Source organism: Rhodococcus sp. MEB032 (assembly GCF_030208925.1).
GTDB classification, from domain to species: Bacteria; Actinomycetota; Actinomycetes; order Mycobacteriales; family Mycobacteriaceae; genus Rhodococcus_F; species Rhodococcus_F qingshengii.
In genome coordinates this window covers 171,295-228,965 of the sequence record NZ_JARVSY010000012.1, presented here as the reverse complement: position 1 = coordinate 228,965, position 57,671 = coordinate 171,295, and the positions used below count along the sequence as shown (strand labels likewise).

Sequence of the window (57,671 nt, the reverse complement as noted above, 5' to 3'; positions counted from 1 at the left end):
AGGACGCCGGTGGCGCGAAGTGGGCGCAGGGTTTTGCGTACCTGTGGAACCTGGTCGGGCCGTACCTGCTCTGGTTGCCGTTGCTGTTCCTGCTCATCGGTGCGCTGCTGCTCGTGTGGCGAAGCCGAGCGGACACACCTACCGCTACCGCAGATCAACCCGCACGCCCGCTGTGGCAGCGCTTTCAGCAGTTTCTGCGCACGCCGCGGGCGATTGTCACCTTCATTCTCGGCAGTGGGCTGATCCTCGGGATCTACTCTCTGCGCGTCGGCGGCGACTTCATGCACGGCCGCGTCCTGTTGCCGGTGCTGTTCTGCCTGCTCATCCCGGTGGCGGTCATTCCGTTGCGGGTGCCGGCGCGGGCAGCGTTCGGAAGTAATCGCGACACCGCGATCTTCGGAGTCTCGGCGGTGCTGTGGATCGGCACGATCATCTGGGCCTTCTTCGCCGCGAACACGACGGGTATGCCCGAAGGATCCGTGGTGGGTCGCTCGGGAATCGTCGACGAGCGAGCGTTCTACGCACTCAACACCGGTCACAAGCATCCGATCCTGGCCGAGGACTACCTCGACTATCCGCGAATGCGTGCCATGGTCGAGACCATCGCGCGGACCCCGGAGGGTGGGCTGCTGCTGCCGTCCGCGAGCTACGACTCCTGGTTCGTCGTCCCACCACCCGGACCGATCGAAGAGCCGGCCGAGCACGTCGTCTTCTTCCTCAACCTCGGAATGACGAGCATGAACGTCGGCCTCGACGTTCGGGTGCTCGATCAGATGGGGCTGGCGTACCCTCTGGCAGCTCACACCAAGCGACTCGAGGACGGCCGGATCGGGCACGACAAGAATCTCTATCCGGACTGGGTGGTCGCGGACACGGGAATGATCGACGTTCGACCGTGGCTGCCGTTCTTCCTCGACGAAGACTGGGTTGCGGACGCAAAGCTGGCCATCACCTGCCCGGAAACGCAGGAGTTGCTCACGTCGTACCGCTCCGAGCTGACCTGGGCCAGATTCAAACAGAACTTCCAGCAGGCATTCGACTTCGCGAAGTACCGATTCGACCGGGTTCCGGCCTACGAATTGGAACGCTGCGGTCTCGTTCCACCGGAGTCACCCAGGTGATGTGATCAGCATCACCGACTGTTGAGGGTTTGAATATTTCGATTCAGTAACGCCGAATTGATTGGCCACGATGTACTCGAAGACGATTCACCTAACCTGAATCACCCCCGAGGGGTGATGACGGTGTTGCTCGCGGATTGGGACGTAACGGTCCACCTATTTGTCACAGCTGAACCTGTGACATAAAGTCCAGCGAGCGCAGTGTGACTTGGAAGAGGTCCGCTGCCGACCCGAACTCGTTCGGGCTGGCAGAAAAGCCTGTTCCCCGACGGAATCCGCCGGAACCACTCCACCGAGTGGGTTCCGCAGACGAAGAGAGAGAGCAGTATCCATGCGTTTTGCCAGAAAGAGGCTGACCCAGCGCCTCAAGCACCGAGCGTTGGCCATCGGTGCCGCAGCACTTGTGCTCCCCCTTGCTGCAGGAGTTGCCGGTAGTGCTGTCGCCTCTGCTGCGCCTGCGCACACTGCTCCCAGCCACACCGCCCCCTCCGGCGGATACGACGAGCTGTGGGTGCCCTCCTCGATGGGCAACATCAAGGTCCAGGTCCAGTGGGCCGCTCGCGGCGGAAACGCTGCCCTTTACCTCCTCGACGGCCTGCGTGCGCGTAACGACGCCAACGCGTGGAGCTTCGAGACCAATGCGAAGGACCAGTACCGCAACGACAACATCACCCTCGTGATGCCCGTCGGCGGCGAGTCCAGCTTCTACAGCGACTGGTATGCACCGTCGAACTTCAACGGCCAGCAGATCACGTACAAGTGGGAAACCTTCCTCACCGAAGAACTGCCCAACTTCCTCGCGAACTACGGCGTCTCGCCCACCAACAACGCGGTCCTCGGCCTCTCGATGGGTGGCAGCGCTGCTCTGACGCTGGCTGCTTACCACCGTGACCAGTTCAAGTTCGCCGGCTCGCTGTCGGGCTACCTGAACATCTCGGCTCCGGGCATGCGCGAGGCAATCCGCGTCGCAATGCTCGATGCCGGTCGCTTCAACGTCGACTCCATGTGGGGACCGCCGTGGAGCCCGTCCTGGCTGCGCAACGACCCGTTCGTCTTCGCACCGCGTCTGCAGGGCCTGTCGATGTACATCTCGTCGGCAAGCGGCCTGCCCGGTGAATACGACCACCCGCGCGCACCGATCGACTACTACAACACGGCTAACGGCATGGGCCTCGAGGCTCTCGCCCTGGTCAACACTCGTGCATTCCAGATCCGCATGAACTCGCTGGGTATCCCGGCCACCTACAGCTTCCCGTCCAACGGCACGCACTCGTGGCCGTACTGGTCGGCAGAGCTGTGGAAGGCTCGCGGCCAGATCCTCGACACCATGAACGCTTGGTGATCGTGCGCGATCCCGTGACCTAGTCACTTCACCAGTGCCGTTCCGGACTCCTCGAAGGAGAACCGGGACGGCACTTGTGTATTCAGGTGCTGCACAAGCGCCCGATGTCAGTAACAATTGCACCACCAGTAACAGCGCGGCTACCCCAAGCGGGGATCGTTTGCGTGTAGAAATAGTTTCAACGGGGGTCTGGCTGCTCAGGCGGCCACACGATCGACGCGCGGACCGAACGTAAGGAAAGAGAGTGAGCTCATGCGAGTAGGCCTTGCCACGGAGGACCGTCGCCGGTCCCGGGCAACCTTCCGGACAAAGGTCGTCGGCGCACTGGCAGCGATGCTGGTTCTGCCGATCGCCGCGGGCTTGACGACGGCCGGAACCGCGGCAGCCGCGCCGGCACCTGCTCAGGCCGCACCGGCCGCCACCCAGAACCCCACCGGAGCAGCGGTCACGAAGGTCGACTGGCTCAGCGAGCGTCGCGTCGCGCTGTGGGTGAACTCTCCCGCGATGGGCACCCCGATTCAGGTGCAGATCCTCTTGGCCCGCGATTGGAACGTCAATCCGTCGGCCAGCTTCCCCTCGGTCTGGATGCTCGACGGTCTTCGCGCGACCGACAACGAGAACGCCTGGACCTACGAGACCGACGCCGAGTCCTTCTACGCGGACAAGAACGTCAACGTCATCCTCCCGGTCGGCGGTCAGTCCAGCTTCTACTCCGACTGGCTCCAGCCCGACAACGGCAAGAACTACCAGTGGGAGACGTTCCTGACCAAGGAACTGCCCCCCATCCTCGAAAAGGACTGGCGGACCACGCAGACACGCGGTGTCGTCGGACTGTCGATGGGCGGTACGTCCGCCATGTTCCTCACGGCGCGCAACCCCGGCTTCTTCAAGTTCGCCGCTTCGCTCTCCGGCATCCTCACCACCACCTCGCTCGGCATGCCTCAGGCAATCCAGTTCGCGATGACCGACGCCGGTGGATACAACTCCGCCGCGATGTGGGGACCGCCGTCCAACCCGCAGTGGGCTGCACACGATCCGTATGCGCTCGCCGAGAAGCTCAAGGGCGTCAGCCTGTACGTCTCGAGTGGTAGCGGTACGACCGGCCCGTACGACCAGCCGTCGGGAATTCCCGGCGTGAGCACCAACTACGCAGGTATGGGCCTCGAGATCCTCGCTCGCCTGACCTCGCAGACCTTCGCGACCAAGCTCAACCAGCTCGGCATCCCCGCGCAGGTCAATTACCGCCCGTCAGGAACCCACTCGTGGCCGTACTGGCAGTTCGAGCTTCATCAGCTGTGGCCGCAGTTGGCCAACGCCATCGGCGTCGAGGTCGAGAAGCCGGCTTGCGGCACTTCGGGTGAGATCGGTGCGACGGCCGCAGCCAACGGCTGGATCGGTGACTGCATCACCCCCGAGTACAGCGTCGCGGGTGGCCTGGCACAGGACTTCCGCAACGGTCGCATCTACTTCACCAGTGGAACGGGCGCCCAGCCTGTCGCCGGTCGTATCGCCGGCGCGTACATGAACACCGGAGCAGCAGCCGGCCCGCTCGGCTTCCCGCGTACTCCCGAACTCGGTACCCCCGACGGACGCGGACGCTTCAACCACTTCCAGAACGGCTCCATCTACTGGACCCCGCAGACCGGCGCTCACCCCGTCAGCGGCGACATCCTCGCCGAGTGGTCCACGCAGGGTTGGGAAGGTGGCCCGCTCGGCTACCCGACTGCCGACGAGATCGCGACCCCCGGCAAGCCGGGCAAGGTCCAGGGATTCGAGATCGGCGCGATGTACAGCAGCGCCAACGGAACTCACGCGGTTCTCGGAATGATCATGGGCAAGTACGGCGAACTCGGCTGGGAAAACGGCTGGCTCGGATTCCCGAAGTCGAACGAGGTTCCGATCAAGGACAACGGACGCTTCACCGAGTTCGAGGGCGGCAACATCTACTGGAGCCCCGGCACCGGTGCATGGTCCGTCGAGAACGGTCCGCTGTTCGACGGTTGGAAGAGCGTCGGATACGAAGGTGGACGACTCGGATTCCCGATCAGTGACAAGTTCGACATTCCCGGTGGTGTCCAGCAGAACTTCCAGTTCGGCTACATCACGGTGATCGGTGACAAGACAGAAGTTCACTAACTCACAGTGGTGCACGACGGGCGGGCCCGATCACGGATCGGTGCCCGCCCGCGTGCGTTGCGTAACCTGTTGATGGACTTTCGACTGAAGGCAAGGACGGACATTGATGTCGCTTTTCTCGGGTAACCGAAACACCTGTGCACGCGCGATCGCGGTCGGCGCCCTGGCGCTCGCCACCGGTGGCGCGCTTGTCGCGTGCGGTAGTGACGACTCCACTGCAACCTCCAATCCGGTCACCACGACGTCCGCGGCGGCTTCGTCCTCGAGCGGTTCGGCATCTGCGTCCGCCTCTGCGACCACGACGGCGTCGGCTGCGCCCACCAGTCCGGGAGCCGCGGCCACCGCGCCGCCGGAGCAGCCGCAGAGCATCGAGGGCTTCCCGGGTCCCACAGTCGTCGAGGTCAGTCCCGAGGCACAGAAGTTCCTCGACGGACTGAAGGCGAAGGGCATCACCCCAGCCGGTGACGGAAGCATCGCCGTCAACACGGCCAATTACATCTGCGCTGCCGGTCCTCAGACCGACGACGAGGTCCTGACCTTCGTGACCGCCTTCGTCGGCCAGGAAGCGTCGGCGGAAGGCAAGCAGATCACTCCCGAGCAGGCAGGTGCGAACGCTCAGATCTACATCGACGTCGCCAACGCCACCTACTGCAAGTAGGCGCGGGTCATGGCGAGGTCTGGAAAGCGTCGTGGGTGCCTGATCCCGCTGCTGATCATTCTTGTGGTCGCAGCGGTCGTGATCGGCGGTTGGTACATCCTGGCCGGGCGGGTGCCTTCGCCGACTCCGATCCCGCCGAGCCCGGAGCCTCCGGTGTCTCAGCCGGCCAGTTGCCCCGATGTCCAGGTAGTAGCCATACCGGGTACGTGGGAGTCGAGCGCTACCGACGACCCGTACAACCCGACGGCCAATCCGGCGTCGTTGATGCTGAACGTGACCCGTCCTCTGCAGGAGAAGTTCGATACTTCACGGGCCGACGTCTACACCGTTCCGTATGTCGCACAGTTTTCGAATCCGGTGGCGATCCCGCCGGACGGACAGCAGTCCTACAACAACAGTCGGGCTGCGGGAACTGCTGCCACTAACGACTTTCTGATGAAGCGGCACGCCGAGTGCCCGCTCACGAGTTACGTCCTGACTGGATTTTCCCAGGGCGCGGTGATCGCGGGTGACGTCGCCGCGAGTATCGGCGACGGTACCGGCGCGGTGCCTGCCGATCTGGTTCTGGGCGTCGGCTTGATCGCCGACGGTCGGCGCGATCCGGCGTTCGGGAACACCGTTGGCCCGAGCGTTGCCGGTGTCGGCGCCGAGCTGTCGCTGAACGGGCTGAAGCTGCCCGGTCTCACGATGACCGGCCCGAGGCCCGGCGGGTTCGGTGACCTCAACGATCGGACCTATCAGATCTGCGCGCCGAGCGACGGTATCTGCGACGCGCCGGCAGCCGCTCTCAACCCGACCAACTGGCTGAGTTCGGCGCCGCGACTGCTCGAGTACTACAACAACCCTGTGCACGCGATGTACAACTCCTTCCAAGTCGATCCGAACGGCACGACGGCCACCCAATGGATGGCACAGTGGGCTGCGGAGAAGATCGACGCTGCACCGACGCCGCCCCACAGTTGAGTCACCGCCGCACTGTTGATTCGTCACAATCGGGCGTCTCGGGAGTTCGCTCGCGGGTAATCTGCTCGTTTGGTCCCGGTAGAGTGCTGCACGGTCCGGGGGCTTCCTCTACAGTGCTGTCACGTAAGTGACTGGCGAGTAGGTTCGATTTGTCCGAGTTTGTAGTTCGAGTACGACGTACGTGTCCATCACAGGAGATCGATATATGAGTTCCACCCACGGCAGCGATGCCCTACGCAAATTTCGGTTTGCGGCCGGTGGCGAGGGCAACGCCGAAGAGGGTGGTGCGCGACGCTTCGTCAAGCTCGCGCAGAAGGCCGAGGAACTCGGCTACGACTCGTTCATGATTCCGGATCACCTGGGTAATCAGGTCGGCCCGATCGCCGCTCTCGGAGCGCTCGCGGTGGCCACCGACAAGATTCGTCTCGGCACCGCCGTGTTGGCCAACGGCTTCCGTCATCCTGCTGTGCTCGCGAAGGACGCGGCGACTATCGACGTGCTGTCCGGTGGTCGACTCGAACTCGGTATCGGTGCGGGCTGGATGAAGGAAGAGTTCGACAAGGGCGGCATCGCCTACGAAAGTCCGGGCGTTCGCATCGAGAAGCTCGAGGAGTCTCTGCAGATTCTCGACGTTCTGCTGCGCGGGCAGGAATGCACTTTCGAAGGCAAGCACTATCAGGTGCGCGGCCTCAAGGGCAGCCCGCGACCGCGGCAGGGCCCGCGGCCACCGATCATCGTGGGCGGCGGAGGCCCGAAGATGCTTGCTCTCGCGGCGAAGTACGCGAACATCATCTCGGTCGCCACACCGACGAACCGTGACGGGCGGCTTCTGCTCTCCGGAATCACGATGGAAAAGACCATCGAACGTGTCGAGCGGATCCGCGAAGCTGCCGGCGAGCGTTTCGATGAGATCGAACTCAACTGGACCATCACCATGATCATGATCACCGACGATCGAGAGCAGGCTGCCGAAATGGCAATCGCCGCTCTGGACCAAGGTTTTCCGCCGAACATCGAAGTGGATCGTAAGCTGAGCGTGGAGGAGCTGTTGAACTCTCCATACCTGGCTGTGGGCACTTTCGAGGAAATCGCAGACCAGATTCGACTGGTCCGCGAGAAGACGTCGATGTCGTACGTCGGGGTCTTCCCGACGCAGATGGAAGCGTTCGCCCCGATCATCCCGTTACTGGCGGGCGAGTAGGCCGGAGAATACGGACGATGCGAATCTGTAACATATCGATGGTTTGGGATCGATGAAGTGATTCAGGTGAGTTGCGCACAAAGTGCGATTCGATTGATCGAAGATGGACCCGAGAGAGCGAAGGAAGTCTGGGGCGCAGGCATGAAAGACAGTGCTTGTGTGATCGCTTCGGAGGAGATGGAATGAACGCGCTGTTCGATGGCTTTCTCGACGAGAAGGGCCAGATCCGCCTGCAACCAGGCTTCACGCTGGTCGACTACGTCGAGCAACACTCGCGTGTCAACGCGGACGAGCTCGCGTATCGGTACATCGACTACTCACGCGAGCGTGACGGTGAAGCCCTGGAGCTGACCTGGGAGCAGTTCGGTGTGCGTCTGCGCGCTGTTGCAGCCCGTCTGCAGCAGGTCACCAAGCGTGGCGACCGTGTCGCGATTCTTGCTCCGCAGGGACTCGACTACGTCATTTCGTTCTTCGCGGCCATTCAGGCCGGTTCCATCGCGGTGCCGCTCTTCGATCCGGACGAGCCCGGTCACACCGACCGTCTTCACGCTGTTCTCGGTGACTGCAAGCCGACTGCGATTCTGACTGCCGCATCGTCGGCGGCCGGTGTTCGACAGTTGTTCCGCTCGCTTCCCGCTGCCGAGCGTCCGCGCATCATCGCCGTCGACGCGATTCCCGACACCGTCGGTGAAACGTGGGTTCGCCCCGACATCGAACTCGACGACATCGCGTACCTGCAGTACACCTCGGGTTCGACCCGAGTTCCCGCCGGCGTGGAGATCACCCATCGTGCTGTCGGAACGAACGCGCTCCAGATGGTCGACTCCATCGAACTCAACGAGGACTCACGCGGTGTCACGTGGCTGCCGCTGTTCCACGACATGGGCCTGCTGACGGTCATCCTGCCTGCTCTGGGCGGCAAGTACATCACCATCATGAGCCCGCGCGCTTTCGTGCAGCGGCCGTACCGGTGGATCAAGGAACTTGCTGCGGTTTCCGACGGCGCCGGCACCTTTGCTGCCGCTCCCAACTTCGCTTTCGAGCACGCTGCCGCGCGTGGCCTGCCGAAGGACGGCGAGACCCTGGACCTGAGCAACGTCATCGGTCTGATCAACGGCAGTGAGCCGGTCACGACGTCGTCGATGCGCAAGTTCAACGACGCTTTTGCTCAGTACGGTCTGCCCAAGACTGCGATCAAGCCGTCGTACGGCATGGCCGAGGCGACGCTCTTCGTCTCCTCGACCAAGCATTCCGACGAGGCCAAGGTCATCTACGTCGACCGCACGGAACTCAACAAGGGACGCATGGTCATCGTCGACCAGTACTCCGAGAACGCAATCGCGCAGGTCTCCTGTGGGTACGTCTCGCGCAGTCAGTGGGCGGCGATCGTCGATCCCGAGACGCTGACCGAGGTCCCCGACAATCACGTCGGCGAGATCTGGTTGCACGGCGAGAACATCGGTATCGGCTACTGGGGTCGCCCCGACGAGACGGCGGAGACCTTCCACAACAAGCTGGACAATCGGTTGAGCGAAGACAGCCACACCGAGGGCACGCCGGCGGATGCCAACTGGATGCGTACCGGCGACTTCGGCGTCTACGTCGACGGCGAGCTGTACATCACCGGGCGCGTCAAGGACCTCGTGATCGTCGACGGTCGCAATCATTACCCGCAGGACCTCGAGGCTTCGGCTCAGGAAGCCAGCCCGGCTCTGCGCCCCGGCTTCATCGCTGCGTTTGCCGTACCGGCCAACCAGCTGCCGTCCGTCGTGTTCTCCAATACGCATTCGGGTCTGAAGTTCGACGACGACGATTCCTCGGAGCAGTTGGTCATCGTGGCCGAGCGTGCTCCCGGCGCAGGCAAGGCCGATCCGCAGCCGATCGCGGACACCGTGCGTGCGGCGATTTCTTCCCGTCACGGTGTTACGGCCCGAGACATCCTGCTCGTCCCCGCGGGTTCGATTCCGCGTACGTCCAGCGGCAAGATCGCTCGCCGCGCGTGTAAGGCGAGCTATATCGAGGGAACGTTGCGAGGCGGCTATCAGCAGACCGCATTCCCCGATAGCGTTTGAGGAGCAGTCCCTTCATGATCGGTGGCTTGGTGAGTTGATGGTTGAACAAGATGGTGCGCAGAGCAAAGACGTTGTGAGCGAGATGAGTGTCGCGCAGCTGCGTGAGTGGCTTCGCAATTGGATCGCCAACGCGACCGGTCAGCCGGCGGGGTCGATCACGGACGATCGCCCGATGGAAGAGTTCGGGCTCGCCTCGCGGGACGCAGTTGCTCTGAGCGGAGACATCGAGGATCTGCTCGGCGTCACGCTGACCGCCACGGTTGCCTATCAACACCCCACCATCGCTTCGCTGGCTACTCGGATCATCGAAGGTGAGCCCGAGGCGCCGGAGGAGACCGTCGACGCCTCGTATTACGTCTCAGGCGGCCTGACGGACGCTCACGACATCGCCATCGTCGGACTGTCCACACGATTCCCCGGTGCCGGGCACACGCCTTCGGACATGTGGGAAATGCTGGCGGCCGGACGCGACGGCATCAGCGACCTCCCCGAGGACCGCTGGGCCGAGTTCATGTCGGATCCCGCCATCAAGGCCGCGGTCGAGAACGCGAACACCAAGGGCGGGTACCTCGACGACGTCAAGGGCTTCGACGCCGAGTTCTTCGCGATGTCTCCGCTCGAGGTCGTCAACGTCGATCCGCAGCAGCGCCTCGCACTCGAACTCGCATGGGAAGCACTCGAGCACGCTCGCATTCCGGCCAGTGGGCTCAAGGGCAAGCAGGTCGGTGTTTTCATCGGCAGTTCCGCCAACGACTACCAGTTGCTCGCGGTCAGTGATCCGACGACGGCGCATCCGTACGCGTTGACCGGAACGTCGACGGCCATCGTGGCGAACCGGGTCTCGTACTTCTTCGACTTCCGTGGACCGTCCATCGCTCTGGACACCGCGTGTTCGTCTTCGCTGGTTGCCGTTCACGAGGCTGTGCGCTCGCTGCGCAGCGGTGACTCCAACATCGCGCTGGCCGGTGGCGTCAACATGCTGCTGGCCCCTCCCGGAACCCTCGGTTTCGATCAGACCGGGATGCTCGCTCCCGACGGAAAACTGCGTGCCTTCTCCGCTCAGGCTCAGGGAATCGTTCGCAGTGAGGGCGGCGGACTCGTCGTGCTCAAGCGCCTCGAAGACGCCGAGCGTGACGGAGATTCCATCCTCGCGGTGATCGCCGGATCCGCGGTCAACCAGGACGGCCGTTCCAACGGTCTGCTCGCACCCAATCCCGATGCCCAGGCCGACGTGTTGCGTTTCGCGTACCGCGACGCCGGCATCGTGCCGACCACCGTCGACTACATCGAGGCGCACGGAACGGGTACCGATCTCGGTGATCCCATCGAGGCCGACGCGCTCAGTCGTGTCGTCGGTCGTGGTCGTGACGACGACAAGCCGGCACTGCTCGGTAGCGCGAAGACCAACTTCGGGCACCTGGAAGCAGCTGCAGGCGCCGCCGGCCTGATCAAGGTCGTTCTGGCGATGCAGGAAAACAAGATTCCCGCGACGATCAACTACCTGGGCCCGAACCCGCACATCGACTTCGAGAAGTCGCACCTGCAGGTGACGCCCGAGGCCACCGACTGGCCGCGCTACACCGGCAAGGCTGTCGCCGGTGTCTCCGGTTTCGGTTTCGGTGGAACCAACGCGCACGTCGTGGTCAAGGAGTACGTGCCTGCCGACGCGGTAGTCGATGAACCGGTTGTGGATGCCCCGGTGGTCGACGAACCGGCAGCAGAGAACGAGAGCACCGTTGTGCTGGCCGTTTCCGGTGCGCTGCCGTCGCGTCGTCGCCGCGCAGCCGCTGACCTGGCCGACTGGCTCGAAACCGAAGAGGGAAGCAAGACGCCCCTCGCCGACGTCGCCCGCACACTCGCGCGTCGCAACCACGGACGCTCGCGCGCCGCTGTTCTGGCGAAGACGCGCTCCGAGGCCATCAGCTCGCTGCGTGCCGTCGCCGCGGGCAAGCCTGCTCAAGGAGTCTTCTCCGCCGACTCGCCGTCGCCCAAGGGCGCGGTGTGGGTGTTCTCGGGCTTCGGCTCGCAGCACCGCAAGATGGCCAAGCAGCTCTACACGGAGAACTCGGCCTTCAAGGCGGCCGTCGACGAGGTCGACGCGCTGATCCAGGACGAGGCCGGTTACTCGATGGTCGAGATGTTCCTCGACGATTCGATCGAGTACAACGTCGAGACCGCCCAGGTGGGAATCTTCACCATCCAGGTCGGTCTGGCCGCGTTGCTGCGTCACCACGGCGCCGAGGCCGAAGCCGTGGTTCCGCACTCGATGGGTGAGGCCGCTGCCGCATACGTGTCCGGTGGCCTGAACCTGGAAGACGCTGTGCGCGTGATCTGTTCACGTTCACGGCTGATGGGTGAGGCCGAGGGCGCACTCGTCGGTGACGACATCCGTCTGATGGCTCTGCTCGAGTACAGCGCATCCGAGATCGAGGCGCTACTGCCCACGTACCCCAAGCTCGAGGTCTGTGTTTACGCAGCTCCGACGCACACGGTGATCGGTGGACCACAGCCGGACATCGAGGCGATCGTCGCGGACGCCGAGGCCGACGGCAAGATGGCGCGTGTCCTGCAGACCAAGGGTGCCAGCCACACCTCACAGGTCGATCCGTTGCTCGGCGAGCTTGCCGCGGAGTTGGCCGGTATCGAGCCGACCACGTTGAAGCTCGGCGTCTACTCGTCCGTCGACAAGGACACTTTCTACCGTCCCGGTCACGAGCCGATCCATCAAGAGGCGTACTGGGTCAAGGGTCTTCGCCACAGCGTGTACTTCACCAATGCGGTACGCGGTGCAGTTGCCCACGGCCACACCACTTTTGTCGAGCTTGCACCCAATCCGGTGACGTTGATGTCGGTGGCGGCTACCGCTTTCGATTCGGGCCTGCACGACATGGAGCTCATCCAGACGCTCAAGCGTAAGGAAGACGAGTCCGCGGGTGTTCTTGCCGCTCTCGCGCAGCTGTACGTGCACGGCCATGCCGTGAACCTCGAGTCTCTGCTTCCCGCAGGCGATTTCGCTTCGGTTCCGCGTACCGCATTCCTGCGTAAGCCGTATTGGCTCGACATTCGCGTCAGTGCCGGCGGTTCGGCTCGCGTACCCGGTTCGCACGTCGCTCTGCCCGACGGCCGCCACGTGTGGGAGGTCGACGCATCCGCCGTCACCGATCTGGCTGTGCTCGTGAGCGCTGCTGCCGGACAGGTGCTCTCGGATGTCGCTCTCACCGCTGCCGTTCCCCATGGTGAGCTGGCCGGCGCTGCGACCCTGACGACGACACTCAACCCGCATCCGGGTGGAGCGTCGGTGCAGGTGCACGCTCGTGAGGGTGCTACGTTCCGTCTGCTCTTCGACGCCGTCGTCACGTCGGGTGAGCCGCTGCCCGAGCTGGTCGTCAGCGCGCCGGTCAAGACCAGTGCGCCGATGGAATCCCTGGCCGAGGTCGTCGAAGACGCCGGAGACAAGTGGGATCCGAACGGTTCGCAGAGCCTCGACGACCGCCTCAAGATCGTGGTAGCCGAGTCGATGGGGTACTCGCCGGAGGATCTGCCGGCCGAGGTTCCGCTCATCGAACTGGGTCTCGACTCACTCATGGCGATGCGTATCAAGAACCGCGTCGAGTACGAGTTCGACATTCCGCAGCTCCAGCTCCAGGCAGTCAAGGACGCGAGCCTCAACGAGGTCAACAAGTACCTGCGCTACGCGATCGACAATCGCGAAGAGGTTCAGGCGATGGCCGACAAGCAGGCCGCGGAGAAGTTGGCGGCCGACGCTGCTGACGAGGACGTTGCTCCCGCCGAGGTGGCAGTGGAACTGCCTACCACTGCTCCGGTTGCTGCTGCGCCTTCCGGTCCTTCTCGAGCCGGAACTGCCGACGACGCAGGCTCGGACGTTCCGCCGCGAGATGCGGCCGAGCGCTTGACGTTTGCGACGTGGGCGGTTGTCACCGGGAAGTCGGCCAAGGGCATCTTCAACGATCTGCCGATCGTCGGTGACGAGGTCGCCGAGAAGCTTGCTGCTCGGCTTTCCGAGCGTGCCGGTGGCGAGATCACTCTCGACGACGTTCTCGACTCCACCACCATCGAAGAGCTTGCGGACGTCGTTCGCCAGTACCTCGAGGACGACGGCAAGATCGACGGACTCGTACGTACTCTGCGTGCCCGTCCCGAAGGTTCCACTGCCGTACCGGTATTCGTCTTCCATGCTGCCGGTGGTTCGACGGTGACGTACGAGCCTCTGCTCAAGCGCCTGCCCGCCGGCACGCCGATGTACGGATTCGAGCGGGTCGAGGGCTCGATCGAAACCCGCGCTGCTGCTTACGTTCCGCTGCTGCGTGAGATCCAGGGCGACGGGCCGTACGTGCTGTGTGGCTGGTCGTTCGGTGGCGTGATGTCGTATGCGGTCGCGAAGTTGCTGCGCGAGCAGGGCGCCGACGTGCGTGTGGTCGGGCTGCTCGACACCGTCATGGCCGGCGAGGTCGTGCCGGACACCGAGGCGGAACGACGCAAGCGCTGGGAGCGCTACGGCAAGTTCGCCAAGCGCACCTACAACCTGGATGTGCCGCTGCCGCTTGACGTTCTGGCTTCCACCGAAGCCGACGAGGATCAGATCCAGATCTTGATGGACATGATCAAGATGAGCGGCGCCAAGATTCCCGGCGGCATCATCGAGCATCAGCGGACGTCGTGGTTGGACAATCGCGCCATCCAGACGGCCGAGTTCAGCAGTTACGACGGCGACGTCGTGCTCTACATGGCTGACAAGTACCACGACGAGCTGATGACGCTCGAGCCTGCATTCAAGACCCGCAAGGCAGATGGTGGCTGGGGTGACTACGTGAAGAACCTCGAGGTCGTCTACATCGGCGGGGACCACCTGCAGATCGTCGACGAGCCGTACATCGCGAAGGTTGCGGCAGACCTCACCACCAAGCTGGCCCAGATCGAGACAGCTCAGACCAAAGCAGCGGAAACCGGAGTTCAGAAGTGACGACAACCACCGCGGAGAAGCTCGCTGAACTCCGCGAAAAGTTGGAGAAGGCAAAGGAACCCGGCTCGGCTCGGGCCATTGCCAAGCGCGATGCAGCAGGGCACAGCACGCCGCGCCAGCGCATCGACATGTTGCTCGACCCCGGTAGCTTCATCGAGATCGGTGCCCTGGTGAAGATGGCGGGCGAGGGCAACCCGTACAGCGACGGCGTCATGACCGGTCACGGAACCGTCGACGGGCGTCCGGTAGCCGTGTTCGCGCACGATCAGACGGTGTTCGGCGGTGCCGCCGGAGAGATGTTCGGCCGTAAGGTCGCAGCCGTCAACGATTTTGCACTGAAGGTGGGCTGCCCGGTCGTCGGTATCAACGATTCCGGTGGAGCTCGAATCCAGGACGCCGTTTCCTCGTTGGCCTGGTACGCCAACATGGGTTCACGTCAGGAGCCCTTGTCCGGTGTCTGCCCGCAGATCTCGGTCATCCTCGGTAAGTGCGCCGGCGGTGCCGTGTACGCACCGATCAACACCGACGTCGTGGTCGCGACTGAAGAGTCGTACATGTTCGTCACCGGACCCGACGTCATCAAGTCGGTCACCGGCGAAGAGGTCAGCCTCGAGGATCTGGGTGGGGCGCGCAAGCAGGCGGAGTACGGAAACATCCATCACGTCGCTCCCGACGAGAAGGCTGCCTTCGACTGGGTGCGTGAGTACCTGAGCTTCATGCCGTCCTCGTGCACGGAGAAGGCGCCGCTGATCAACCCGGGTCTCGAACCCGAGATCACCGAGTCGGATCTCGAACTCAACGCCTTCATGCCGGATGCCGACAATGCCGGTTACGACATGCACGACATCATTCTGCGGATCTTCGACGACGGAACCTTCCATGAAATCGGAGCCCAGGTCGCGCACAACGTGATCACCGGGTTCTCCCGCGTCGACGGCCTGCCCGTCGGTGTCGTGGCCAACCAGCCCACGTACCTCAGTGGCGCCCTCGATGCAGACAGCTCCGACAAGGCTGCCCATTTTGTGCGCCTGTGCGACGCTTTCAGTATCCCGCTCGTTTTTGTCGTCGACACACCAGGCTTTCTTCCCGGCGTCGATCAGGAAAAGGTCGGTGTCATCAAGCGTGGCGGGCGTTTCCTGTTCGCGTACATCGAAGCCACTGTCCCGAAGGTGACTGTGGTGGTTCGTAAGGCGTACGGCGGCGGTTATGCCGTCATGGGTTGCAAGCAGCTCGGTGCCGACATCAACCTCGCGTGGCCGACCGCTCGTATCGCCGTGATGGGCGCCGAGGGTGCCGTCAACATCATGGGGCGGCGTCAGCTCGCCGAGGCGGGCGAGAACGCACCCGCGGTGCGTGCTCAGTTGATCAACTTCTACAACGAGTTCGTCGCGACGCCGTACATCGCGGCCGAGCGCGGATACATCGACGCGGTGATCGAGCCTTCGCAGACGCGTCTCGAAATCCGCAAGGCTCTGAAGTTGCTCAAGGACAAGACGATCTTCAAGAACCCGCGCAAGCACAACTTGATGCCGCTCTAATTCTTCTTGTCACCGAGGGCGTCGAACTGGCGGCGTAGCGCTTCTATTGCCGCCAGGACGGCAGGTCTTTCGCTGTCGGTCCGCCAGGCGAGGTAGATGTCTCGGCCCAGCGGCGGAAGGGTGTCGAGCATTCGAACACCTTCCGGCGGTACAACTCTCGCCAGGCGCGGGATCAAAGCGACGGCGAGGCCCTGAGCGACGAATTCGACCTGGGTGGGAAACTCGGCGACCTCGTACTCGATTCGTGGGTCGAACCCCTGCGCGCGCAGGGTCCTGACGGTGAAGGTGTGAAAGTCCGTTCCCCGGGTCCACGTCGCCCAGGCATGCTCGGACAGCTCGCTGAGCGCGACGACCTTGTTCTCCGCCAGCGGATGTGACGCCGGGAGAGCGAGCAACGCCACGTCGTCGTACACGGGCGTGAAGGAAAGTCCGTCGGGAAGTTCGACGGGCAGAGTGCTCCAACTGTCGACCACCACGACGTCGAGGTCGCGGCGAATCAGTGCGGGGAGCAGTTCTTCGGATTCGCCTTCGTTGAAGGTGATTTCGAGCTTCGGGTGCGAATGCCTGATTTCGGCGATGGCTCTCGGCAGCACCGTCCTGCTGGGGGAGACCAGGGCGCCGATACGTACGCGGCCCGTCACCTCGCTCTGCAGCGACGCGATTTCCGCCTCGGCCTGGGCGAGCGTCGAGAGAACCTCTGCGGTTCGGCGCGCGAGGATGCGGCCCGCTTCTGTGAGTCGCACACCGCGGCCCTGCGGTTCGAGGAGCGGAACACCGACCTCTCGCTCGAGCTTGTTCAACTGCTGCGAAATCCCGGACGGTGTGACATGCAAGGTGCGGGCGGCAGCCGCCACTGATCCGTTCTCGGCGACGGCGTGCAGGGCGCGGAGTCTTTCGAGATTCAACACAGTAGCAATGCTACTGAATATACGGTCTGAACATTTGCTTGTGCTGAATAGTTAGCGGCAGGAACATTGTCGAGTGACCACTCTGACCTCCGCGACCGCGCAGACACCGACACCCACCCGAACTCCTCGGGGGCGCATCGACCCTCGATTGCTCGTCGTCGGAGGCGCAGCCGCGATCTCGATCAGTTCGCTCCTCATCAAGTTGGCTGATGTCGGGCCCTCGACGGCCGTCTTCTTCCGTTGCTTCCTGGCCCTGCCGCCGCTGTTGTGGTTGGCGTGGCGGGAGTACCGCCGGGTGGGCAAGCCGAGCCGGCGGGCAGTCGTTCTGCAGGTGCTCGGCGGTCTGCTGCTCGGACTGGATTTCGCGTTGTGGTCGCAGTCGATTCTGATGATCGGCGCGGGGATGGCGAGCGTCGTCGTGAACGTGCAGGTGGTCGTGGTGCCCGCACTGTCCTGGTTGGTGTTCGGCCATCGGGTGCCGATGCGGTTCGTCTTCGCCCTGCCGTTCATGTTCACGGGAATCGCCTTGGCGGGCGGCGTGTTCGGAGGTGGGGGAACCGGCGACGACTTGCTGTGGGGAACGGCGCTCTCGCTCGTCTCCGGAATCGCCTACGGCGGCTACATCTTCGTGGTCGGCCGGACGGGCGAGGCGGATCGGGCAGCGAGCCAGGTGTTGATCTCGACGACGTCCGCGGGCATCGCCGGGTCCGTCATCGGATCACTGTGGGGCCGGATCGATTTCGTCCCGGGCTGGGAAGCGTTCGGCTGGCTCGCGGCACTGGCACTGGTCGGCCAGGTGTTCGGCTGGATGCTGATGGGGAACTCGCTCCCTCGGCTTCCCGCCGAGGTGGGCGCGACGCTCCTGCTCATGCAACCGGTACTTGCCGTACTGCTGGCGGTCGTGCTGCTCGGCGAACGGCCAGGCGTTGGGCAACTACTCGGGTGCGTCGTCGTTGTCGGAGCGGTCTCGGCCGTCTCCGTACGTCGCACCCGAGCAGTCACCCGAGTAGGTAGCGCAGGCTAGTGCACTCGCATCTCGCCGGGCATCCACATGCCCGAGCGGGTTGCGGTGCCCGTCTCCACCTCTGCCGGAACAGCATTCGGGAAGTACCGGTCGTAGCGCTCGAGTGATCCCCAGTCCCGCGCCCAGTCGTCCTTCAGGTACGTAGGAACCGTCGTCGCACCGGCAAGAACCTCGGTGAATCCGAGCGGGCCACCGTTGTCCGCGGACTGCCAGGTGTCGGTGGAACTGACCGCAAGAGGACGGTCCGGGAGGATGCGGAAGTTCGGCATCTCGGCCACGCCGTTCTGATGTGTGAACGGACGTTGGCACGGGAACTGAAGGCCGACAGCCCAGTCCAGGAGCACCGGCTGCTCGTTGCCGATGTACGAGTTCAGGGACTCGAGCTTGGGCACGCGCGGCGGCGTGAATGCCATCCACTGATCGCCCGTGAGGTTGGGATCGAACGCGACCACCCGAACGGCGTCGGCGTCCGGCGCGAGTTCGTCGATCGGGATACGGACGTTGCGCCACGACGGCGCGGGTCCGATGTCTCGCGGCATGTACGAACCCTGAACCTGCACGGTCCCGTCGGGCTGAGTCTTGCCGTACTCGACCAGAAGTGACTGGCCGTACGTGATCGCACCGGTGTTGTCGACGGACCACACACGCCCGGCGACGGACATGACCACCAGCGGTGATTCTTCACTGCGAGTGGGCAATCCGTACCAACTCGAGATGAGGGAAGCAGGTTCCTGCACACCGGGCTGATAGCTGCCCATGACCGGTGTCTTCGACGGATCGAGGCCGAAGGGGAGCTTGGCCGTGCTGCCGTTGACGCCGACGTTGCCGGTGCCGCCGCTGGTTCCGGCGCCGGAACCGGTGGCGAAGGTGGGACCGACACTCTGGCTGTCGGTATTGCCCATGCCCTGCTTGACTTCGATGTAATCCGCAGTCAGATCGCTGGGAACCCCATTGGGGGAGAAGCCCTTCGAACCAACGCCGGACAACGGATCCTCGGCGTTGAATCCGGGAGCGGTCAGAGGCCGCAGATTCCCGGAATTGACGTCGGTCTCGACCAGAACGTCCTCGGCCATGCCGCAGGTCTTGCCCGCGAGTGCCTCGACGTTGCTTCGGCCCAGCGAGTACGCCGGGTACTGCGACACTGCACCCTTGAGTAGCGAGAGCACCTCGAACAGGACCATCAGACCGGCAATCACGGTGAGGGGAGCGGCCGCGAACTTGCGAATTCGTCTGCCCTTGGCCGTGTTCGGCTTCTCGGGCGGGGCGGCAAATCCCTCACGCAGGTACTGCCAGGCGGCAAAGGCCAAGGCGAGAGCAAAGAGCGCGAGGAACAGGGTGTTGGATTCACGGCCGTCGTAGGAGATGGTCTTGTCGAACCACGGCACGCCGTAACTCGAGACGTACCAGTAGCCGTTGATGCCGGCGAACGTCAACGCGAGCATCAGGAGTAGTCCGGCCACGAACACCGACCGGTTACGACGCGAGCGCAGGGCGGACGCGGACACGGCCACGGCGGTCAGCGCGGCGAGAGAACCGGCGATGCCCGCGTACGCACCGAAGTGGTGAGTCCACTTGGTGGGGTTGAACATCATCAGGAACATCGTGCCGAAGACGACGCCGACCAGGCGCCACGACGGACCGGTAGCCGCGCCGGGGACGCGGCCGCGGCGCAACAACACGAAGAGCGTCGTGAAGAGGCACAGGATCATCGTCAAGAACGCGAAGCGTCGGGCAACCGAGCCGTCGACCGTCTGGACGAAGAGGTAGTAGTAGCGCAGGAAGTCCTGGTACCACTCGAGATTGGGGCCGATGATCGTTCGGACGCGCGTTGCTTCCATGACGCCGGCAAAGGTCTGGTCGGCGAAGATGACCACCAGCACGATGGTTCCGGCAGCGGCGATCGGAGCGAGAAGCGGCAGGGTGCCGACCAGTCGGTGACGCTTGACGACGATGCGCACCAACGGGCGCACACCGGCGAGAAGGGCTGCGATACACATCAATCCGGTGGGTGCGGCGGCAAGAGTGAAGGCGCCGATCAAGATTGCCGTGGCCGCGGGCAGCAGACGTCCGGTGGCGATGGCGCGCTCGATGGAGCACCAGGTGAGCAGTGCGCCGAGAGCCACGATGGGTTCGGGGCGAAGACCGTTGTTGTACGCCAGCCAGAAGGACAGGAACACCAGACCGCCGGTCCAGAGGGCGACGTTGCTCCGGCGAACCGCCCGCCCGAGACGCGGGACGACCTCGCGGCTGATGACCATCCAGCAGAGGATTCCGGCGAGCAGAGCGGGCAGACGCATGAACGGGCTCGCGGTCGAGATCTTCGCCATCACGGCCAGCACTTCGTAGTACCAGCCGAACGGGGCCTCGGGAACGCCGAACCAACGGAAGTAGTTGGCCATGTATCCCGCGTCCGGTGAGACTCGGGCCATGGTGAGGAGGTAACCGTCGTCGGCGGTGTTCGCGCCGATGAAGTGCCACACGACGAGCGTGCCGACCACCACTCCGTCGATACCGGAGAACTTCCACCAGCGTGCGGGCAGGAAGCGTCGGTGCTTGCGGCCGTCGGTGCCGTCGAGGCGAGCCAGGGCGACCAGCGCGACGATGGTCGAGAGGACGGCCACGATCATCGCGACCAGCTTCAAGACGCTGGGGCTCGAGGAGAAACGTGAGTCGATCGTCATCGAGAAGCCGAGGCCCTCGGGGGCAGCGCCGTCGGGCAGGTCGCTGAAGACGCCGACCACCTGCGGGCGGAAGTCACCGTCGAGTTGGCCACGAATCGGGTTGCCGTCGGGATAGGTCAGTCCGACGAACTCTGCCGTGGTTCGGTTGACGTCGGAGCTGAACGCGATGGCGCCACAGCGACTGGACTCGACGTCCTCGCGTGCCGCCGAAGCGACGACGACGTTGCGATCGAGCACGTCGACGCTCGTCGCGGACACCCGGACGAACATCGACGACAGTGCCGCGCCGTCGCCCTGTGCAGGTGCCGTCGACAGCAGGATGCCGCCGCCCTCCGGCAACGAGCTGACCGCGGTACAGGGGATCGATGCGTTGACGTCGATGGGAACCTGCGCCATCAGCGGTGCCTCGACGTCGCCGATCACGCCGTTCTGCGGCCAGTTGACCGAAGCCGTCGTCTGCACGACGGGAAGGAGCGGAGTCGCCAGTGCGAGCACGAAGCCGAGCAAGCCGGCGATGATCGCGACCCATCGCGTGCGATGGAAACGCTCGCGGGCATCCTGACCAGCAGGAGGCGGCGAACTCGAAGTCTGGGGTGAAGCTGTCACGGCGTCGGGCACGGCTACCGATGGTATGTCAGGGCTGAGCGTGGACCTACCGTGCCTGGGTGGTTGGTAGGTCCACGCGTAACAGTTACGACTGGTAACGAATCGGGCCCGGTGTCCAGGTGCCCGATCGGGTCTCGGTGGTGACGTTCATTTGCGCGGGAACCGCGTCCGAATCGAGCGGTGTGTACTGCTCGAGCGATCCCCAGTCACGATCCCAGTCGTTGTCCAGATAGGTCGGCAATGCCCTGGCCGAGAGCAGTTCGGTAGTCCAGCCGAGCGGTCCGCCGCCGTAGTGGTCCTGCCAGGCGTTGGTGGACTCCGCGCCGATGCGGTCGGGCAGGATGCGCCAGTCGGGGATCTCGGCGACGCCGTACAGGTGATCCACCGGACGTTGGCACGGGAAGGCCAGACCGACAGCCCAGTCCATCAGCACGGGATCGGTGGATCCGACGACGTCCTGCAGCGTGCGCATGGTCGGCACTCGTGGCGGTGTGACCGCCAGCCACTGGTCGGCGCTGATGTCGGTGTCACTGGCCACCAGACGCACGGTGTCGGCGTCGGCGGGCAGCTGATCCATCGGAACGCGCAGGTTGCGCCACGACGGCGACGGGCCGATGTCGATCGGATCGACACGTCCCAGTGCGTCGACGCTCCCGTCGGCCTGCTTCTTGCCGTACTCGACCTGCAGCACTGCGCCGGGGGTGACGATGCCGTCGGAGTTGACGTAGCGGATGCGTCCGGCGGCCGCGACGGTCAGGAGCGGTGCGGCGTCGTTGCGCTCGGGGAGTGAATACCAACCGGTGGTCAGTGACGCGTTCTGAGGTGCTCCGTAACTACCGAGCACCGGGGTTTTTGCGGGGTCGAGCCCGAACGGGAGCGCGACGTTGCTGCCGTTGACGCCGGCCGTCGACTGCGAGCCACCGGCGGTGCCGGATCCGGTTCCCGGCGTGGTGGTGCCGGACTGAGATGTTGTCGTGTCGAGGCTGTTTGCACTGCCCGCCGTCGAGTCCTCGGCGTCTGCGGTGAGGTCGCCGGCGACTCCGTCCGGCGAGAACCCGGTTGATTCGCTCGCACCGAATGCACCCGCGCCGGCGAGATCGGTGGGCCGATCCGTCAATTGCAGAACGCCGGCGTTCGGATCGGACTCGACGAGTACCTCACCCGCGAGACCGCAGCTTCCGCCGAAGACGGATTCGATGTTGGACTTGCCGATCGAATACGCGGGGTACTGCGCGACCGCGCCCTTGAGCAGGGACAGCACCTCGAACAGCACGACCGCTCCGGCCGCGATGGTCAACGGTGACGGGGCGAGAAGGCGAAGTCGCCTGGTCTTCTTGACGCTGTCCTCTGTGCCGTTTCGCCGGCGCGGCTCCATGACGTGGTACCACGCGGCCAGCAGCAGCGCGAGAATCGTGAGGCCGAGGAAGGCCGTCGAGAATCCCTTGCCGGCGATTGACGGCGGCTTGTCCCACCACGGGACGCCGTAACTCGAGACGTACCACCAGCCGTTGGAGCTCGTGAACGCCACAGCGAGGATGAACAGGATGCCCGCGGCGAACAGCGCGCGGTTTCGTTTGGAACGCATGCTCGACGCACTCACACCGACGGCGGCAAGGACGGCCACCGTGGCGGCCAGACCGGCGTACACACCGAAGTGGTGAGTCCACTTGGTGGGGGTGAACTGCATCAGGAGCAGCGACGCGAACACGATGCCGAGGATTCGGCGCGAGGGCCCGATAGCGGTGCCCGGGATCCGGCCCTTGCGCAGGATCATCATGACGCAGAAGACGAGTCCGACGATCATGACGAACATGCCGAAGCGGCGGGCCAGTGAGCCGTCGGGGGAGATGGTCATCAGTGCGTCCCAACGCAACCGTTCCTCGAACCACGGAACGTTCGGCCCGACGGCCGTTCGCACTCTGGTCGATTCGAGAACTGTCGCGAGGGTTTGATCAGCGAAGACCGCGACGAGCACCACGGTTCCGGCGGCGAGAATCGGCATGATCTGGGACAGGAAGCCGACGCGTTTGCCGCGGGCGATCAGGATCTGCAGGATCGGCCTGGCTCCGGCGATCAGCGCGCCGATGGCGATCAGCCCGGAAGGCCCGGCGGCCAGCGAGAATGCGGCGATCAGCACGGCCATCGCGGCGGGCAACAGACGTCCGGTGGCGATGGCGCGTTCGATGGAGCACCACGTGAGCAGGGCGCCGAGGGCGATGATGGGCTCGGGACGCAGGCCGTTGTTGTACGGCAACCAGAAGGCGAGGAACACGAGCCCGCCGGTCCAGATGGCAACCTTGTTGCGGCGCACCGCAACACCGAGTCGCGGTATCACCTCGCGGCTGATCACCATCCAGCACAGAATGCCGGCGATCAGCGCGGGCAGGCGCATCCACATGCTCGCGGTGCTGACCTTCGCGAACAGTGCCAGCACGTCGTAGTACCAACCGAACGGCGCTTCGGGGACTCCGAACCAACGGAAGTAGTTCGCCATGTACCCGGAATGCTCCGAGACTCGGGCCATGCCCAGCAGGTAACCGTCGTCGGAAGTGTTGGCGCCGAACACATGCCACAGCGCCAGCGTGCCGATAACCAGGGCGTCGATGCCGGTGAACTTCCACCATCGCGCCGGCAGGAACCGCCGCGCACGACGGCCGTCGACGCCGTCGATCCGGTGCAGTGCGTACAGCGAGACGATGGTCGAGAGTGCCGCCACGATCATCGCGAACAGTTTGAGAAGTGTGGGGCTGGACGAGAACCGCGAGTCGACGTCCATGTGGGCGGACAGTCCGGCGGGCGCTGCGCCCTGCAGGTCGGTGAAGATGCCGACCACCTGTGGGCGGTAGTCACCGGTCAGGGTGGTGCCGACGCCGTCGATTCCGGTGACCGCCGCGACGGTCTGCTCGGAGTTGGTCGTGATGGTGATCGCCGTGCACCCGCTCAGTTGATCGAGCGGGGTCGAGATCAATACCGAATCGCGGGTGAGTGCTTCGAGGCGGTCGGCAGTGGTGCGGACGGTGAGGCCGCGGGCGTTTCGGTCCGGCGCCCCGTTCGGCATGGTCGAGAGCAGTGTGCCGCCGCTGCCGCCCAACTGGCCGAGAGTGGAACAGGGGATGCTGATGTCGAGCGATGTGGGCGAGTAGGAGATAAGCGGCGACGAAACGCTGTTGACGGTCCCACCCTGCGGCCAGTCGATGCTCGCGGCTTCCTGCTTGACGGGCAGGAAGGGCGTCGCGAGTGCAAGAAGCAGGCCAAGAAGGCCGGTGACTATCGCGATGAGTCGTGCCGTCCGGACTCGCTGGGAATCCGATTCTCGGGGAGCTTCGGGGCCAGTGGGCACGGGTTTCGGGGGCACTACTACTTCAGACGGCACAAGGAACGATGTTAGGCGAGTGTGGGCCCGCACATCCTGAGAGAACTACTCAGGATGCAACTTCCTGTTCGGATTGTGGTGTTTCAAGTGTTCGGGCAATGGTGTCGAGTGAAATACCCAACACTTCCGCGACCGCGCTGATGGTGAAGAAGGCGGGTGTCGCGATGCGTCCGGTTTCGATCTTGCGCAGCGTTTCGACCGAGATGCCGGCATCGAGCGCTACCTGAACCATGCTTCGGTCTCCCCGTGCAGATCGCAGGAGTTCACCCAGTCGTAGTCCTCGTTCGAGTTCTTCCGCCGTCAGCGGTACGCGCACCATGTGCTTATAGTAATACCGGTATAGTTATTCGACAAGGAAGGTGTTCGAAATGGTCGAAATCAAGACCGCAGGGGAAATCGACGCGATGGCGGCGGCTGGGAGAATCACGGCGCAGGCTCTGGCTGCGGCGCGTGAGGCGGCAAGCGTCGGGGTGACGTTGCTCGAATTGGACGCCGTTGCCGCGGAGGTTATTTCGGCGGCCGGCGCCTCGGCGCTGTTCTTGAACTACCGGCCGGCAACGGCACCGACGCCGTTCCCAGGCGCCATCTGTGCGAGTGTGAACGATGCTGTGGTGCACGGTATCCCGAATGAGTACCGGCTTCGCGACGGTGACCTGGTCAGCATCGACTGCGGCGCGAGACTCGACGGTTGGTGTGGTGACTCCGCCATCAGCTTCACTGTCGGGCGCGGGAGCAGTGAGGATCAGGCACTGATCGACGCGACCGATGAGGCACTTGCCCGTGGCATTGCCGCTGCCCAGCCCGGAAACCGATTGGGCGACATCGGTGCCGCGATCGGACAGTACGCGCGCGGCCTCGGATACGGAATGCTCGCCGATCACGGTGGGCACGGCATCGGCCGCGAGATGCACGAAGGCCCGGACGTGCCCAACGAAGGCCGAGCAGGCAAAGGCTTCCGGCTACGGCCCGGCCTGGTCATCGCCATCGAACCGATGCTCATCGCCGACGGAACCGACGACTACCGGCACGACGCCGACGGGTGGACCCTTCGCACCGTTTCGGGCGCCAGGGCTGCGCACAGTGAGCACACGGTCGCGATCACCGAAGACGGTCCGGTGATCATGACCCGCTGATCAACCCGCTCAGCTCTGGTTGGAGGTCTTGCCGCTCACGAGGTCTCGTACGTCCCACACCCACACGTCGTCGACGCGCTTGGCGTCGAAGCCGACCAGCTCGTCGACCGTGTGGCGCAGGGCGTCGTCGCCGGAGAATCGGGGAAGCACCAGTACGTCGGCGTGCCAGTACCGCAGGTCGGTCAGTGCGTTCGCTCTGGTGCCCACGTCGATCAACGGGACCTTGCCGGTTTGTTTGGCATTGACCAGCAGGGTCGAGGTGGGCCGGGACTCGGCGCCGTAGATTCCGGCGCGGGTCTTCGAATCCGGGCCGACGAAGTACCCGCCGGCGATGGGGAAGCCGAAGTCGGCGTCGACCTGCCAGCTCAGTGCGCGGGCGTCTTCGGCGCTCGCGACGGGAACCGTCACCAGGGTGCCGTCGCTGACGTAGTTCTCCCACGAGCCGCTGGTGATGAATTCGGGCGTCGCAGATCGCTGATCGGCGTCGATGGGGGTCGGGATCAGGGGAATCATCGCGACGGCGAGTGCCACCAGCCAGACACCGGCGGCCGTGCGGCGCGGTCCACGAAGTTCGACAAAAGCGCGGTAGGTGCCGAGGGTGAGCAACAGTCCGATCGCCGGAATCGCGCCCATCGCGAATCGGGATTCGAGCACCGATTCGAACAACGGCAAGTCTGCGAGGAGTTTCCACGGCAGGGTGATGCCGGTCTTGTCACCGTCGATGGTCAGTTCGGAACCGAGCGAGAGCACACCCATCACCACGATCACGGCGGCGGCAGCGCGGGTCAGACGGATGCGCCACAGCCACACCGTTGCACCGAGAAGCAGGAGCACCAACGGCCATCCGAAGTACGCGTTCTCCTCGGTCGGGTTCATTCGGAACTCGGCGCCCTCAGGATCTCCCGCAACCGACTCGGTCGGGAACGTGGTGAGGGCAGCGGTGTCGTTGCCTGCCTGACCGTGTGAGACGCCGTCGTAGCTCGCTGGGCCGAAGAACTGCGACCACAGCGGCACCGCGGTGATCAGGAGTGTGACCGCGCCGCCGATCACGAGGCCGGGCATCGCGCGCTTGATCGCCTGGCGCGACTTGGCCAGGTCGGGCAGTGCATAGGCGGCGCCGAACACCATGGCTGACATCGTGAAGATGAGGAGCGGTTCTTCGCCGAGGAAGATCTGCCAGGCGACGAGTAGGCCGAGCACGACACCGTCGCGAACCGGACGCTTGCCGTTCGAAATGCGCACTACCTGCAAGAATATGAACGGAAGTACGAAGAACGCGACGAAGTTCGGGTGGCCGTTGGCATGCGAGATCATGGCGGGCGCAAATCCGCAGAACCCCGCTCCGACGGCGGCGGCGACCTTGGAGCGGACGGAGACTCCGGTCAGTACGTGCCGCGAGAATGCCCAGTACCAAGCGATGGCGGTGCCGCCGAGGCCGGCGGTCAGCCCGATCGCATACGTGGCGGTCGGTCCGAAGATCAGCGTGATCGGGGCCAACGGGATACTGATGCCGAACATCGCGGTATTGGCCATCAGGTTCACGCCGAGTGGATAATTCTGCAGGTCACTGAACAGTGGGCTGCGGAACTGGGCGAGGGCGTGAGCGGTATCGGCGAAGAACCATTCCCACATGGCCTGGTCGCGGCCCGCGTTGAACAGATAGCCGGACTGCAGATCGCTCCACAGGTTGGACATCACGTAGATCGCCGCGACGGTGAACGTCGCCATGATCGCGAAATCGACCAGACGACCGCGCTGGACGACCGAGCGCCGCACTGCTGAACGGACTCGCCCTGGACGTGCTTCTTCGAGCAGTTGGACGTCGGGCAAGGTCTCGGTCATGCAGTCGGTGCCTTTCGGTTCTGGCGCCCATCCCTGAAGTGGCGATCTCAGAAGTTCGGGGTGGCCTACTTAGGTCTCGATTCGATAACTTCCACTGTCAGAGTAACGAACAAAACGGTTCGCGTCCGCGAGCGGGCGCAGTCAGCGGGACAAACCGGTCCGCCCGACTTGTCCGGAAAGTAATGTTTTCGTGCACCGTTTGACGGGTTCGTGACCGGGGTATCGCAACAAGGATCTTGCTCGCGTTTGTTCAGGCAGCCCCGACGAATCCCATCCTCGACGAAGAGTTGGAACCTACGTCCGGGGCCTATACCGGATGGGATGGTGCTTGTGCATGTCGAAGACAGCAGTTCGTAGTAGCGCAGTAGGAGCAGTGGCCCTGTTGGCCGTTGTCCTGGGGGGTGGGACGGCGTCGGCAGGCGTCGACAACACCAGTTCGATCACCGACGTCAAAGGAAATCGGATAGAGGTCTATCAGGCTGATACCGCTATCCACGTCTTTCCACCTCTCGACAGCTCACCGCTGAGTGTCGAGTTCTTCCACGACGGGGTTGCCGGCGTGAAGATCGACGGCCCGGATGCAGCAAGTTTCACCGGAACGAAGCTGACGATCGGTTATCAGATCGGTTACCCGATCGCGTTGACCGGCGCGACGGTCGTTCTCAACAGTCCCGGTCTCGACTGGGCGATCGACAGTGGCACCGACATCGGCATCGGACTCATCCCAGACCCGGCACTGGGCGTGGACTTCACGAATCACGTCATTCTCGGCGGGGACATCATTCCGTCGCAGGAACTTGACGTCGATCTGGCGCCCGGCGGAATCACCGACGTCGCGCTGCTCGAGGATCAGACATTCGACGGTCCCGAGGCCGCTGTCCGTCTATCCGGAGTTCACGGTTATGTACAGGGAGCAATCGGTCCGGTGACCATCAGGCCGTACGCGAAGGCTGTCACGTCGAATGGCGATACCGTCGTCACTTACGGTGTACCGCAGAGGCTTTAGCGAAAGCGGATGCTCCCCCCGTCACGCTGCAACAGCGTGATGGTGGGAGTTTTCCGCGTTCCGTGTGGTCGAATCGGCGCCACGAATCGGCGAAGCGTCCGCCCAGTGGGCACTACGGGAAACACTGACGAGTTTCGCGACCAACCGTGCCGCGATCCACACGAGGTACACGGCGGTGATCAGAAGCAGAAGTGCCCAGTCGTGCGCGAAGAATCCGACTATCCCGCCGATCGTGAACGCGAGGGCGACGAAGACGACCCGTCCGCCCACGTCGGTCTCGACCAGATATTCGGGTTCGATCGGATCGTCGGGTTCACTCGATTCATCGACGTCCTCGGATGACTCGGCCCTGGACTTCTGGTGGTGTTCGGTGGGGATCTCGAGTAGCTCGCCCCATTCGAGCACCGCAACGGTGTGCGCGGTGTCGGTCGGGATCGCGCGGTAGTCGCGGGACTCGGACACGTCGATGAGAGCCCTTGCCAGAGTGAGTACTTCGATGCGATTGCGAATCGCGACGCTCAACACTTCATGGAAAGCCTGTTCGCGCCCGAACGGTTTGCCGCGCGCAATGACCAGAACATGCTCTGCGGAATCGAGAACTGCACGATGCGGTACAAGCTCGCGGCTTTGCGCAACGAGTTCGCTCACTGTCATCACCTACCCCGCCGGTGGTTGATGCGGCCGTTTGCTCGACTGCGCTTGGAGGGTCTGAGTACCCCGGCAGTTTCGGAAACAAACTCGCCGGACAGCGTGTCAGATTTGCGCAGCCGGGGCCGAGAGTGCTCCGAGGCAACTTTCGATCAGGTCGGCAACGATCACGTGAGCACGTTCTCGGCTGTCGACGCGGCCTTCCCACGTGGCAAAAGTGACGACGGTGAGCACGGTCAGAGTTCCCGCCCGAAGTTCGGCGATCTCTGCCGGTAACGAGGACGCAGCGACTATCCGCCGCTGAACTTCGCGGAAACTCTCGGCCTGCATGTGGTCACGGATAGTCGACGACATCGCCGGGTCGAAGATCGACTGCACCAGGAACCGCGCGTACAACGTGCCCTCGCGGTAGATGGTCTGTTCCGCCAACGGCAGGACGAGAGCCTCGACGAGGGCACGCATCGTCGGTGGATTCGCGTCGAGATCGATCGTGTCGAGCAACTCACGACGACGCTCACCGGCAGGTCGCATTCTGGACTCGACGACGGCCGCCAGCAAACCTTCACGTGACCCGAAGTGATACTGCGCAGCCGATTTGTTGGCCTGCCCGGCTTCGGTCTGAACATCACGAAGAGTCAGAGCGGCCAGACCTCGCTCGGCAACCAGACGCTCGGCTGCATCGATCATCGCCGCTCGGGCATCGGTTCGGGGCACGGTATGAAGTTAGGGGTGCGTCGGGGTCGCGTCAACGACCCCGACGGTAAGCCTTTTGTGACGTATCTCCTGGTTAGATTGCGTCAGAGCGGGTAACGACCACAAACGGCCCCTGCTCGGTCACGGTGAAACGAGGATCGTCGAACAGTTCCTTGGGGAACGTGACCGTGTAGCGGCGGACGTTCGGGTCGTTGGGGTAGACGTCCTCTGCCAACCGCAGCGTGTACCCGTCGGCGCCCTGGCGGAAGACGAAGGCGTCGGGGCTGCGCCACGGCGCCGAGTCCAGCGCAGTTACCAGTTCGTCAGGCGTCTTCAGCTCCGACCACTGCTCGATCAGCGCAGCGCGCGCACGGAAATCAGCGAGCGGGTTCGCGTAGTGCGACGTCAGTCCTTGAAAGCCGAAGTACGGGTAGAAGCTCAGGAAGCCGATGTCGGCAGTGAGGACCACCGTGTCATGGGGTTCGCGTCCCAACTGCTCGCGAATGATCCGGTCGATGTCGGCGTAATTGGCTTCGGCACCCGGGGGTCGCTTGTCCCCGCGCTCGCCGTTGCCGTCGGTATCGCTGTATGCCACAGCGATATCCGGCGCCAGCACCTGCGGGATGTTCTGCGCGAAGGCGATGGCTCCGATGACACCGAGTGCAACCAGTACCGCTTTGACGCGAGGATTTTCGCTGGTGGCCAGCACGATCCAACCGGCGAACTCGAAGAAACCGAACACACCGGCGGCTGCAAGGAGTCCGATCAGGACCGGCTCCAGTCGGAAACCGAGGAGCGTACTGCCGGCGACGGTGAACGTCATGGACAGCAATGCCCACAGGTACACGGCAATGACACCGATACCGAGTGCTCGGGCGCGGCGGGAGAACAGGAACCGCGAAATCAGCCAGATCGTGCCGAGTAGGCACAGTCCACCGACGAGGGTGAAGCTCAGCATCGGGAAGGGCAGTACCGCACCGGAATCGGGGAGGTAGTGCATTGCGGTGCCGGACTCTGCGGTGGCACCGGAGAGTGCCTTCAGCAGGTACGGCGTCCAGACGGTCAGAGCCACCAGGCCGGAGATCACCGCGATCACGGCGAGCCTGACGAGGGGGCCCAGTGCGGCTTTCCACGTGTTCTGGGCGCGTGCGGCAAGTACTGCGGCAACCAAGGCCATCAGAGTCACTGCGAACGCGGCGAATCCGAGATAGAGCGTGTAGACCGTTGCGGCGAGACCGAGGAACAGGCCCGTCCCGAGTATTGCGCCGGCTCCGGCAAATCGAGATGCCCCCGGCCGGTCCAATGCGCCCCACGCGAGGATCAGCACTGGCGGGATCAGGAGGTTGATGACGGCGCCGTACGCCTCGGGGGAGTTGTACGCCAACACGACGGCAGTGACGGCCAATGCCGCGACGACGGCCCAATCGCGTCGAATCAGCTTGGTCCACAACACGAGTGCAACGACGGCGACGACAGCCAACGAGCCGATCGCATAAGGCTTGAAGGCTTCCCAGCCGTCCATTCCCAGCAGGTTCGCGACGCGTCCACCGATCCAGAACCAGCCGGCCGGGTAGAACGGCGGCAGATCCACGTACGTCATGTCCTGCAGCGCAGCCGAATCCGTCAGCCGGGTCAGGTACTCGGTCCGGAACTGCTGATCGACCGAGACGCCGTGCAGATACAGACTCGTCGCGGCCAGGGGAAGTCCGAGCGTCGTGGTGACGAAGCCGGAGAGCCCGGCCCACGAGAGGAGTTTTGCGACCCGCTCGGCCTTGCGGGCGCGGAACATCAGAACCGCAACACCGACCACTGCGATGCAGAGCACCTGCAGCACCGTCGTGACGGCCTGCGTGACATTGGAAGAGGTGAACGCCGGCCACTGCACTCGGCCGAAAGCAAAGAGCCCGACAGCGGCTACAACAGCGGCGACCAGCGCTCCGAGGGCCATTTCCACCACCGTCGCCGCGGCATTACGCCACGGCGACGGGGTCGAAAGGTCTGTACTCGGAGCAGTTGTTGTTTCTGGCACGGGAGGAGCTTAAACCGGCAACTTCCGGAAGATCGGGCGCGGCACGTGGCGAAGACCCATCATGACGAAGCGCCACGGGCCGGGAGTCCAGACGATTTCCTTGCCCTTGTCCGAGGCGGCAACAGCGAGCTTCGCGACGATGTCCTTGTTGACCGTCAGCGGAGCTTCCTTGACGTGGGCACTGAACTGCGTGCGCACCATGCCGGGGCGAACGACGGTGACCTGCGGTCCGAATTCCGCGAGAGCCTCGCCGAGTCCGAGGTAGAAACCGTCGAGGCCCGCCTTGGTGGATCCGTAGACGAAGTTGGCACGCTTGACGCGCTCGCCGGCAACCGACGACATCGCGATGATCTTGCCGAAGCCCTGAGCCTTCATCTTCTCGCCGAGAAGAACACCGACCGAGACGGAGGCGGTGTAGTTGACGTTTGCCACCAGAACGGCCTTGCGCTGGTTCTGCCACAGCTCTTCGGAGTCACCGTCCAGTGCGAAGGCGACGATGGCGACGTCGACGTCACCGTTCGAGAACGCCTGGTCGATCACCTTCGGGTGCGATTCGAAATCAACGGCGTCGAAGTCGATGAGCTCCACCGAGGTGGCACCCTTCGCTTCGAGCTGCTTGACCGCAGCTTCGCGTCCCGGATCGCCAGGGAGTGCCGCCAGAACGACGCGGAGCGGCGCCTTCTTCAGGTACTCCTCACAGATGGCGAGGCCGATCTCGGAGGTTCCACCGAGAAGCAAAACGGTTTGCGGGTTACCTACAGCGTTGATCACAGTTCCAGCCTTCTGGACATATCGGAGGCGAAAACGCCTGTGGGGTCGTACTTGCGGCGCGTCGCGATCCACTCGTCGATGCGCGGGTACATGGCGTGGAAGGTTTCCGCGGACGTCCGCGAGTCCTTGGCCGTGTACAGGCGTCCGCCGAATTCGAGGACACGCTTGTCGAGTTCGGTGACGAACTCGTTCAGGCCCGGCTTGATGCGGAAGTCGACGCAGATGTTCCAGCCCGGGATCGGGAAGCTCAGCGGCGCCTGATTGCCTTCGCCGAAGAGCTTGAACACGTTGAGGAACGAGTAGTGCCCGCTGCGCTGGATGTCGACGATGATCTTCTTGAACTCGTCGACGGCCTCCGGCGGAACCACGAACTGGTACTGCAGGAATCCGTTGGATCCGTACGCGCGGTTCCACTCACCGAACATGTCGAGCGGGTGGTAGAACTGCGTCAGATTCTGGACCTTGCCGCGATACTTGCCGGACTTGCGGAACCAGACCTCACCGATCGCGGTGAAGTTGAACTTGTTGGCCAGCCCGTTCGGGAAGACGTCGGGGAACGTCAGCAACTGCGGTGCGTCGAAGGCGAGCGGGTTCTTCTGCAGCTTGGCCGGAAGCTGGTCGAGCTTCGCCAATGACCCGCGCGAGACTGCCGCCCGGCCGAGCTTCGGGGGCGCGGAAATCGCGTCGAACCACGCGCTCGAATACTCGTAGTTGGCCTCACTGCCGTCGCTGTGCAGCGCGATGGTCTCGTCGAGGCTGTTGGTGACGTCGCCGTCGGCGATGAAGTACGCCGTCTCCGTCGGTGTCATCTTGATGGTTGCCCGCAAGATGATGCCCGTCAGGCCCATGCCGCCGATCGTGGCCCAGAACAGTGCGGCCTTCGGGTCGTTGCGCCCGCCCTTGGGGGTGAGCGTGCGAACCTTGCCGTCGGCCGTCAGCAGATCCAACGACACGACGTGGTTGCCGAAGCTGCCCGCGCTGTGGTGGTTCTTGCCGTGGATATCCGAGCCGATGGCGCCGCCGATCGTGACCTGACGAGTACCCGGCAGGACCGGAACCCACAGGCCGAACGGCAGAGCAGCCTTCATCAGCTGATCCAGATTCACGCCGGCGTCGACGTCCACCAGAGCGGTGTCGCGATCGATGCGGTGAATGCGGCTGAGTGCATTCATGTCGATGACCAGGCCGCCGGCGTTCTGCGCTGGGTCACCGTACGAGCGGCCGAGGCCGCGCGCGATGACGCCGCGTCGCAGATGCGAGGGCTTGGAATCGTTCTGTTCCGCAACCTGGGCGACCGCGTTGGCGATCACTTCCACGTCGGGGGTGGACAGCACCTGTGCAGTGGTGGCGGCGGTGCGTCCCCAACCGGTGAGGGTGCGGGCTTGGGTGTGGAGAGCCGGCTGCGGCGTCTCTTCTGCTGTCGTGGACATCAAGGTAGAGGTTACCTGGGAGTAGTGCCGACGGCTCCGACTCGAGTGGTTACTCTCGTCGTCGTGCCCGAAACACCTGCAAGTCACCAGCACGAACCCCACGTCCCGCTGCCCGTCGAGATTCCTGTCACGACGGACATCGCCGACGACGCGTTGGACCTGAAAACGCAGATCGTCCGGTTCGTCGCGACGGGTGGGCTGTCGGCGGTCGTGGACTACGGGCTGTATGTGCTGCTCCTCGCGTTGGGGTTGCCGCGCGTCGCCGCAAAATCGCTGAGCTTCGTTGCGGGCACCACGACGGCGTACCTCATCAATCGTCGGTGGACGTTCAAGGCCGAGCCTTCTCGCGCCCGCTTCATCGCTGTAGTCGCGCTGTACGCGGTCACTTTTGCGGTTCAGGTCGGACTCAACGAACTGATGGTCCATGTCTTCGACGAGCATTGGTGGCGGACACCGCTGGCCTTCGTCATCGCGCAGGGCACCGCGACGGTCATCAACTTCATCGTTCAGCGGGCAGTGATCTTCAAGATCAAGTAACGGTTCGGGGTGGATTAGCGCATTCGTCCGGTTTCTCGAGAGAGAATCGAGCCCATGATCATCGTTCTCGATTCTTCGGCCCTGACCAGGGGCGTACGGTTCGACACTGCCATCGCCGACGCTCGCGCACTCGGACACCGCGTCGTCGTGCCGCGATTGGTTGTCCTCGAGGTTGCGAGTCGCTACCGCGAGGAATCGGCGGAGATGATCGCGGCCCTGAGCGTCCAGGCGCGCATGTACGACCGACTGGGGTTGCGGCGCGACCTTACGAGGTTCGTCGACGCTGCTCACGACAAGGCCGACGGCTACGTCGACGACGTGATCGAAGACCTCGTGGCGATCGGCGTCGAAGTGGTCGATCCAGTCGACGTGTCGCATCTCGAGGTGGCCGAGAGGGCGATCTCGCTGCGTCGGCCCTATACCGACAAGAAGAAGCGAGACGGATATCCGGCGACGCTGAACTGGCTGACCGTGCTCGATCTCGCCGACCGGAACCCGGGCGTCGACGTCATCTGGGTGAGCTCCGACGCACGGGCATACGGCGACGGCGAAGACGGGGTCTGGCACGGCGATCTCGCGCGTGAGCTGGCGTCGCGCGGTCTGGAGTATCGGGTCCGCTGGGCGTCGGACATCCCGGTGATCGACGGACCGGTGCAGGTGGAGCAGGTGGCGGAGGTCGAGGAAGCCGCTGAGGTCGCGCCCGAGGCCCCGGTTGCTCAGGGCTTCGTGGAGCCGGAAGCGGTGGTTCCAGCCGAGGTTCCCGAACCCGCGGCACCTGCAGCAGTCCCCGCCCCCAAGCCTGTTCAGCGCGCAGCGCGGACGAGAGTTGCGCCGCAGCGCATCGAACCCGCCCCGAAAGCTCAGTCCGGTGGACTGCGCGGTCTGGGCAAGGTCATCGGCGGGCGGAAACGAAAGGTCACGATCGTCGACGATCTCGACGAAGTCGACCTCTTCGGTGCCTGATCGCTTCTAATCTGGACAGATGTCTCTGTTGCCGACAGTCAGTCGAAGGACCGGAACTCGATACGGCAGGCCGAGTATCGAATCGCAGGTCCTCTACAACGCGTGTCGATGGATGCTTCGGCCCGTGGTCGGGATCGCGCCGCTGACGCCTGGCGCCATGCGCCGCGCCGCAGTGCTGGACTCGGCCGCGGGTGTACGCATTCCGTCCGGGATCGATCGGGAAGCGATTCGCTTTCCAGGTTTCGACGGTGAACTCGTGCGGACGGCAGGCTCGACGGCTGATCTGCGCGACGGTGTTGTTCTCTACCTGCACGGCGGCGGGTTCATGTGCTGCGGGCTCAACACGCATCGGCCGGTCGTTGCAAGCATCGCCAAGCGAACCGGCCTTCCGGTCCTGCACATCGCATATCGACAGTTGCCGAGCACGAGCATCAGCGGGTCCGTCGACGACTGTCTCGATGCATACCGGTGGCTCCTCGAACAGGGAGCCTTGCCGGAAAAGGTTGTCTTCGTTGGCGATTCGGCCGGAGGCTTTCTGGTCTTCGCGACGGCACTTGCAGCTGTTTCCGCGGGGCTCGAGGTTCCCGCCGGTCTGGTCGGGCTCTCACCTCTCCTCGATCTCGATTGCACCACCAAATCAGTCCACGCCAACGCTCGACGCGACGTGATCGCCCCGGTGTCGGCATTGATGGCGATCGGAAAGCTTGGCGGACAGACGAACTCACCCGTCGACGGCGATCTGGCCGCTCTGCCGCCGTCGTTGCTGATCGCCGCCGAATCCGAGGTGCTCAGAGTCGATTCGGAGGTGATGGCGCAACGGCTCGCCGCCGCGGGGGTGCCGTGCTCGCTGCAGATCTGGAACGGCCAGGTTCACGCGTTTCCCGCCGTCTGGCCTGGCTTGCCGGAGAGCCGGGCTGCGCTACGTGACGTTGCCAGGTTCATTCGCGCCAGGCTGGATGCGGTCCCGCCCCAGGCGTCACGTGCGCAGTGACGCGACAACTGCCCGTGCGAGGGCGTCGGCAGATCCAGGAGCGAATGGCAGAAAGAGTTCGGGCTCGATCAGTTCCACTTCCATGAGCAGTGGCTGATCCACCGGACCCACGACGTCCACACGCGCATAAAGCAATTCGCCGGGGCCGCATGGGGTCGCGGCCAGTGCTGCGTCGGCCACCGTGAGTTCGGCGGCGGACGGTTCGTGGAGGTGGTTGGTTCCGCCGTGAAATTCCTGCACGCGGAAGTCGTTGGCGGCCGGGATCTTCCGGACAGCGTGTGAGTAGCGTCCGCTGATGTGGATGATCGAGCGCTCACCGTCGACGACGTCCGAGACGAATGGCTGGACCAACGCGTCGTTACCGCCGTCGAGGATTGAGCTGAGGTGAGCGTGGGCCTGCGCGGACCCGGCGGCAAACTTTCCCACTCCGACAGCGCCGGCGGACACTGCAGGCTTGACGATGACGTCGGCACCCTCGAACGAAGGGAGGGTGAGTGTTTCGCTCTGTCCGGCAGCGATCACAGCGGTTGGGACGATAGGTACGCCGGCCGCGGCAAGTTCGGTCAGGTATCCCTTGTGTGCGTTCCACTTCACGATCGAGAGTGGATTGGCGATCGGAGCGGTCAGCTGATCGAGAACGGCAAGAAATTTGTCGAGGCGCTGGGTGTAGTCCCAGGTCGACCGGATCAGAACCAGGTCGGCGTCGATATCGAGGAGGGACGGGCTCGACCACGGCGCCATCGTCGACGCGATGCCGTAGGAGGTGAGAGCATCCATGACGAGTTTGCTTTCGACATCCGCCTCGCGGGCGGCGCCGTCACAGGTGAGCAGGAGAACCGTGGTCATGCCACGATGCTTTCACGGCTGGCGCCTTCTAAGACTAGCGAGGTGGCCCCTCGTCGAGGACCAGCGAACCGGTCCCGGGTTGCCCGGTTGCGTCCACCCACGTCACCGCGACGGTGTCGCCGGGGCGGCGCGAGCTCATCGCCGCGTTGAGATCAGCGGACGACGCGATCCGGCTGCCACCGAACTCGGTGATGACCGCACCTTTGGTCAGCCCCACCCGCTCGGCCGGCGAATCGAAGCTCACGGCAACAACTTCGGCGCCGGCCGGCATGTCCGCGTGATCCTTCACCGCGACACCGAGTACGGGTGTCGGTCCCACACGCACGGTCTCGGAGGAGCGGCCACCGAGTACCTGCTCGACGATCGGTAGTGCGGTGTCGATCGGTATCGCGTAGGACTGAGGCGCCGGTGAGGTTTCGGTGCGGTCGGTGACGGCGTTGCCTGCGCTGCTGACGCCGATCAGCTCGCCAACGGCGTTGACCAGGGGACCACCGGAATCGCCAGGCCGGATGTCCGCGTCCACCTCGATGAGGCCCTTCAACTGGTTTCGCGATCCGTCGGACACGTTGCGGGTGTTGACGGTGACACCGAGGTTGGTGATGACGCCGGGAGCAGGGACGGGTACTCCGCCGCCTTCCGCATTTCCGATTGCGGTGACGGAGTCCCCGCGAGCGGCTTCTGCTGATTTGCCGACCACAGCCACCGGCAGATCGTCAGCGCCCGCGAGTCGAAGGACAGCAAGGTCGCTGACGCTGTCGTACCCGAGGATCTCGGCGTCGTAGATCAGTCCGTTGGACATGCTGACGGCAGTGACGTCCGAAGCTCCGCTGATGACGTGGTGATTCGTGAGCACCACTCCGTCAGGGGAGAGCACGATCCCGGTCCCAGCAGTGGTGGTGAATCCGGCCGGCGCCGTGATGGTGACGATGGTGGGGACCACCCGGGCCGAGAGCTCCTCCGGGGTGAGCGGAACAACCGGCGCGGGTGGGGTGGTTGTGATGACGGTGACCGGTGCGGACTCGATCGTTCCCGGAGTCAGGGGCGGTGCGACCAGCGCGAGACCACCGAGGCCGGCTGCGAGAACGACGGCCGTCCACAGGCCGCGTCTGCTCGCACGTTTGGTCATCCAGCCGTCCGTCCCGCCGGTGTCATGCCATCGAGTCGTGAAAGGTGAAGATTACCGATTCGGCGAATCTTCGGCCACAAAACCGGGCAACATGCCGTCCGCGCGGAGCGTCGCCAGGGACGGCGCGGCAGCGTCCTTTGCGGAGAGCTCGTAGGTCAGAGGGTTGCCCTTACGGTCTGTTCTCGGCCATTCGATCGCGAGTTCCGGATCGAAGGGATCGAGGTCGCGGTCCAGGTGGGGCGAGTATTCGATGCTGCACAGGTACATCACTGTCGATCCGTCTTCGAGTGAAAGGATCGCGTGGCCGAGGCCTTCCTCCAGGAACACCGCTCGTCGATCGACGTCGTCGATCACCACCGCATCCCACTCGCCGAAGGTCGGTGATCCGACGCGCAGGTCTACGACAACGTCGAGGAAGGCACCTTTCACGCAGGTGATGTACTTCGCCTGTCCGGGCGGATTGTCGGTGAAGTGGATCCCGCGGAGGCTACCGGCTTCGGAAACCGAGCAGTTGGCCTGCGCGAGGCCGAGAGTGCGGCCGGTCGCGGCGGTGAAGGCGGAGCTTTTGAACCATTCGAGAAAGACACCGCGGTTGTCGCCGAACTGCTTCGGTGTAATTTCCCAAGCTCCGGCGATCTTCAGTGGACGGATTTCCACGTCACCATTCCTTGCCGTGCTCGAGCAGCTCGAGTAGGTAGTTGCCGTACCCGGATTTTCCCAATGCTTCTGCCTGAGTGCGTAATTGGTCGGAGCTGATGAATCCTTGACGCCACGCAACCTCTTCAGGGGAACCGATCTTGAGGCCTTGGCGGTGTTCGATGGTCCGCACGTAGTTCGCTGCCTCGAGCAGGGAATCGGGTGTGCCGGTGTCGAGCCACGCGGTTCCGCGGGGGAGGACATCGACAGAAAGTTTGCCAGCTTCGAGATAGTGCTGATTGATGTCGCTGATTTCGTATTCGCCACGCGCAGAGGGCTTCAGAGTGCGTGCGATGTCCACGACGTCGCTGTCGTAGAAATAGAGGCCGGGGACTGCGTAATTGGATTTCGGTGACGTCGGCTTTTCCTCGATGGACACGGCGCGACCCGAGTCGTCGAATTCGACGACGCCGTAGGCGGTCGGATTCGAGACCCAGTAAGCGAATACGGCTCCGCCGTCGATGTCGGAGAAACGCCTGAGTTGGGTTCCGAGGCCGGGGCCGTAGAAGATGTTGTCGCCGAGGACGAGCGCCACGGAGTCGGATCCGATGTGCTCTGCGCCGAGGGTGAATGCCGTTGCGAGGCCGTTCGGGTCGTGTTGCACTGCATAGGTGAGGTTGACGCCGAATTGTGAGCCGTCGCCGAGAACCCGGCGGAATTGTTCGGCGTCGTGTGGGGTCGTGATGATCAAGATGTCGCGAATGTCGGCGAGCATGAGAGTGGAGAGCGGGTAGTAGATCATCGGCTTGTCGTAGACGGGCAAGAGTTGCTTGCTCACTCCGAGGGTGATCGGGTGCAACCGCGACCCGGTGCCACCGGCCAGAATGATTCCGCGCATGCGTGCAGTGTCCTGCACTCCTGCCTGCCGACGCAAACGGACATGACACGCCCGGCCGCTAAAGTGGGGTTCGTCCGATGAGCCTGAGGAGATGACGTGCGACTACTGGTCACCGGGGGTGCCGGCTTCATCGGTGCCAATTTCGTTCATCAGACGGTGGCGACGCGTCCCGACGTGGAAGTCACGGTTCTCGACGCTCTGACCTACGCCGGAAATCGCCAGTCCCTGGCGTCCGTCGAGGACCGGATCACGTTTGTCCACGGCGACGTGGCCGACGAGCCGCTGGTCGACGATCTTGTCTCGCGCTCCGACGCAGTCGTGCACTTCGCGGCCGAAAGCCACAACGACAATTCCCTCGCCGACCCCGAACCGTTTTTGCGCACCAACGTCATGGGAACCTTCTCGCTCCTGCAGGCTGTGCGTTCGCACGGGGTCCGTTATCACCACATTTCGACCGACGAGGTGTACGGCGACCTCGAACTGGATGATCCGGCGAAGTTCACGGAGACGACACCGTACAACCCGTCGAGCCCGTACTCCGCGTCCAAGGCGTCGAGTGATCTGTTCGTGCGCGCCTGGGTGCGCTCGTTCGGGATCGCGGCGACCATCTCGAACTGCTCCAACAATTACGGCCCGTACCAGCATGTGGAGAAGTTCATCCCACGCCAGATCACCAATCTGCTCGACGGAGTGCGTCCACGGTTGTACGGGGAAGGCCGCAACGTCCGCGACTGGATTCACGTCGAGGACCACAACCGCGCCGTCTGGGACATCCTGGACCGCGGGAAGTCCGGCGAGACGTATCTGATCGGCGCCGACGGTGAAACCGACAACCGGACGGTGATTGCGACCCTGCTCGAAATTTTCGGACGCAAGCCGGACGATTTCGACTTCGTCACCGACCGCCCTGGTCACGATCTGCGGTATGCGATCGATTCGACGCGACTGCAGCAGGAACTTGGGTGGAAGCCGCAGTACCGCGATTTTCGAAGCGGACTGGAAGCCACCGTCGAGTGGTATCGCGACAACGAGCAGTGGTGGCGTCCGCAGAAGGCCGGCGTCGAGGCAACGTATTCAGCCGGAGAATCCGTCGTCCGCTGAACCACCGGCTGCCGCGGTTGATACCCTCGAGCCCGATACGTGCTCAGATGTAGCTACATCAACAACGGTAGGGATCAGTAGATGAACGAGGCCTCCGCGGATACGCCGGTCGCAAATGACACGGCTGTGCTTGACGAGGTAATGGTCGAGCATCCACACGGGGATCGTTTTCTGGTCCAGCGTGGCATCTTCCGATCGATGTCCCCCAAGGTGCCAGAGGCAATGTATGTGGTTACCAAGGGTGATGCGCTCGTCGATCGGCATTCTCTGACATTGGGCGAAGCGGCGACCGCGAGCACCAACACGTATTTCGGACGATTTGCTGCCAGTTTCTGGCAGCGGTGGACGCCTGTGAGTTCGGTGCGGATTCAGCTGAGCTACGTCGGCGACGGCGGGCTCGACGTCAGCCTGCGTGCATCGGATGTGCGCGGACGCAAGAGGACGATTTCACTTCACTCGGTCGCCGGATCGGGTGAACTCTCGATCGATGCCCCACTCGCTCATTTCGTCGACGGCGGGGCGATGTGGTTGGAATTCGTCGCGACCAAAGGTTCCGTTGTCGTTTCCGGCGTGTCATGGACTGTCTCGGCCCCAGAGTTCATACGCCCGGCGGCTGTTGTCATCTGCACTTTCAATCGCGCCGACGACTGTGTCGAAACCGTTGCGACCATGGCGTCCGATGCGGGTGCGATGATCGGTATCGACGCCGTCTGTGTGGTCGATCAGGGCACAGATCAGGTTCAATCCAGGGATCGTTTCAAGACTGTCGCGCACGATCTCGGCAAGAAGTTGATCTATCTGACGCAGCCGAATCTTGGTGGCGCGGGTGGTTTCTCGCGTGGAATGCTCGAAATCACTTCCTCGTCAGGTTCTGAGCACGCCAACGTCATCCTCATGGACGACGACATTCTTTGCGAGCCCGAATCGGTGCTCAGGATGAATGCATTCGCAAATATGACGGTCGAGCCGGCAATCGTCGGGGCTCAGATGTTGTCACTGAACAATCCGACGATGTTGCATGTCAGTGCGGAGCGAGAGGTTCTCGACGAGCTCAAGGCCGGGGTCCTGACTCCTGGCGCGATGATGGGCGTCGACCTGTTGAAGAAGAAGCAGGAGATGCGCTTCGATGCGGGCTGGAATGGTTGGTGGACTTGCCTGTTGCCGGCCGAGATCATCTCCGAGCTGGGCTTGCCGATACCGCTTTTCTTCCAGTGGGATGACATCGAGTACGGAATCCGAGCGCGCTTCGCCGGCCACCCGACGATAACTCTGCCCAATGCCGGTGTCTGGCACGCGGATTTCCATCTGAAGGATTACGACGACTGGTCCCGGTACTTCAGCATTCGAAATGGGTTGATCGTTTCTTCGATCTACGGCCCGTTCGACGGTAAGGTGATCTCGAAGTTCTTGTTACGCAAGATTACTCAGCTCATTGTAGGAATGCAGTACGGGTTGGCGGCAACATTCGTCAAGGCGGCTGAGGATTTCCTGCAGGGGCCTGACTTCCTCAACGACGGCGGGCAATCTGCTCTTGTCGACGTTCGTGCTCTACGTGACGAATACCCTGAAACGAAAATGCAGCCGGCCTCGGCAGTCGGTGCGGAGTCCGATCCACATACGCAGATGACCGTGTGGGAGTTCGAGCCCGACGAGAACCGCGAGGGTCTGGTGCTTCTCAAGCGCGTAGTTCAACAGTGGACTGGGCGTGTCGACCGTCGACCGGTAACGGTTCCTGCGATCTTCGGCGACTGGTGGCATGTGTCGTTGTTCGAAAATGCCGCTGTCACGGACGCGTCGCAGAACGGCGTCCGCGTCCGTCGGCGCAACAAGAAGCAGGCTACCGAGTTGGCCAAGCGCGCGGCCAAAGTCTGTTGGGAGCTGCGTAAGCGCGCACCTGAGATGAAGAAGGCGTACTCGGACGCCATGCCGCGCCTCACGAGCGCCGAGAACTGGACGCGCTTGTACGGAAACAAGATCGGATAGCTTGTGGCCCTCCCGCTGGGGCAGAGATTGGCCCAGTGGCGCTTGCCGGCTCTACTGGGGCTCGCGGCTACCGTCGTGGGTGTCGCGTGGTCCGGTCGTCCGTCGTTCTGGTGGGACGAAGCGGCGACGGTCTCGATGGCGGACCGATCGCTTCGTTCGACGCTGGCAACACTCGGACACGTGGATGCGGTCCATGGGCTCTATTACGTGCTGATCCACTGGTGGTTTCAGGTTTTCGGGGTATCGGAATTCTCTGCGCGAGCGCCGAGTGCGCTGGCAGTCGGAATCGCGACGGCAGCGTTGGTAGCGCTGGCGCGGATGTTCGGGGGTACCAGACTCGGCGTTATCGTCGGCGTCACTTTCATGGTGCTTCCCCGAGTTACCTGGGCAGCCACCGAGGCACGCTCGTATGCAATGGTGTTGGCATTGTCCACGGTCACAATGCTGGTGCTCGTGTGTTCGCTGCGAACGTCGAAGCGCGCGTGGTGGATCCTGTACGGCGTGTTGGCAGCTGTCTCTGTAGCACTGTTTCTCTACAGCGCCGTGCTGCTGCTGGTACACGCTGTCATCGTGGTGTTCGGGGCCAAGGTGATTCCGGACGCCGATTCGAAGCGGAATCGTTTCAACGGGTTGTGCTTTGTCGGTGCTTCCGCGTCCGCGGTCCTGCTTGTGTCCCCGCTGATCGCCCTGTCGCTCGGACAATCGAGGCAAGTCAGTTGGATACCACCGTTGGATCGGCATATTTTCACGACGATCGCCGTTGACCAATGGTTCCTTTCGAGTCCGTTGTTTGCTGTCGTGGCGGGGATCATCGTGCTCTCAGGGATTGCGGGCTATTTCTTCGCACCCAGTCGGTGGACTGTCGGGGATCGCAGTGCGTCGACTGTCGCACTGGTGTGGATTCTGGTCCCGATGGCGCTGTTTCTCGTGTATTCGGTCGTCCTGGGAAACATCTACGTCGATCGGTACGTCATATTCACTGCGCCCGGTGTGGCCTTGCTGCTGGGTGTCATGATCAGCCGCCTGACGTCGAGCTGGGTCCTGGCCTCGGCGGCGGTGATACTTCTTGCTGCGGCGTCTCTACCTGCATACGTCAGCCAGCGAGAGCCGTGGGGAAAATCGGGTGGGATGGACTACAGTACGGCTGCGGATTTTCTGAAAGCCAATGGGAATGCGGGCGATTGCGTCGCGTTCCAGCCGGTGGTGTCCTGGGCGCCGAGTTCGTTGCATGCTGTCGCCGAGGCACGGCCTGACTCGATCAAAGGTTTGCGAGATATCGGCCTCGAGCATGATGCGAACTCGATCGACGAGCTGTGGGATTCCGAATATTCAGTGGACGAGACGGCCGAGCGGGCACAGGGCTGCCAGACCGTGTGGGTCGTCACCGACGGTGAGCGTCAGAGCTATGAGGCAATACTTCATACGGCCAATGTCGTGTGGAATTTCGAGCCTTTCCATTTCATCGACACGGAACTGTTCACACAACTTTCAGTGCGAGGGTTCGTTGTCGAAACAGCGACACCGCTGCACCACTTGCAGATCGTGCAGATGGTTCCTTCCACACGCAGGTGACTATACCCAGTACGCGACGCGTGAACGGTAGTTGCGCATGGCCAGAAGTGCCAGGCCCCACCCCACGACGGTGACGGCGAGCACGATGACCCAGTGGTACAGCTGCTGGTCCCCGCCGAGGAGTGGCGTTCGCACGATGTCGAGGAAGTGATACAGGGGATTGAGCTCCGCGATTCGTGCTCGTTCAGCGTTGGCTGTTCCTTGCAGTGACTTCTCGGTCCAAATGATGGGAGTCATGAAGAACAAGAGTTGAACGACGCTCGCGAGCAACGGGCCGATGTCACGGTACCGAGTGGAGAGGATGCCGAAAACCAGGGAAACCCACACTGCGTTGATCGCGATCAACGCCAAAGCAGGAATGAACGAAAGATCCGTCCAGGAAAGCTGTTTCGGGAACACGATCAAAATGACGATGTAGATCACGAAGTTGTGGGCGAAGAGAATCAACTGGCGCCAGACCAGCCGATACACGTGAACGCTCAACGGCGTGGGTAGCTGTTTGATCAGTCCCTCGTTGGAAATGAAGACTTCGGCGCCCTCGAGGATGGCACCGGAGATCATGTTCCACACGATGAAGCCAAGAGTGACGTACGGGAGGAATTCCGCGACGTCCAGATTGAACAATGACGAGTAGAGGATGCCCATCGCGACTGCAGTGGTGCCAGTGGCGATCGTGATCCAGAACGGTCCGAGGATGGATCGTCGGTAGCGCTGCTTGATGTCCTGCCACCCGAGATGGAACCACAGTTCTCGATGGCCGAGACCCTCGCGCAGATCCTGGATTGCTCGGGCGAACGTGCGGGACGCCGGCGCTATGGGGGCCTTGTCGGCAAGGGTTGGGGCAGACACAGCCGCCAAGCCTACTCGGTCGCCGAGCGGGCTCGATCAGATGCGAGAGAAGCGTTCGGATCTACCCAGCTTGCGTAACCTCATCCACTCGCGCAGCCCGGAGACGTCACGCCTGGTGATGAGGAAGTACCAACCGAATCGCACCCATTCCTGTGGAAGGAGCCGTCGCATCCCGGGTTGCGAGAGTAAATAGCCACGGTTGCGATAGGTGTAGAAACGCTTGGTCTCGTTGTCCGGGTACTGCGTGTGCATACGGCCGCCGAGAATGGGTTTGAATTCGTCGGCGCCGTCGGGGTGCAGGTACGCAGTCTGTAGGCATGTGCCGAACCGAAGTCCGGAACGGATCAGTCGGCGATGGACCTCCACCTCGTCGCCACGGACGAAGAGCCGCAAATCGGGAACGCCAACGGTCTCGATCGCTTCCGCGGTGAACAGCGCACCGTTGAAGAGGGACGCGATTCCCGGGAGAAGATCACCTTCACCCAGCTCGCTACGTCGTCGACGCCATTCGACCCCACGGCGTAGCGGGAAGGCCAGCTTGTCAGGTTCGGAGATGTCGCACACGACGGGAGATACTTCCGCCAGGTTGTGACGAATTGCGCAATCGAGAAGCGTCGAAAGTACCTCGGGCCCCTCGGGGCGGCCGTCGTCGTCGGCAAGCCAGACTCGGTCTGCACCGAGCGACAATGCCAGCAACATTCCGAGGGCGAAACCACCGGCGCCGCCGAGATTGTGTGCCGACCCTATGTACGTGGTGGGGATCGAGCAGTCGTCCACGAGCGCGCGGACATCGGATTCGTCGGCATTGTCGACGACGACGAGATGGTCGAGTGGGCGCGTCTGGGTTGTGAGTACTTTCAGGGACGAAGCGAGAAGTTCACGACGCCGATGGGTGACAACGACGCCGATTATCCGCTCAGGCATCGTCCGAGCTCGCTTCAGCAATCGCCGATGCCGCGGCGTCTTCGCGTTCCATTTCGCGAATCACATGAGCGACGTGGTCGCCGGCATCGTTGCCCTCGTACGCGCGGACGATTTCTTCGATTCCCCCGGACTGTCTGACAGTTCCGTGATCGATCCACATCGCGCGGTCGCACAGTTGCGCCAGAAATTCGTTCGAGTGGCTCGCGAAAACCAAGATTCCAGATCGTTTGACGAGGTCTTGGAGACGGGTTCGCGCCTTCTTCATGAATTCTGCGTCGACGGCACCGATGCCTTCGTCGAGGAGCAGGATCTCCGGATCGATGCTGGTCACCACACCGAGTGCCACTCGGACCCGCATTCCGGTCGAGTAGGTGCGAAGCGGCATCGAGAGGTAGTCGCCCAACTCGGTGAAGTCTGCGATCTCATCCATTTTCGCGAGCATCTGCTTACGGGTCATTCCGAGGAACATTCCGCGGATGATGATGTTCTCGTATCCCGAGATCTCGGGATCCATACCCACCCCAAGATCGAAGACAGGGGCTACGCGGCCACGAATTGCGGCTGATCCGCGAGTCGGCTCGTAGATCCCGGACAACAGTCGGAGCAATGTGGATTTGCCTGCACCGTTGTGGCCGACGAGTCCGATTCGGTCGCCCTCCTTCAGGGACAACGTCACGTCCCGCAAAGCTTCGACGACAACGACGTCGGAATCGTTTCGTCCGATTGCGCCACCTGCACGACCGAGGAACGCCTTTTTCAGCGAACGCGATTTCGCGTCGAAGATCGGGAAGTCGACACACGCTCCGCGTGTTTCGATGCTGACGTTCTCGGTCATTCTGCTCCTTGCATCCGGTGGAGCGCCTGGTTGGGCGGGCTCCCCGGTTCGGCGTCGCCGGGATTGAATCCGCTCAGTTCGCGGAGTCGGGCACGAGCACCGAGCCTACCGGGGCGCAACACCGTGAAGACTTCAGCTGGGGACGCAGCGCTGCTCGTTACAGATACTGGCCGGTTCCCGGGCTCTGTTGGTCCGGATGGGCAGGCGAATGCGGAGCCCCGATGCTCATGCCGGGAGGCAGTGCGCCCTGACGCATCTGTTCGAGCTGAGCGCGCGCTGCCATCTGCTGCGCGAACAGTGCGGTCTGAATTCCGTGAAACAGTCCTTCGAGCCAGCCGACGAGTTGGGCCTGCGCGATTCGCAGTTCGGCGTCCGAGGGAATGGAGTCGTCGGTGAACGGGAGGCTCAGTCGCTCGAGTTCTTCACGGAGTTCGGGTGCCAGGCCTTGTTCCAGTTCTCGGATGGACGAGGTGTGGATGTCCTTGAGGCGCTTGCGGCTGGCGTCGTCGAGCGGCGCGGCGCGCACTTCTTCCAACAGTTGTTTGATCATCGTGCCGATTCGCATGACCTTCGCCGGCTGCTCGACCATCTCGGCGACGGACTCGGCTTCGGATTCCGCGCCTTCGGTGGTGCCAGATGTGGAGGCCTCTGCCTCGGCCGCCGGCATCGCGACGGGTCGACCGTCGGGTCCGATAACGAGTACCTGCTCTTTGTCGGGGTTCGTCATGCTTCCATCTTGTCGTGTGTGGGCGACAAACGCCGCGTAACCCCCAAAAAGTTAGCTACCGAATAACTGTACTGACGGGTAATTGGGTGACTGCCTTCGACTAAGCGGGCGTCTGCACCTAGAGTGTCGAGCATGGCTTACGACGTTGCCCGCGTACGGGGGTTGATTCCCTCACTCGGTGACGGCTGGATCCACCTCGATCCGCAGGCCGGAATGCAGATCCCGGACGCCGTCTCGCGGACGGTCTCCACCGCGTTCCGTGCCTCTGCATCTTCTTCCTCCGGTCGCCACGTCTCGAACCGTCGTAGTGCTGCCATTCTCGAGAGTGCGCGCACCGCGGTCGCCGATCTGGTCGGCGGAGATCCTGCGGGAGTCGTTCTCGGATCAGACCGAGCGGTGTTGTTGGCTTGGCTCGCCGAGTCGCTCAGTTCGCGGTTGGGCCTCGGAACCGGTCTCGTACTCTCGCGCCTCGACGAAGAGGCGAACGTCGCGCCCTGGCTTCGTGTGGCCAGTCGCTACGGCGCTCAGGTGCGATGGGCAGAGGTCGAAATCGAAACGTGTGAGCTCCCGAGTTGGCAGTTCAACGATCTCATCACCTCGACCACTCGATTGGTGGCCTTGACGGCCGCATCACCGGTCGTCGGTTCGGCTCCGAACGTCCGCGCCGCAGCTGATCGTCTGCACGAATTCGGCGGACTGATGGTGGTCGACGCCGTCGGTGCAGCGCCATATGCGCATGTGGACATGGCTGATCTCGGGGCGGACATCGTTGCCGTCAGCGCGCCGTCGTGGGGCGGTCCGCAGGTGGGCGCACTCGTCTTCCGCGATCCCGGACTGCTCGACCGAATTCCGGCCGTGTCGCTCAACCCGTACGCGCGTGGCGCCGAGCGACTCGAGGTGGGCGGTCATCAGTTCGCGCTGCTGTCCGGTCTCACGTCGTCGATCGATTTCCTGGCGGGCTTGGACGAATCGGCAACGGGAACCAGGCGTGAGCGCCTCGAAACCTCGATCAGCTCGCTGCAGGACTACCAGGACGGTCTGTTCGATCACCTCATGCGTTCTCTCGCAGCCCTGCCCAACGTGATGGTGATCGGCGGCGCACCTACGCGGGTGCCGACGCTCAGCTTCACGCTCGAGGGCATGGCGGCAGACAAGGTCGCCGCGCATCTGGCCGACAAGCGCATCGCGACGGTCAGCGGTACGCACGGCGGTTCCAGGCTGCTCGACGCCCTCGGTGTCAACGACGAAGGCGGCGCGGTCACCGTCGGCCTTGCGCCGTACACGACGCGGTACGAGATCAATCAGCTGGTCGCCGAACTCGGCGCCCTGGGCTGATCGATCCCGCTCGGCTCACTTCACGGTGAGGATGACCTTGCCTACGGTTTCCGGCGAATCCAGCAACTGATGGGCTAATGGCGCCTCGGTGATCGGAAGTTCGGTCGACACGATCGGTTGAACCGATCCGTCTGCGATCAACGGCCACAATTTCGCGCGGACGTCGGCGACGATGTCCGCTTTACCGCCGGGGCCGGTGAGCGGACGCCCACGCAGGCCCGTCGACGTGATGTTTCCGCGCTTTCCCATCAGCTTGGCGATGTCGACCTCGCCCTTGCGGCCACCCTGCATTCCGATGATCACGACGTGGCCGTCCATGGCGAGTGCGTCGACGTTGCGCCCGAGGTACGACGCTCCCATGTTGTCCAGAACCACGTCGGCGCCGTGGTTGTCGGTGGCTTCGGCGAGTGATGCTACGAAGTCGCTGTCGCGATAGTTGATGAGAATATCCGCGCCCAATTCGCGGCAGCGGTTCAATTTGTCCTCCGAACCCGCGGTAACTGCGACGCGGGCGCCGAGGGCTTTGCCGACCTGGATGGCGTGGGTGCCGATTCCGCCGCCACCGCCATGGACGAGTAGTACCTGTCCGCGTCGTAGTCCGCCGCGCATCACGACGTTGGACCACACTGTGCACGCAACTTCCGGCAGTGACGCTGCGACACGGAGATCGACGCCAGCGGGAACGGGGAGAAGTTGTGTTGCCGGGACCGCAACCTTCTCGGCATAGCCACCGCCGGCCAGCAGTGCGCAGACTTCGTCGCCGACGGACCAACCGGTGACGTCTTCGCCGAGTTCGGTGATCACACCCGAGCATTCGAGGCCGAGAATGTCACTCGCGCCGGGCGGCGGCGGGTAGAAGCCTTGACGTTGGAGCAGGTCGGCGCGGTTGACTGCGGTCGCGGCGACCTCGACGAGTACGTGCCCGCGAGGTAGTTCAGGATCGGGCTGCTGCGCCCATTTCATGACCTCGGGACCGCCGGGCTGATCGATCGTTATGGCGTACATGGATACGACGCTAGCGAATCTCCCCGCTGACGGGTGTTTTGCCGCTACCGTCGCGGACGTGACTTACTTCGGGAACATGCAGAACGAGATTTATCTGACGGGACTGAGCGGCGCGAAGCCGGCTTTGCCGATGACTGCGGCAGGCTTGGAAGATGCCGCGCGCGAGCAACTCTCACCGGAGGCCTTCGGGTACATCGCCGGTAGCGCGTCGACCGAACGAACCGCGGTGTCGAATCTGCGGGCGTTCGACAAGCATGCGATCGTGCCGCGGATGTTGCGGGGGACTGCGGCGCCCGACGCGCGTGATCTGAGCGTCGAGGTGTTGGGGACGCGGTTGGCTGCACCGATCCTGACGGCTCCGGTGGGCGTGCTCGGCTTGGTCCACGACGACGCCGAGGTTGCGGTCGGTTCGGTCACTGCCGAGTTGGGGATCGGATCGATTCTCTCGACGGCGGCATCCTCGACCATCGAAGACGTAGCGGCGGCCTCCGGCGAGAACTGGTGGTACCAGCTGTACTGGCCGGCCGACGACGAACTTGCGGAGTCGTTTGTCCGCCGAGCGGAGACGGCGGGCGCGAAGGCTATCGTCCTGACTGCCGACACTCCCGGTATGGGTTGGCGTCCAAGGGATCTCGAGCTCGGCCACCTTCCGTTCCTGCAGGCGAAGGGTATTGCCAACTATCTGTCGGATCCGGTGTTCCGCGCCAAACTGGCGACGCCGCCCGAGGAGAGCGCAGAAGCGCTGCAGATCGCGGTTCTCACGTGGGTGTCGTTGTTCGGTAACCATGCGGTGCGGATCGCGGATATCGCGAAACTTCGCCAGTGGACGACACTTCCGATCGCAGTGAAGGGAATTGTCCATCCCGACGACGCACGTGAGGCCGTCGCGGCCGGCGCCAACGGCATTGTGGTGAGCAACCATGGTGGGCGTCAGGTCGACGGGTCGATTTCGGCACTCGACGCTCTCGGTCCCGTCGCTGATGCGGTGGGGCATGAGGTGGACATCCTGATGGACTCCGGAATTCGTTGTGGCGCAGACGTAATCAAGGCTCTGGCCTTGGGTGCCGACGCAGTGCTGTACGGGCGGCCGTGGGTGTACGGGTTGGGATTGGCCGGAGCGGACGGAGTGCGTCATGCGCTCCGGAGTCTCTTGGCCGACCTGGATCTCACCATGGGACTGGCGGGGCTGGCATCGGTCGCCGAAATCGATCGTTCGATCCTGATGTCCAATTCGTGACTTTAGGGTGAGTCTTACTGTGACGGGCGGACACAGGTCTAAACTTGGAACCTGTGACAGCTGAAGCGACAACCGAGGAGACATCGCAGGCGGCGCACGGTGAGACACCGTGGCTGACGCCGTGCGAGATGCGTGCATGGCGCGGCTACATGGACGGTAATCAGCGCCTCATGGAGGTTCTCAACCGCGAACTGCAGGATTCACACGACCTGTCGTTGGCCGATTACCGCATTTTGGTCATGCTCTCGGAGTCAGCTGACGGGTCGTTGCGGATGAGTGACCTGGCAGACGGCGTGCTGTCTTCGCGGAGCCGCCTGACGCACCAGATCAGGCGGATGGAATCTCAGGGCATCGTCGTGCGAGACACTTGCGTCGAAGATGGTCGCGGCGTGCTCGCTCGGATCACGGAAGAGGGTAGGCGTCGCCTCGCCGAGGCAGCGCCTACTCACGTGGCCGGAGTGCGGAACAATCTGGTCGATCTGCTGACTCCCCAGGAACTGGACGTGCTGGCAGACGTCTTCGAGAAGGTTGACAAAGCCATCGGCGAGCGCTGACTCCGGAGCCGTTTTCGCGGTCCGTGGGAACACCCGATAGGATCGCCCACGGAAGCGTGGCAGAGCGGCCGAATGCACTCGCCTTGAAAGCGAGCGTGGCGTTAAACCCACCGGGGGTTCAAATCCCTCCGCTTCCGCCAAAGCAAAGGCTCTGACCTCGGACTTCGGTCCAGGTCAGAGCCTTTACTGTTTTCGGAGTCACACTGCTTGGGTAGTGGGCGTCAGAACCGCACGGTGAATACCACGTGGCGACGCTCTCGGGCCGCGCGCTGGAAAAAGTCCGCCACTTCCTGAAGCCAGCCCCAGGCGTACCCGCGCTCGTCGGAGCCGTACTCCGGGTTGCGGTCGTCGAGTGGCATTGCGTCGTAGCGCACGCCGAACTCGGATTCGGTGACTTCCGCCAGGTACGAGGAGACTTCGGCGACCCGATCGGGTGCCAGGTAGGTGACGAGTTGGTCGTCGGTGTCGGTGTTGAGGTCTTCGTCCCCCAAGATTACGCCGTAGGCCGGCCAGTTCTCGGACACGCGCTCGTACCCCGTGCTGGAGAGGGCGCACAGGATCGGATCCCACGCCTTGTCCGTGTCGCACGAGAACTCGGATCGGCCCGTCTCCTCGATGTCCTCGACCACAGCGCCGAGTTTGTCGTCGTCGCCGCGCGCGTCCAGAAGTTCCGCTGCCACGCTGTCTGACAGCGCGAAATGCACTCCAAGTTCCATGGCGTGATGCTAACGGCCGACCTTGCCGCCGTCCCGCCGTCACTACAAGACGAATCGACTTAGGTAACGATCCTGCTCTGCCTCCGACCGAAGTTACCCATGGAGGGCCTGCTGTCATACATACTTCATCGGTGATTCCGACAAAACGGACCGGCCTTTCTGTTGTATCGCTGGTGATCCTCGTCGTCGCGGGGTTGCTGGTCGCAGCCCCTGCCAGCAGCGCCGCGCCGCCGCCTGACTGGAAATACACAATGGTGGCGTTCAGCAATGCCAGCGACCGTGACATGGATGTCTACGAGTCGGCTGACGGCACCGGCTTTCAACTCGTCCAGCAGTCGGCGTACAGGCCGCCATCTGGGCTCGTGCGTGATCCGAGCATCTTCCGGAACACGGACGGGTTGTACTACCTCACCTACACGACGGGTGGTGGGGCGAACATCGGGTTTGCACGCAGCAGCGACCGCATCAACTGGACGCCGCTGGGGAACTATCCGGTTCCGTTTTGCTGCGCCTTGATGCCCGGTACGGGAGATGGCACCGGTTCTGCGAGCCCCCCGGGCTTCTCGGGTTCGGCTGGTTTCAGCGACGGACCGTCGCTGTCACCATTCGTCACCAAGGCCTGGGCGCCTGAGTGGTTTGTGGACGGCGATCGCGTCAACGTCATCCTGTCGATGTCGACCGGTGGAGGATTTGTGCCGTATCTGATGACGGCGTTGGAACCGTCGCTCCGGTTGTGGAGCCCGCCTGTTCCGCTCGCCGGGATCGGTGCGGACCACATCGACACCACCGTGGTCAAAGTCGGATCGACCTATCATGCGTTCACCAAGAACGAGACGAGGAAGGTCGTCGAGCATGCGGTCGCTCCTTCGGTGACGGGACCTTATTCGTTTGTCCCGCCCGGGAATTGGGGTCCGCTTGTCGAAGGTCCGGCCGTGGTTCAGTTGCCGAGCGGCGACTGGCGGATCTATCTCGACGCCTATACCGAAGGAAAGTATCTCTACTCCGACAGCACGGACGGGCTGAACACCTGGTCTCCTGTGCAAGAGGTTCCTGGGGTGTCCGGGACTGCACGGCATCTCGGCATCATGAGAGAACCGGCATAACGTTCGACCCTGAGTTGGTAGGGCTCTGATCAAGGACTCCGGTCTTGGTCAGAGCCTTTTCTCGTACTTGCGTACTACTTGTGTGCGTCGTCTGCGCCTATCAGTGATTGACAAGCTAACGATGCGATGCCCGTGGGTCCGACGAGTTCGCGCCGACCATGAAGTGAGTATCTCCGCGGGAGCTGTGCAGCGTTGCGCTCCCAGGCCCCGCTTGGGCGCCGTACTTCACGATTGATTGCCAGGTAATGCCTGTTAGTTTCATATTCAAGTACGCGCACTGGCTTGATGCCCGCACTTTCTGCCTTCAGCTGCTCTGAGGCCCGCAGGATGCGGGTCGAATCAGATTTGCCGCACTGTTTCTGAGGGGTCTTCTCGTCCGTAAACGGTGACCTTGCTCATAGTGGGACCTAGGTCCTTTTCGCTGCTGATAAGCCTGTCGATATATATCTGTTACCGAAAGTTCACCCTAAATCCAAGATGGGGGAGATGGCGCACTGGCGGGCAAACAGGACGATTGGTACCGTCCGGTAACTAACTCAGTTAGTTGTCGGCTACCGCTCTGGTTGCTGTGTCACGTGGAGGAGCAGTTCATGTCGATCGAATCGCAAAACGGCGTATCCCATCGTCGATCGAGGGCCGCGGTAGGGCTCGCGGCGTGTGCGGTTGCCGCGCTGTCGTCTGGTGTGGTCTTCGCAGGGAGTGCATCGGCAACGCCGACGGCGTTGGCGGACAAGTTCGCGAGCACTGTCACCGATGACGGCTGGTCGTTGGATCTCGCCGCGACGAAACTGTCGGCGAACCCGGTGCCGAACCTGGCGACGACGGCGTTCACCCGTGAGGGGTTCGTGTCGGCGAAGGTGACCGGCACGATTGGTGGTGCGGGCGATTCGGCGGTGAAGACCGGATATGTCGAGCAGGGATTGCAGATCGGCTGCCAGATCGATGTTTCCTCCGGACTTGGCTTGGGGCTTGGCTTTTCGCTCGGCCCGTCTGTCGGTGTGAGTATTTCGGGTGTCCCGTCGGCGAACGTGGGTGTGAATGCGTCGGTGAATCCGAGTATTCAGTCGACGATTGCGCCGGGCACGATCACGACGATTCCGTTGGGGAAGAAGGATCTCGAGTCGTCGAAGGCGTCGATCACGGCAGAGAACGTGCACGTGAAGGTTGATGCGTGCATGGGGCCGGTGACGATCCGCTCGTACGCACAACTCTCGGTGTCGACGGCGACGTCCGACAACACGTTGTTCGTGTACTCCGATCCCACCTGGCTCTAACCCACGCAGCCGTCGTCAGCGCTGCTGGCGACTATTCCCGATCCGTCCCGTCCAGGGGTGGTTACTCATCACGCCCACAAAGGAGAAATCATGAAGATTCGTACCTTGGCCACTGCCGGAACTCTCACCGCAGGTATCGCCCTGATCGGTGTTCTCGGCGCCGGCGTGGCATCTGCCGCAACTCCGATCGTCGAACCGGAACATGGCCGGATCGGTCTGTCGCTCTCGAATGCGGAAACCGCGGCATTGGCGGCGAGCCCGATTCCTGATGCGATTGCGAACATCGTTCCAGGTTCGCTGAGGGGGGTCTGGTTGGCGCCTGGTTCCGCGATAACTGTTACCGATGGCAAGGTCGACGCCCTCGAAGGAGCTGTGCTCGGTGAAGCAGCCGCGCGTGGTGGGCATGCCAATGTCTTTGTCTCCGACCCGAATCACCCCGCCAGTGAGGGGCACATAGTCCTGACGGAGCAGTACTGGAACTGATACCAGGCCGAACGTCGGCGACCCGTTGTCCCCGCTCTCCCTTCCTATTTGGAGTTCCAGCCATGACCGTCAACAACGCCGAACGCCGCAGTGTCCAGTCGGAATCCACTGCCGTCGATAGTAAAGACGTTGCAGACGTTGATGACTGGGATCCGGACAGCGAACTCAGTCCACTTTCCAAGGCTGTGATCGCCACCGCAGTCGGACTGGGGTTGCTGATCGCGGCATTCGCGGTGATCGGGAAGCTCGCCGGCTGGGCGAACGACTACGGGACGATCCTGGTTTACCTGGCATTCTTCTTGTGGATGTCGATCTCCGGACGGTTGTTCTGGTGGGGCGCAGACAAACTCATCGCGCTACTCCGAACGAAGAAGAGTGACAATCGTGGTGCGCACCGGTGAAGTCCGGTAGACGACTTCGCCGGACTCTCGCGGGAGTGCTTGCCGCCGGGGCGCTGTTGACCGGAGCGGCCGGAGTGATCGGTGCGGGAATCGCACTCTCCGCCACTCCGGTCAACTGCGCGGCGGTGCGGGCACGTGATCATCAGATCTACCTGAATCTCATTGCGTCGCTGCCACCTGGTGCACCCATCCCGCCAGAGATCATCAACCCGTGCCTGAGTGCGCCGTCCACGACGGCGACAGTTGCGCCGACGACCACGGTCGGGCTCCCCGGTGCGCAGGCTCCAGGCGGTGGCCCGAATGTCGGCGCGAATGCTCCGACGAACTTTCCCACCTACAACGGCACCCCCATCGTCCCTGTGCCGACGATCGAGGTTCCGCCCATTACTTCCGAGTCCCCGGCCTCGGAAACTGGTGTCGGTGCATTCCCCAATGCATCGGCATCAGCGGTTCCCTCACCCACACCCACCCCGGGTGAGGGAACCACCACCGATCGTGGTCCCGGACCGATCCCCGCGGATTCGGATTCGAATATCGCACCGGCCCAAACGGTTCCGGGCCCGGCAGCAGATGTTTCCACCGCCGGGGAGGACTCGGGCCGTGACCGGTATCTCGAACTGGTCCTCGTCGGGGCCGCGGCGTTCACCGCTGCGGGTATGAGAGTGAGGGGGCGGCCGGGACCGTTCAGTGCGCGTGTGAGCGCACGCCCGTGGGAGTCGGTTCTCTCCCAGGTAGTCGGTACGGTCGCGAAACCGTTCATGCCGTATTTCGTCGGCGGTCAGGACGTCGTGGTCATCCCCGACCCAGGTGGCGGACAACGCACCATCTTCCTCATTCACGACGAAACCTCCTCGCATGAAGCTCAAATGGTGGTCGACCTACCACCCGGCGGACACATGAGCATCAACGACGACGGGTCCGTCGGTGTCTACGACGCGAACGGAGACTTGCAGGGCACCGTTGCCGCTGCGTGGGCGTACGACGTCAACGGCGATCCGGTTCCCACCTACTACGAGATCCGTGACGGCAAGCTCTACCAAGTCGTTATCCCGACCCCGGGCGTCATCTACCCGGTCACTGCTGACGGCCCCTACGGCGGCAGCGACCCGGTCACCGGACGAGACGTCACCGCTACACCCCTTCAAGGCGGCGGTGAGGTCGTCAACCAGTCCGGCGGACCGGTCATGGTCAACGTCCCGACAGACTCCCCCTACAACGACGTCGGCGGGATCGACCCACTGGGCAATCTCGACATGGATCCGCCGACGCAGCCGGCACCGACAACGCCTCTGCCGTTCGATATCGGATCGCCGACCGACTCGGGCACCGATACACCCGGGGGTACAGCGAGCGACCCTCCGTGGAACCCACTCGACAACCTCGACATGGAAACGCAGACGCAGCCAGATCCTCCAATGG

General features: G+C 63.3%; 46 protein-coding genes and 1 tRNA gene (2 of these 47 only partly in view). 27 read left to right on the top strand and 20 right to left on the bottom strand.

The genetic code is table 11. From position 1 onward, the window contains the following. From QRN54_RS15485 to QRN54_RS15445, 9 genes are all read left to right on the top strand, one after another. On the top strand, positions 1-1,121 hold the 3' portion of the coding sequence (locus QRN54_RS15485) for an arabinofuranosyltransferase AftB family protein (RefSeq protein ID WP_285182377.1). It extends 799 nt beyond the left edge of the window; the window shows 1,121 of its 1,920 coding nt (coding positions 800-1,920); its start codon lies off the left edge, out of view; its stop codon occupies positions 1,119-1,121. A gap of 331 nt (positions 1,122-1,452) precedes the next feature. Beyond that, positions 1,453-2,463, top strand: coding sequence for an alpha/beta hydrolase (locus QRN54_RS15480; protein WP_003943835.1), 1,011 nt, complete (start codon positions 1,453-1,455; stop codon positions 2,461-2,463). A gap of 252 nt (positions 2,464-2,715) precedes the next feature. After that, the gene (locus QRN54_RS15475) at positions 2,716-4,599 is read left to right on the top strand and encodes an alpha/beta hydrolase-fold protein (protein ID WP_277377842.1); all 1,884 of its coding nucleotides are present in this window, start codon (positions 2,716-2,718) and stop codon (positions 4,597-4,599) included. A 106-nt stretch (positions 4,600-4,705) separates the two neighbouring features. Continuing rightward, on the top strand, positions 4,706-5,257 hold the full coding sequence (locus QRN54_RS15470) for a DUF732 domain-containing protein (RefSeq protein WP_003943980.1): 552 nt from the start codon (positions 4,706-4,708) through the stop codon (positions 5,255-5,257). A gap of 9 nt (positions 5,258-5,266) precedes the next feature. Next, positions 5,267-6,220: a cutinase family protein gene (locus QRN54_RS15465; RefSeq protein WP_003943848.1), complete on the top strand. Its 954-nt coding sequence runs from the start codon at positions 5,267-5,269 to the stop codon at positions 6,218-6,220. Between the two features lie 205 nt (positions 6,221-6,425). Further along, positions 6,426-7,421 (top strand): LLM class F420-dependent oxidoreductase, encoded by a 996-nt coding sequence (locus QRN54_RS15460; RefSeq protein WP_285182375.1) that lies wholly within the window; start codon positions 6,426-6,428, stop codon positions 7,419-7,421. Between the two features lie 182 nt (positions 7,422-7,603). Next, positions 7,604-9,493 (top strand): long-chain-fatty-acid--AMP ligase FadD32, encoded by a 1,890-nt coding sequence (gene fadD32, locus QRN54_RS15455; protein WP_003943899.1) that lies wholly within the window; start codon positions 7,604-7,606, stop codon positions 9,491-9,493. Positions 9,494-9,530: 37 nt separating this feature from the next. Beyond that, the gene (gene pks13 / locus QRN54_RS15450) at positions 9,531-14,474 is read left to right on the top strand and encodes a polyketide synthase Pks13 (protein ID WP_285182374.1); all 4,944 of its coding nucleotides are present in this window, start codon (positions 9,531-9,533) and stop codon (positions 14,472-14,474) included. Next, positions 14,471-16,012 carry an acyl-CoA carboxylase subunit beta gene (locus QRN54_RS15445; RefSeq protein WP_285182373.1) on the top strand — a complete coding sequence of 514 codons (1,542 nt, stop codon included), beginning with the start codon at positions 14,471-14,473 and terminating at the stop codon, positions 16,010-16,012. Before pks13 ends, QRN54_RS15445 begins: the two co-directional genes overlap by 4 nt. Here QRN54_RS15445 and QRN54_RS15440 read toward each other — a convergent pair. Next, on the bottom strand, positions 16,009-16,920 hold the full coding sequence (locus tag QRN54_RS15440; RefSeq protein ID WP_285182372.1) for a LysR family transcriptional regulator: 912 nt from the start codon (positions 16,918-16,920) through the stop codon (positions 16,009-16,011). The genes QRN54_RS15445 and QRN54_RS15440 overlap by 4 nt on opposite strands. A 73-nt stretch (positions 16,921-16,993) precedes the next feature. Here QRN54_RS15440 and QRN54_RS15435 point away from each other — a divergent pair, with 73 nt between their 5' ends. Beyond that, the gene (locus QRN54_RS15435; protein ID WP_075831808.1) at positions 16,994-17,944 is read left to right on the top strand and encodes a DMT family transporter; all 951 of its coding nucleotides are present in this window, start codon (positions 16,994-16,996) and stop codon (positions 17,942-17,944) included. On the opposite strand, the gene QRN54_RS15430 is transcribed toward QRN54_RS15435, so the two are convergent. The 3 genes from QRN54_RS15430 to QRN54_RS15420 form a co-directional block, all read right to left on the bottom strand. Next, the gene (locus QRN54_RS15430) at positions 17,941-21,243 is read right to left on the bottom strand and encodes an arabinosyltransferase domain-containing protein (protein WP_075831810.1); all 3,303 of its coding nucleotides are present in this window, start codon (positions 21,241-21,243) and stop codon (positions 17,941-17,943) included. The two genes, QRN54_RS15435 and QRN54_RS15430, sit on opposite strands and share 4 nt — an antisense overlap. 73 nt (positions 21,244-21,316) lie before the next feature. Further along, positions 21,317-24,571, bottom strand: coding sequence for an arabinosyltransferase domain-containing protein (locus tag QRN54_RS15425; protein WP_285182394.1), 3,255 nt, complete (start codon positions 24,569-24,571; stop codon positions 21,317-21,319). 82 nt (positions 24,572-24,653) lie between these two features. Further along, on the bottom strand, positions 24,654-24,923 hold the full coding sequence (locus tag QRN54_RS15420) for a helix-turn-helix domain-containing protein (protein WP_003943854.1): 270 nt from the start codon (positions 24,921-24,923) through the stop codon (positions 24,654-24,656). A gap of 49 nt (positions 24,924-24,972) precedes the next feature. Between QRN54_RS15420 and map the strand changes: the two genes are divergently transcribed. Continuing rightward, entirely contained in the window at positions 24,973-25,737 is a 765-nt protein-coding gene (gene map, locus QRN54_RS15415; protein ID WP_063315966.1) for a type I methionyl aminopeptidase, read from the top strand. A gap of 9 nt (positions 25,738-25,746) precedes the next feature. On the opposite strand, the gene QRN54_RS15410 is transcribed toward map, so the two are convergent. Next, the gene (locus QRN54_RS15410; protein ID WP_063315256.1) at positions 25,747-27,579 is read right to left on the bottom strand and encodes a hypothetical protein; all 1,833 of its coding nucleotides are present in this window, start codon (positions 27,577-27,579) and stop codon (positions 25,747-25,749) included. A gap of 334 nt (positions 27,580-27,913) precedes the next feature. Between QRN54_RS15410 and QRN54_RS15405 the strand changes: the two genes are divergently transcribed. Then, entirely contained in the window at positions 27,914-28,585 is a 672-nt protein-coding gene (locus tag QRN54_RS15405) for an MspA family porin (protein WP_223304562.1), read from the top strand. Positions 28,586-28,606: 21 nt separating this feature from the next. Here the strand turns inward: QRN54_RS15405 and QRN54_RS15400 are convergent, their stop codons facing one another. From QRN54_RS15400 to dprE1, 5 genes are all read right to left on the bottom strand, one after another. Beyond that, a complete protein-coding gene (locus QRN54_RS15400) occupies positions 28,607-29,239 on the bottom strand; it encodes a hypothetical protein (protein WP_231915915.1) in 633 nt (210 codons plus the stop codon). Positions 29,240-29,338: 99 nt separating this feature from the next. Next, the gene (locus tag QRN54_RS15395; protein WP_003943927.1) at positions 29,339-29,947 is read right to left on the bottom strand and encodes a TetR family transcriptional regulator; all 609 of its coding nucleotides are present in this window, start codon (positions 29,945-29,947) and stop codon (positions 29,339-29,341) included. Positions 29,948-30,020: 73 nt separating this feature from the next. Further along, positions 30,021-31,874 (bottom strand): galactan 5-O-arabinofuranosyltransferase, encoded by a 1,854-nt coding sequence (locus QRN54_RS15390; protein WP_063315964.1) that lies wholly within the window; start codon positions 31,872-31,874, stop codon positions 30,021-30,023. A gap of 90 nt (positions 31,875-31,964) precedes the next feature. Then, positions 31,965-32,726 carry a decaprenylphospho-beta-D-erythro-pentofuranosid-2-ulose 2-reductase gene (gene dprE2 / locus QRN54_RS15385; protein ID WP_007731800.1) on the bottom strand — a complete coding sequence of 254 codons (762 nt, stop codon included), beginning with the start codon at positions 32,724-32,726 and terminating at the stop codon, positions 31,965-31,967. Beyond that, positions 32,723-34,156 (bottom strand): decaprenylphosphoryl-beta-D-ribose oxidase, encoded by a 1,434-nt coding sequence (dprE1, locus tag QRN54_RS15380; protein ID WP_003943934.1) that lies wholly within the window; start codon positions 34,154-34,156, stop codon positions 32,723-32,725. The genes dprE2 and dprE1 overlap by 4 nt, the downstream gene beginning before the upstream one ends. Before the next feature lie 63 nt (positions 34,157-34,219). Between dprE1 and QRN54_RS15375 the strand changes: the two genes are divergently transcribed. Genes QRN54_RS15375 through QRN54_RS15365 form a run of 3 tightly spaced genes read left to right on the top strand, consistent with a single transcriptional unit; the run spans position 34,220 to position 36,647 of the window. Next, complete coding sequence (locus tag QRN54_RS15375; protein ID WP_074447111.1) at positions 34,220-34,693, top strand: GtrA family protein; 474 nt, start codon at positions 34,220-34,222, stop codon at positions 34,691-34,693. A gap of 54 nt (positions 34,694-34,747) precedes the next feature. Beyond that, positions 34,748-35,656 carry a PIN domain-containing protein gene (locus tag QRN54_RS15370; protein WP_285182367.1) on the top strand — a complete coding sequence of 303 codons (909 nt, stop codon included), beginning with the start codon at positions 34,748-34,750 and terminating at the stop codon, positions 35,654-35,656. A 19-nt stretch (positions 35,657-35,675) separates the two neighbouring features. Then, positions 35,676-36,647 carry an alpha/beta hydrolase gene (locus tag QRN54_RS15365; protein ID WP_003943846.1) on the top strand — a complete coding sequence of 324 codons (972 nt, stop codon included), beginning with the start codon at positions 35,676-35,678 and terminating at the stop codon, positions 36,645-36,647. On the opposite strand, the gene QRN54_RS15360 is transcribed toward QRN54_RS15365, so the two are convergent. The 4 genes from QRN54_RS15360 to rfbA are packed head-to-tail and all read right to left on the bottom strand — an operon-like array spanning position 36,633 to position 40,153. Then, positions 36,633-37,493 carry an ATP-grasp domain-containing protein gene (locus QRN54_RS15360; RefSeq protein ID WP_285182366.1) on the bottom strand — a complete coding sequence of 287 codons (861 nt, stop codon included), beginning with the start codon at positions 37,491-37,493 and terminating at the stop codon, positions 36,633-36,635. The genes QRN54_RS15365 and QRN54_RS15360 overlap by 15 nt on opposite strands. Before the next feature lie 34 nt (positions 37,494-37,527). Next, entirely contained in the window at positions 37,528-38,619 is a 1,092-nt protein-coding gene (locus tag QRN54_RS15355) for a S1C family serine protease (RefSeq protein WP_003943984.1), read from the bottom strand. Positions 38,620-38,670: 51 nt separating this feature from the next. Next, on the bottom strand, positions 38,671-39,276 hold the full coding sequence (locus QRN54_RS15350) for a dTDP-4-dehydrorhamnose 3,5-epimerase family protein (RefSeq protein WP_285182365.1): 606 nt from the start codon (positions 39,274-39,276) through the stop codon (positions 38,671-38,673). Between the two features lies 1 nt (position 39,277). After that, positions 39,278-40,153, bottom strand: coding sequence for a glucose-1-phosphate thymidylyltransferase RfbA (rfbA, locus tag QRN54_RS15345; RefSeq protein WP_285182364.1), 876 nt, complete (start codon positions 40,151-40,153; stop codon positions 39,278-39,280). 96 nt (positions 40,154-40,249) lie between these two features. On the opposite strand from rfbA, the gene rfbB reads away from it, so the two are divergent. From rfbB to QRN54_RS15330, 3 genes are all read left to right on the top strand, one after another. Continuing rightward, positions 40,250-41,254 (top strand): dTDP-glucose 4,6-dehydratase, encoded by a 1,005-nt coding sequence (rfbB, locus tag QRN54_RS15340; RefSeq protein WP_042447638.1) that lies wholly within the window; start codon positions 40,250-40,252, stop codon positions 41,252-41,254. 81 nt (positions 41,255-41,335) lie between these two features. Continuing rightward, positions 41,336-43,237 carry a glycosyltransferase gene (locus QRN54_RS15335; protein WP_285182362.1) on the top strand — a complete coding sequence of 634 codons (1,902 nt, stop codon included), beginning with the start codon at positions 41,336-41,338 and terminating at the stop codon, positions 43,235-43,237. 3 nt (positions 43,238-43,240) lie between these two features. Further along, positions 43,241-44,809 carry a glycosyltransferase family 39 protein gene (locus QRN54_RS15330; RefSeq protein WP_230587493.1) on the top strand — a complete coding sequence of 523 codons (1,569 nt, stop codon included), beginning with the start codon at positions 43,241-43,243 and terminating at the stop codon, positions 44,807-44,809. On the opposite strand, the gene wzm is transcribed toward QRN54_RS15330, so the two are convergent. The 4 genes from wzm to QRN54_RS15310 all read right to left on the bottom strand — a co-directional run bounded on the left by wzm (position 44,810) and on the right by QRN54_RS15310 (position 48,144). Next, positions 44,810-45,658, bottom strand: a complete 849-nt coding sequence (gene wzm, locus QRN54_RS15325) for a galactan export ABC transporter permease subunit Wzm/RfbD (protein ID WP_003943943.1) — start codon at positions 45,656-45,658, stop codon at positions 44,810-44,812. It abuts the gene before it with no gap. A gap of 36 nt (positions 45,659-45,694) precedes the next feature. Further along, positions 45,695-46,582 (bottom strand): galactofuranosyltransferase GlfT1, encoded by an 888-nt coding sequence (gene glfT1 / locus QRN54_RS15320; RefSeq protein ID WP_047272765.1) that lies wholly within the window; start codon positions 46,580-46,582, stop codon positions 45,695-45,697. Beyond that, positions 46,575-47,417 carry a galactan export ABC transporter ATP-binding subunit Wzt/RfbE gene (gene wzt / locus QRN54_RS15315; protein WP_003943818.1) on the bottom strand — a complete coding sequence of 281 codons (843 nt, stop codon included), beginning with the start codon at positions 47,415-47,417 and terminating at the stop codon, positions 46,575-46,577. Before wzt ends, glfT1 begins: the two co-directional genes overlap by 8 nt. A gap of 157 nt (positions 47,418-47,574) precedes the next feature. Next, on the bottom strand, positions 47,575-48,144 hold the full coding sequence (locus tag QRN54_RS15310) for a bacterial proteasome activator family protein (protein WP_003943894.1): 570 nt from the start codon (positions 48,142-48,144) through the stop codon (positions 47,575-47,577). Between the two features lie 132 nt (positions 48,145-48,276). Between QRN54_RS15310 and QRN54_RS15305 the strand changes: the two genes are divergently transcribed. Next, entirely contained in the window at positions 48,277-49,479 is a 1,203-nt protein-coding gene (locus tag QRN54_RS15305; protein WP_007731767.1) for a cysteine desulfurase-like protein, read from the top strand. 15 nt (positions 49,480-49,494) lie between these two features. Here the strand turns inward: QRN54_RS15305 and QRN54_RS15300 are convergent, their stop codons facing one another. Continuing rightward, entirely contained in the window at positions 49,495-50,484 is a 990-nt protein-coding gene (locus tag QRN54_RS15300; RefSeq protein ID WP_007731765.1) for an NAD(P)H-quinone oxidoreductase, read from the bottom strand. On the opposite strand from QRN54_RS15300, the gene QRN54_RS15295 reads away from it, so the two are divergent. The 3 genes from QRN54_RS15295 to QRN54_RS15285 all read left to right on the top strand — a co-directional run bounded on the left by QRN54_RS15295 (position 50,483) and on the right by QRN54_RS15285 (position 52,415). Continuing rightward, positions 50,483-51,721, top strand: coding sequence for a lactate 2-monooxygenase (locus QRN54_RS15295; protein WP_044480920.1), 1,239 nt, complete (start codon positions 50,483-50,485; stop codon positions 51,719-51,721). The genes QRN54_RS15300 and QRN54_RS15295 overlap by 2 nt on opposite strands. Positions 51,722-51,849: 128 nt before the next feature. After that, a complete protein-coding gene (locus QRN54_RS15290) occupies positions 51,850-52,275 on the top strand; it encodes a MarR family winged helix-turn-helix transcriptional regulator (protein ID WP_020968140.1) in 426 nt (141 codons plus the stop codon). A gap of 50 nt (positions 52,276-52,325) precedes the next feature. Beyond that, a tRNA-Ser gene (locus QRN54_RS15285) sits at positions 52,326-52,415 on the top strand. A gap of 81 nt (positions 52,416-52,496) precedes the next feature. Here QRN54_RS15285 and QRN54_RS15280 read toward each other — a convergent pair. Beyond that, a complete protein-coding gene (locus QRN54_RS15280; RefSeq protein ID WP_030535796.1) occupies positions 52,497-52,991 on the bottom strand; it encodes a DUF1877 family protein in 495 nt (164 codons plus the stop codon). 251 nt (positions 52,992-53,242) lie between these two features. Between QRN54_RS15280 and QRN54_RS15275 the strand changes: the two genes are divergently transcribed. The 5 genes from QRN54_RS15275 to QRN54_RS15255 form a co-directional block, all read left to right on the top strand. Continuing rightward, positions 53,243-54,094 carry a glycoside hydrolase family 43 protein gene (locus QRN54_RS15275; RefSeq protein ID WP_234551209.1) on the top strand — a complete coding sequence of 284 codons (852 nt, stop codon included), beginning with the start codon at positions 53,243-53,245 and terminating at the stop codon, positions 54,092-54,094. A gap of 590 nt (positions 54,095-54,684) precedes the next feature. Then, positions 54,685-55,368, top strand: coding sequence for an MspA family porin (locus QRN54_RS15270; protein ID WP_020968149.1), 684 nt, complete (start codon positions 54,685-54,687; stop codon positions 55,366-55,368). 90 nt (positions 55,369-55,458) lie between these two features. After that, positions 55,459-55,851 carry a hypothetical protein gene (locus QRN54_RS15265; RefSeq protein WP_020968150.1) on the top strand — a complete coding sequence of 131 codons (393 nt, stop codon included), beginning with the start codon at positions 55,459-55,461 and terminating at the stop codon, positions 55,849-55,851. 62 nt (positions 55,852-55,913) lie between these two features. Next, positions 55,914-56,252, top strand: a complete 339-nt coding sequence (locus QRN54_RS15260; RefSeq protein WP_029254242.1) for a hypothetical protein — start codon at positions 55,914-55,916, stop codon at positions 56,250-56,252. Continuing rightward, positions 56,249-57,671, top strand: partial view of a hypothetical protein gene (locus QRN54_RS15255; protein ID WP_285182361.1) — the 5' portion only. 224 nt of this gene lie beyond the right edge of the window; only the first 1,423 of its 1,647 coding nucleotides appear in the window; it begins with the start codon at positions 56,249-56,251; its stop codon lies beyond the right edge, outside the window. Before QRN54_RS15260 ends, QRN54_RS15255 begins: the two co-directional genes overlap by 4 nt.

What these genes read in the sequence shown, in the direction of transcription:
- QRN54_RS15470 (WP_003943980.1), top strand. Translation starts at nt 4,706, where the DNA reads ATGTCGCTTTTCTCGGGTAACCGAAACACCTGTGCACGCGCGATCGCG.
- QRN54_RS15360 (WP_285182366.1), bottom strand. Translation starts at nt 37,493, where the DNA reads ATGACCACGGTTCTCCTGCTCACCTGTGACGGCGCCGCCCGCGAGGCG.
- fadD32 (WP_003943899.1), top strand. Translation starts at nt 7,604, where the DNA reads ATGAACGCGCTGTTCGATGGCTTTCTCGACGAGAAGGGCCAGATCCGC.
- QRN54_RS15310 (WP_003943894.1), bottom strand. Translation starts at nt 48,144, where the DNA reads ATGACGAACCCCGACAAAGAGCAGGTACTCGTTATCGGACCCGACGGT.
- glfT1 (WP_047272765.1), bottom strand. Translation starts at nt 46,582, where the DNA reads ATGCCTGAGCGGATAATCGGCGTCGTTGTCACCCATCGGCGTCGTGAA.
- dprE1 (WP_003943934.1), bottom strand. Translation starts at nt 34,156, where the DNA reads ATGTCCACGACAGCAGAAGAGACGCCGCAGCCGGCTCTCCACACCCAA.
- pks13 (WP_285182374.1), top strand. Translation starts at nt 9,531, where the DNA reads ATGGTTGAACAAGATGGTGCGCAGAGCAAAGACGTTGTGAGCGAGATG.
- QRN54_RS15460 (WP_285182375.1), top strand. Translation starts at nt 6,426, where the DNA reads ATGAGTTCCACCCACGGCAGCGATGCCCTACGCAAATTTCGGTTTGCG.
- QRN54_RS15280 (WP_030535796.1), bottom strand. Translation starts at nt 52,991, where the DNA reads ATGGAACTTGGAGTGCATTTCGCGCTGTCAGACAGCGTGGCAGCGGAA.
- QRN54_RS15480 (WP_003943835.1), top strand. Translation starts at nt 1,453, where the DNA reads ATGCGTTTTGCCAGAAAGAGGCTGACCCAGCGCCTCAAGCACCGAGCG.
- QRN54_RS15305 (WP_007731767.1), top strand. Translation starts at nt 48,277, where the DNA reads ATGGCTTACGACGTTGCCCGCGTACGGGGGTTGATTCCCTCACTCGGT.
- QRN54_RS15420 (WP_003943854.1), bottom strand. Translation starts at nt 24,923, where the DNA reads ATGGTGCGCGTACCGCTGACGGCGGAAGAACTCGAACGAGGACTACGA.
- QRN54_RS15260 (WP_029254242.1), top strand. Translation starts at nt 55,914, where the DNA reads ATGACCGTCAACAACGCCGAACGCCGCAGTGTCCAGTCGGAATCCACT.
- QRN54_RS15390 (WP_063315964.1), bottom strand. Translation starts at nt 31,874, where the DNA reads ATGGCCCTCGGAGCGCTGGTCGCCGCTGTTGTAGCCGCTGTCGGGCTC.
- QRN54_RS15265 (WP_020968150.1), top strand. Translation starts at nt 55,459, where the DNA reads ATGAAGATTCGTACCTTGGCCACTGCCGGAACTCTCACCGCAGGTATC.
- QRN54_RS15270 (WP_020968149.1), top strand. Translation starts at nt 54,685, where the DNA reads ATGTCGATCGAATCGCAAAACGGCGTATCCCATCGTCGATCGAGGGCC.
- QRN54_RS15300 (WP_007731765.1), bottom strand. Translation starts at nt 50,484, where the DNA reads ATGTACGCCATAACGATCGATCAGCCCGGCGGTCCCGAGGTCATGAAA.
- QRN54_RS15355 (WP_003943984.1), bottom strand. Translation starts at nt 38,619, where the DNA reads ATGACCAAACGTGCGAGCAGACGCGGCCTGTGGACGGCCGTCGTTCTC.
- QRN54_RS15410 (WP_063315256.1), bottom strand. Translation starts at nt 27,579, where the DNA reads ATGACCGAGACCTTGCCCGACGTCCAACTGCTCGAAGAAGCACGTCCA.
- QRN54_RS15465 (WP_003943848.1), top strand. Translation starts at nt 5,267, where the DNA reads ATGGCGAGGTCTGGAAAGCGTCGTGGGTGCCTGATCCCGCTGCTGATC.
- rfbA (WP_285182364.1), bottom strand. Translation starts at nt 40,153, where the DNA reads ATGCGCGGAATCATTCTGGCCGGTGGCACCGGGTCGCGGTTGCACCCG.
- QRN54_RS15400 (WP_231915915.1), bottom strand. Translation starts at nt 29,239, where the DNA reads ATGACAGTGAGCGAACTCGTTGCGCAAAGCCGCGAGCTTGTACCGCAT.
- QRN54_RS15335 (WP_285182362.1), top strand. Translation starts at nt 41,336, where the DNA reads ATGAACGAGGCCTCCGCGGATACGCCGGTCGCAAATGACACGGCTGTG.
- map (WP_063315966.1), top strand. Translation starts at nt 24,973, where the DNA reads ATGGTCGAAATCAAGACCGCAGGGGAAATCGACGCGATGGCGGCGGCT.
- QRN54_RS15405 (WP_223304562.1), top strand. Translation starts at nt 27,914, where the DNA reads ATGTCGAAGACAGCAGTTCGTAGTAGCGCAGTAGGAGCAGTGGCCCTG.
- QRN54_RS15365 (WP_003943846.1), top strand. Translation starts at nt 35,676, where the DNA reads ATGTCTCTGTTGCCGACAGTCAGTCGAAGGACCGGAACTCGATACGGC.
- wzt (WP_003943818.1), bottom strand. Translation starts at nt 47,417, where the DNA reads ATGACCGAGAACGTCAGCATCGAAACACGCGGAGCGTGTGTCGACTTC.
- QRN54_RS15275 (WP_234551209.1), top strand. Translation starts at nt 53,243, where the DNA reads ATGGTGGCGTTCAGCAATGCCAGCGACCGTGACATGGATGTCTACGAG.
- QRN54_RS15290 (WP_020968140.1), top strand. Translation starts at nt 51,850, where the DNA reads ATGCGTGCATGGCGCGGCTACATGGACGGTAATCAGCGCCTCATGGAG.
- QRN54_RS15370 (WP_285182367.1), top strand. Translation starts at nt 34,748, where the DNA reads ATGATCATCGTTCTCGATTCTTCGGCCCTGACCAGGGGCGTACGGTTC.
- QRN54_RS15295 (WP_044480920.1), top strand. Translation starts at nt 50,483, where the DNA reads ATGGATACGACGCTAGCGAATCTCCCCGCTGACGGGTGTTTTGCCGCT.
- QRN54_RS15475 (WP_277377842.1), top strand. Translation starts at nt 2,716, where the DNA reads ATGCGAGTAGGCCTTGCCACGGAGGACCGTCGCCGGTCCCGGGCAACC.